Origin of the sequence: Pseudocitrobacter sp. 73 (assembly GCF_008369545.1) — a bacterium.
Lineage (GTDB): Bacteria > Pseudomonadota > Gammaproteobacteria > Enterobacterales > Enterobacteriaceae > Pseudocitrobacter > Pseudocitrobacter vendiensis.
On the sequence record NZ_VTZO01000007.1, the window covers coordinates 1 to 57289 of the forward strand.

At 51.6% G+C, this 57289-nt stretch carries 59 protein-coding genes and 2 pseudogenes (1 of these 61 cut by a window edge); 6 read left to right on the forward strand and 55 right to left on the reverse strand.

What is annotated here, in order from left to right:
- The 25 genes and pseudogenes from F0Q32_RS06840 to F0Q32_RS06970 all read right to left on the reverse strand — a co-directional run.
- Positions 1 to 937: pseudogene (locus F0Q32_RS06840) on the reverse strand (phosphoadenosine phosphosulfate reductase); the annotation flags it as partial.
- Positions 938 to 1024: 87 nt separating this feature from the next.
- The gene (locus F0Q32_RS06845; protein ID WP_000042274.1) at positions 1025 to 1411 is read right to left on the reverse strand and encodes a hypothetical protein; all 387 of its coding nucleotides are present in this window, start codon (positions 1409 to 1411) and stop codon (positions 1025 to 1027) included.
- A gap of 232 nt (positions 1412 to 1643) precedes the next feature.
- Positions 1644 to 2198 carry a hypothetical protein gene (locus tag F0Q32_RS06850; protein ID WP_001093868.1) on the reverse strand — a complete coding sequence of 185 codons (555 nt, stop codon included), beginning with the start codon at positions 2196 to 2198 and terminating at the stop codon, positions 1644 to 1646.
- 73 nt (positions 2199 to 2271) lie between these two features.
- Positions 2272 to 2703: a hypothetical protein gene (locus tag F0Q32_RS06855; protein ID WP_000687894.1), complete on the reverse strand. Its 432-nt coding sequence runs from the start codon at positions 2701 to 2703 to the stop codon at positions 2272 to 2274.
- 60 nt (positions 2704 to 2763) lie between these two features.
- Positions 2764 to 4389 carry a DNA cytosine methyltransferase gene (locus F0Q32_RS06860; protein ID WP_000201432.1) on the reverse strand — a complete coding sequence of 542 codons (1626 nt, stop codon included), beginning with the start codon at positions 4387 to 4389 and terminating at the stop codon, positions 2764 to 2766.
- A 77-nt stretch (positions 4390 to 4466) separates the two neighbouring features.
- The gene (locus tag F0Q32_RS06865; RefSeq protein WP_000410925.1) at positions 4467 to 4769 is read right to left on the reverse strand and encodes a hypothetical protein; all 303 of its coding nucleotides are present in this window, start codon (positions 4767 to 4769) and stop codon (positions 4467 to 4469) included.
- Between the two features lie 77 nt (positions 4770 to 4846).
- Positions 4847 to 5191, reverse strand: a complete 345-nt coding sequence (locus F0Q32_RS06870; protein ID WP_000209093.1) for a hypothetical protein — start codon at positions 5189 to 5191, stop codon at positions 4847 to 4849.
- Positions 5192 to 5382: 191 nt separating this feature from the next.
- Positions 5383 to 5736: a hypothetical protein gene (locus F0Q32_RS06875; protein WP_000994741.1), complete on the reverse strand. Its 354-nt coding sequence runs from the start codon at positions 5734 to 5736 to the stop codon at positions 5383 to 5385.
- Between the two features lie 68 nt (positions 5737 to 5804).
- Entirely contained in the window at positions 5805 to 5996 is a 192-nt protein-coding gene (locus F0Q32_RS06880) for a hypothetical protein (protein WP_000651508.1), read from the reverse strand.
- A gap of 337 nt (positions 5997 to 6333) precedes the next feature.
- Entirely contained in the window at positions 6334 to 6786 is a 453-nt protein-coding gene (locus F0Q32_RS06890; protein WP_001176699.1) for a hypothetical protein, read from the reverse strand.
- Positions 6776 to 7165 (reverse strand): hypothetical protein, encoded by a 390-nt coding sequence (locus F0Q32_RS06895; protein ID WP_000026577.1) that lies wholly within the window; start codon positions 7163 to 7165, stop codon positions 6776 to 6778. Before F0Q32_RS06895 ends, F0Q32_RS06890 begins: the two co-directional genes overlap by 11 nt.
- Positions 7166 to 7226: 61 nt before the next feature.
- On the reverse strand, positions 7227 to 7451 hold the full coding sequence (yfaE, locus tag F0Q32_RS06900; RefSeq protein ID WP_001102700.1) for a class I ribonucleotide reductase maintenance protein YfaE: 225 nt from the start codon (positions 7449 to 7451) through the stop codon (positions 7227 to 7229).
- 65 nt (positions 7452 to 7516) lie between these two features.
- Entirely contained in the window at positions 7517 to 8401 is an 885-nt protein-coding gene (locus F0Q32_RS06905; RefSeq protein WP_000477209.1) for a hypothetical protein, read from the reverse strand.
- Positions 8402 to 8474: 73 nt separating this feature from the next.
- Positions 8475 to 8975 carry a hypothetical protein gene (locus tag F0Q32_RS06910; RefSeq protein WP_000793769.1) on the reverse strand — a complete coding sequence of 167 codons (501 nt, stop codon included), beginning with the start codon at positions 8973 to 8975 and terminating at the stop codon, positions 8475 to 8477.
- 90 nt (positions 8976 to 9065) lie between these two features.
- Positions 9066 to 9605: a hypothetical protein gene (locus F0Q32_RS06915; RefSeq protein WP_000018872.1), complete on the reverse strand. Its 540-nt coding sequence runs from the start codon at positions 9603 to 9605 to the stop codon at positions 9066 to 9068.
- A gap of 264 nt (positions 9606 to 9869) precedes the next feature.
- Positions 9870 to 10205: a hypothetical protein gene (locus F0Q32_RS06920; RefSeq protein WP_001071288.1), complete on the reverse strand. Its 336-nt coding sequence runs from the start codon at positions 10203 to 10205 to the stop codon at positions 9870 to 9872.
- Between the two features lie 61 nt (positions 10206 to 10266).
- The gene (locus F0Q32_RS06925) at positions 10267 to 12063 is read right to left on the reverse strand and encodes a VWA domain-containing protein (protein ID WP_000039318.1); all 1797 of its coding nucleotides are present in this window, start codon (positions 12061 to 12063) and stop codon (positions 10267 to 10269) included.
- Positions 12064 to 12147: 84 nt separating this feature from the next.
- Positions 12148 to 13425, reverse strand: coding sequence for a DUF3150 domain-containing protein (locus F0Q32_RS06930; RefSeq protein WP_000170086.1), 1278 nt, complete (start codon positions 13423 to 13425; stop codon positions 12148 to 12150).
- Between the two features lie 199 nt (positions 13426 to 13624).
- On the reverse strand, positions 13625 to 14635 hold the full coding sequence (locus F0Q32_RS06940; protein WP_000706865.1) for a YqaJ viral recombinase family protein: 1011 nt from the start codon (positions 14633 to 14635) through the stop codon (positions 13625 to 13627).
- Between the two features lie 463 nt (positions 14636 to 15098).
- Positions 15099 to 15687: pseudogene (gene bet, locus F0Q32_RS26770) on the reverse strand (phage recombination protein Bet); the annotation flags it as partial.
- Between the two features lie 94 nt (positions 15688 to 15781).
- On the reverse strand, positions 15782 to 16312 hold the full coding sequence (gene ssb, locus F0Q32_RS06950; RefSeq protein ID WP_000987165.1) for a single-stranded DNA-binding protein: 531 nt from the start codon (positions 16310 to 16312) through the stop codon (positions 15782 to 15784).
- A 60-nt stretch (positions 16313 to 16372) separates the two neighbouring features.
- Positions 16373 to 17281 carry a hypothetical protein gene (locus F0Q32_RS06955; RefSeq protein WP_000739139.1) on the reverse strand — a complete coding sequence of 303 codons (909 nt, stop codon included), beginning with the start codon at positions 17279 to 17281 and terminating at the stop codon, positions 16373 to 16375.
- 10 nt (positions 17282 to 17291) lie between these two features.
- The gene (locus F0Q32_RS06960; RefSeq protein WP_000085162.1) at positions 17292 to 18260 is read right to left on the reverse strand and encodes an AAA family ATPase; all 969 of its coding nucleotides are present in this window, start codon (positions 18258 to 18260) and stop codon (positions 17292 to 17294) included.
- A gap of 219 nt (positions 18261 to 18479) precedes the next feature.
- Positions 18480 to 18665 carry a hypothetical protein gene (locus tag F0Q32_RS06965; RefSeq protein ID WP_001186917.1) on the reverse strand — a complete coding sequence of 62 codons (186 nt, stop codon included), beginning with the start codon at positions 18663 to 18665 and terminating at the stop codon, positions 18480 to 18482.
- Positions 18666 to 18968: 303 nt separating this feature from the next.
- Positions 18969 to 19289 carry a hypothetical protein gene (locus F0Q32_RS06970; RefSeq protein WP_000547566.1) on the reverse strand — a complete coding sequence of 107 codons (321 nt, stop codon included), beginning with the start codon at positions 19287 to 19289 and terminating at the stop codon, positions 18969 to 18971.
- A gap of 293 nt (positions 19290 to 19582) precedes the next feature.
- On the opposite strand from F0Q32_RS06970, the gene F0Q32_RS06975 reads away from it, so the two are divergent.
- A complete protein-coding gene (locus F0Q32_RS06975; RefSeq protein WP_000796664.1) occupies positions 19583 to 20224 on the forward strand; it encodes a hypothetical protein in 642 nt (213 codons plus the stop codon).
- Positions 20225 to 20346: 122 nt separating this feature from the next.
- A complete protein-coding gene (locus F0Q32_RS06980; RefSeq protein WP_000709517.1) occupies positions 20347 to 21207 on the forward strand; it encodes a hypothetical protein in 861 nt (286 codons plus the stop codon).
- Between the two features lie 38 nt (positions 21208 to 21245).
- Here the strand turns inward: F0Q32_RS06980 and traN are convergent, their stop codons facing one another.
- The 25 genes from traN to mobH form a co-directional block, all read right to left on the reverse strand.
- The gene (gene traN / locus F0Q32_RS06985) at positions 21246 to 24044 is read right to left on the reverse strand and encodes a conjugal transfer mating pair stabilization protein TraN (protein ID WP_001256487.1); all 2799 of its coding nucleotides are present in this window, start codon (positions 24042 to 24044) and stop codon (positions 21246 to 21248) included.
- A gap of 51 nt (positions 24045 to 24095) precedes the next feature.
- On the reverse strand, positions 24096 to 25229 hold the full coding sequence (locus F0Q32_RS06990; protein WP_149462503.1) for an ISAs1 family transposase: 1134 nt from the start codon (positions 25227 to 25229) through the stop codon (positions 24096 to 24098).
- A gap of 174 nt (positions 25230 to 25403) precedes the next feature.
- Positions 25404 to 26411, reverse strand: coding sequence for a TraU family protein (locus tag F0Q32_RS06995; protein ID WP_000983283.1), 1008 nt, complete (start codon positions 26409 to 26411; stop codon positions 25404 to 25406).
- Positions 26408 to 27079: an EAL domain-containing protein gene (locus F0Q32_RS07000; RefSeq protein WP_001337754.1), complete on the reverse strand. Its 672-nt coding sequence runs from the start codon at positions 27077 to 27079 to the stop codon at positions 26408 to 26410. The genes F0Q32_RS06995 and F0Q32_RS07000 overlap by 4 nt, the downstream gene beginning before the upstream one ends.
- On the reverse strand, positions 27076 to 28341 hold the full coding sequence (locus tag F0Q32_RS07005; protein WP_000621288.1) for a TrbC family F-type conjugative pilus assembly protein: 1266 nt from the start codon (positions 28339 to 28341) through the stop codon (positions 27076 to 27078). Before F0Q32_RS07005 ends, F0Q32_RS07000 begins: the two co-directional genes overlap by 4 nt.
- Entirely contained in the window at positions 28304 to 28834 is a 531-nt protein-coding gene (locus F0Q32_RS07010; protein ID WP_001010738.1) for a S26 family signal peptidase, read from the reverse strand. Before F0Q32_RS07010 ends, F0Q32_RS07005 begins: the two co-directional genes overlap by 38 nt.
- A complete protein-coding gene (locus F0Q32_RS07015) occupies positions 28831 to 29148 on the reverse strand; it encodes a hypothetical protein (RefSeq protein ID WP_000351984.1) in 318 nt (105 codons plus the stop codon). Before F0Q32_RS07015 ends, F0Q32_RS07010 begins: the two co-directional genes overlap by 4 nt.
- 14 nt (positions 29149 to 29162) lie before the next feature.
- Positions 29163 to 31610, reverse strand: a complete 2448-nt coding sequence (traC, locus tag F0Q32_RS07020) for a type IV secretion system protein TraC (protein ID WP_000637386.1) — start codon at positions 31608 to 31610, stop codon at positions 29163 to 29165.
- Positions 31607 to 32314: a DsbC family protein gene (locus F0Q32_RS07025; RefSeq protein WP_001259347.1), complete on the reverse strand. Its 708-nt coding sequence runs from the start codon at positions 32312 to 32314 to the stop codon at positions 31607 to 31609. The genes traC and F0Q32_RS07025 overlap by 4 nt, the downstream gene beginning before the upstream one ends.
- A gap of 148 nt (positions 32315 to 32462) precedes the next feature.
- Positions 32463 to 37994 (reverse strand): Ig-like domain-containing protein, encoded by a 5532-nt coding sequence (locus F0Q32_RS07030; RefSeq protein WP_000606833.1) that lies wholly within the window; start codon positions 37992 to 37994, stop codon positions 32463 to 32465.
- A 200-nt stretch (positions 37995 to 38194) separates the two neighbouring features.
- Positions 38195 to 38512, reverse strand: a complete 318-nt coding sequence (gene traA, locus F0Q32_RS07035; RefSeq protein ID WP_064754699.1) for a TraA family conjugative transfer protein — start codon at positions 38510 to 38512, stop codon at positions 38195 to 38197.
- Positions 38513 to 38590: 78 nt separating this feature from the next.
- Positions 38591 to 39169, reverse strand: coding sequence for a type IV conjugative transfer system lipoprotein TraV (gene traV / locus F0Q32_RS07040; protein WP_000793435.1), 579 nt, complete (start codon positions 39167 to 39169; stop codon positions 38591 to 38593).
- The gene (locus tag F0Q32_RS07045; RefSeq protein ID WP_024131605.1) at positions 39166 to 40479 is read right to left on the reverse strand and encodes a TraB/VirB10 family protein; all 1314 of its coding nucleotides are present in this window, start codon (positions 40477 to 40479) and stop codon (positions 39166 to 39168) included. The genes traV and F0Q32_RS07045 overlap by 4 nt, the downstream gene beginning before the upstream one ends.
- The gene (locus tag F0Q32_RS07050; RefSeq protein WP_000794249.1) at positions 40479 to 41396 is read right to left on the reverse strand and encodes a type-F conjugative transfer system secretin TraK; all 918 of its coding nucleotides are present in this window, start codon (positions 41394 to 41396) and stop codon (positions 40479 to 40481) included. Before F0Q32_RS07050 ends, F0Q32_RS07045 begins: the two co-directional genes overlap by 1 nt.
- Positions 41380 to 42006: a TraE/TraK family type IV conjugative transfer system protein gene (locus F0Q32_RS07055; RefSeq protein ID WP_001049716.1), complete on the reverse strand. Its 627-nt coding sequence runs from the start codon at positions 42004 to 42006 to the stop codon at positions 41380 to 41382. Before F0Q32_RS07055 ends, F0Q32_RS07050 begins: the two co-directional genes overlap by 17 nt.
- On the reverse strand, positions 42003 to 42284 hold the full coding sequence (traL, locus tag F0Q32_RS07060; protein WP_000805625.1) for a type IV conjugative transfer system protein TraL: 282 nt from the start codon (positions 42282 to 42284) through the stop codon (positions 42003 to 42005). Before traL ends, F0Q32_RS07055 begins: the two co-directional genes overlap by 4 nt.
- Before the next feature lie 144 nt (positions 42285 to 42428).
- Positions 42429 to 42794, reverse strand: a complete 366-nt coding sequence (locus F0Q32_RS07065) for a hypothetical protein (protein ID WP_001052531.1) — start codon at positions 42792 to 42794, stop codon at positions 42429 to 42431.
- 11 nt (positions 42795 to 42805) lie between these two features.
- Positions 42806 to 42949 (reverse strand): hypothetical protein, encoded by a 144-nt coding sequence (locus F0Q32_RS26135; RefSeq protein ID WP_001275801.1) that lies wholly within the window; start codon positions 42947 to 42949, stop codon positions 42806 to 42808.
- Positions 42950 to 43129: 180 nt separating this feature from the next.
- Entirely contained in the window at positions 43130 to 43792 is a 663-nt protein-coding gene (locus F0Q32_RS07070) for a hypothetical protein (protein ID WP_001231463.1), read from the reverse strand.
- Positions 43792 to 44169, reverse strand: coding sequence for a hypothetical protein (locus F0Q32_RS07075; protein WP_000869261.1), 378 nt, complete (start codon positions 44167 to 44169; stop codon positions 43792 to 43794). Before F0Q32_RS07075 ends, F0Q32_RS07070 begins: the two co-directional genes overlap by 1 nt.
- A 9-nt stretch (positions 44170 to 44178) precedes the next feature.
- Positions 44179 to 44625, reverse strand: coding sequence for a hypothetical protein (locus F0Q32_RS07080; protein WP_000122506.1), 447 nt, complete (start codon positions 44623 to 44625; stop codon positions 44179 to 44181).
- Positions 44626 to 44634: 9 nt separating this feature from the next.
- Positions 44635 to 45264 carry a DUF4400 domain-containing protein gene (locus F0Q32_RS07085; RefSeq protein ID WP_000743450.1) on the reverse strand — a complete coding sequence of 210 codons (630 nt, stop codon included), beginning with the start codon at positions 45262 to 45264 and terminating at the stop codon, positions 44635 to 44637.
- The gene (locus F0Q32_RS07090) at positions 45221 to 45766 is read right to left on the reverse strand and encodes a hypothetical protein (RefSeq protein ID WP_000228720.1); all 546 of its coding nucleotides are present in this window, start codon (positions 45764 to 45766) and stop codon (positions 45221 to 45223) included. The genes F0Q32_RS07085 and F0Q32_RS07090 overlap by 44 nt, the downstream gene beginning before the upstream one ends.
- 49 nt (positions 45767 to 45815) lie before the next feature.
- Positions 45816 to 47681, reverse strand: coding sequence for a conjugative transfer system coupling protein TraD (gene traD / locus F0Q32_RS07095; protein ID WP_000178856.1), 1866 nt, complete (start codon positions 47679 to 47681; stop codon positions 45816 to 45818).
- Positions 47678 to 50656 (reverse strand): MobH family relaxase, encoded by a 2979-nt coding sequence (gene mobH, locus F0Q32_RS07100; protein ID WP_001337757.1) that lies wholly within the window; start codon positions 50654 to 50656, stop codon positions 47678 to 47680. Before mobH ends, traD begins: the two co-directional genes overlap by 4 nt.
- A gap of 167 nt (positions 50657 to 50823) precedes the next feature.
- Between mobH and F0Q32_RS07105 the strand changes: the two genes are divergently transcribed.
- From F0Q32_RS07105 to F0Q32_RS07120, 4 genes are read left to right on the forward strand one after another with little or no spacing between them, the layout of a single operon-like run.
- Entirely contained in the window at positions 50824 to 51441 is a 618-nt protein-coding gene (locus F0Q32_RS07105; protein WP_001249396.1) for a hypothetical protein, read from the forward strand.
- Entirely contained in the window at positions 51423 to 51656 is a 234-nt protein-coding gene (locus F0Q32_RS07110) for a hypothetical protein (RefSeq protein ID WP_001191892.1), read from the forward strand. The genes F0Q32_RS07105 and F0Q32_RS07110 overlap by 19 nt, the downstream gene beginning before the upstream one ends.
- On the forward strand, positions 51656 to 53848 hold the full coding sequence (locus F0Q32_RS07115) for a DNA topoisomerase 3 (protein WP_000366822.1): 2193 nt from the start codon (positions 51656 to 51658) through the stop codon (positions 53846 to 53848). Before F0Q32_RS07110 ends, F0Q32_RS07115 begins: the two co-directional genes overlap by 1 nt.
- A 14-nt stretch (positions 53849 to 53862) precedes the next feature.
- Positions 53863 to 54351: a hypothetical protein gene (locus F0Q32_RS07120; protein WP_000468105.1), complete on the forward strand. Its 489-nt coding sequence runs from the start codon at positions 53863 to 53865 to the stop codon at positions 54349 to 54351.
- 91 nt (positions 54352 to 54442) lie between these two features.
- Here F0Q32_RS07120 and F0Q32_RS07125 read toward each other — a convergent pair whose 3' ends face one another.
- From F0Q32_RS07125 to F0Q32_RS07155, 5 genes are all read right to left on the reverse strand, one after another.
- Positions 54443 to 54721, reverse strand: a complete 279-nt coding sequence (locus F0Q32_RS07125) for a hypothetical protein (RefSeq protein ID WP_014386427.1) — start codon at positions 54719 to 54721, stop codon at positions 54443 to 54445.
- 232 nt (positions 54722 to 54953) lie between these two features.
- On the reverse strand, positions 54954 to 55571 hold the full coding sequence (locus F0Q32_RS07135; RefSeq protein ID WP_000464631.1) for a hypothetical protein: 618 nt from the start codon (positions 55569 to 55571) through the stop codon (positions 54954 to 54956).
- Positions 55572 to 55664: 93 nt separating this feature from the next.
- Positions 55665 to 55883 carry a hypothetical protein gene (locus F0Q32_RS07140; protein WP_000362482.1) on the reverse strand — a complete coding sequence of 73 codons (219 nt, stop codon included), beginning with the start codon at positions 55881 to 55883 and terminating at the stop codon, positions 55665 to 55667.
- Between the two features lie 205 nt (positions 55884 to 56088).
- Positions 56089 to 56745: a hypothetical protein gene (locus F0Q32_RS07150; RefSeq protein ID WP_000268551.1), complete on the reverse strand. Its 657-nt coding sequence runs from the start codon at positions 56743 to 56745 to the stop codon at positions 56089 to 56091.
- Positions 56745 to 57289, reverse strand: partial view of a DNA cytosine methyltransferase gene (locus F0Q32_RS07155; protein WP_000936896.1) — the 3' end only. Its footprint extends 883 nt past the window's final position; 545 of the gene's 1428 nt are visible here — the last part of the coding sequence; the start codon falls outside the window, past its right edge — the gene reads right to left on this strand; its stop codon occupies positions 56745 to 56747. Before F0Q32_RS07155 ends, F0Q32_RS07150 begins: the two co-directional genes overlap by 1 nt.

Consider the following 57289-nt stretch of genomic DNA (forward strand, 5'->3'; position numbering starts at 1 on the left):
AATACATAAAAACAAGAGTAGCCCAGCAACCGAAGCGAGCGCCACAGGCGTCACTGGCCTTCTTCTCTGTTGCCGACCACACGCACTCCCCTGTTGCCGCCTTGTAAAGCTCTGCCGTAGTGACATTGCTCTCCAAGTAACTTGGCAGAGGATATGCTGAGCCCATGCCAGCGGATAGTAAGAACTCCCAGACATCACTCGCCAACCAGTTTTTCACCACATACAGCTCACCCCCATCTTTCGTCTTAATGACGCGATCTGAGCTTCCTCGCTGTTTTGCAATGTTGGCCGCACGAATAGTGCTTTCAGCATCACGACTGCCCAGCAAAAGGCAGACTTTCTGTCGAACCTCTTTGGGAAGCTCTCGCATATAAGCTGCCTTCGCTCTTTTGGCAGAGGTGATTTTTAAATCCTGGCTACACTGGCGGGCCGTGGAGTTGGAAAACGTAGGCAACCCCCTCCCAGTAAGGATTCGGCCCGTCCAACTCTGCGAGATCCCAGGCTTTGCTAGAACGATGGTCAGAGGAAGGTTTTCCTTCGCAATGAAACGCTCCAGCTCGGCCAGTTTCTGATCCGCCAGCCACCTTACCTCTGGGCTTTCGATCAGTGTGTCAGTGTGCAAGATGAAGTGGTGCTGGCTGATGGTCGCCCCACTCCTTACAGCCCGGATCAGGGCCATCAGGAACAGGTGCAAGACCGTTTCAGAATCTTTACCACTGGAATAGCCGATCATCATGGTCCACCCATCAATTAAGGCCGTGTGAATGGACTCAACCGATGACGTGATCAACGATGACAGACTGGTTCCTCTACTGGCATCAACGAAGTTCAAATCCTCGTTATCAGTCAGTTCTGACCAAACAGAATCCCACTTATCCCCACGCAAAAGCACTGGGATGGGTTGTTCTGATAGATCAAAGTTTAATGTTTGTTGCATAGGGCCTCCTGGATTAGCAGGGTGCCCATCCCTTCCGGGAAAGCACCCCGGTAGGGTTAAAATTGAATCCTGGCTATCAGACCTGAACTAGCTGCTACTCGACATCTGGTTGTCTTCGTATTGCTGCTTGGCCTGTTTCACCAGATCAATGTCACCGTCTTGCAGCTTTTGAATATCAAGCTGTAGACGAGCCTTGTGTTTCAACAGTTCAGCGACCGCATTATCAATGTGATCAATGAGCGATTGGTTTTTTTGGATGGTGTAACTGTTGAGTTCATCGAGCAGGGGCCATGCAACACTCGAATGAGTGTTGAGCAATGGGTACTCTGCTTCGATCTCACAAACCACACCGTTTGCTCCTTCTCTGTAATGAGGGAACCCGACACGCAGACCGATACGACGATCCAGCGCTGCATTTACAGTACATTCCAAAGAAGTTCGGTTTGAAAAAACATCGTTGACGTTTTTAGACATGCTATATCTCCGTTCAGTTTATGACGGAGCCCCCCTAACAGGAGGTGCTCCCGTCAGGGTTGATAATTTGCTGTTTGTTTTTGGCAGCCAGCTACCGCACTTGAGCGCCTAAGGCACTTTCCGAAGCACCCTGGGAAACCGAGATGCTTGGGAAAGCGCGGGGTTTCCCCCTGCGCTGATTACCCTTTTTAAGGGGCCGGTACGCCGATTTCTCGGCGCACTCAGGTTGAAGCTACACAGTCAAGAACCAACGTTTCATAGGGACGGTGATGTCTATCATCCCGTTTCCACATGGATTCTGGCCCCAGAATCTGTAGGTCGTCTCATAGAAGTCAAACTCAGACAAGGACTGAATCTGCGCTTCTGAGATCGGCTCAAATGGTCCACCGCAACCGATGTGCATATTGAGCCCATAATCTCGAAGCTCTAGCTCTCCGAGATTTAGCGTCTTCCCGCCCACACAAGCAACCAAGTTCTGGTTTCTGACGTCGCCTTCTTTGAACAGCAAAGCTGACTCATCGTAGCTCCCATATTGGTTGGTAAACTTCACAATATGCCCGTGCTTAGGTGAGGTTTGTTCCGACAACTCTTTCAGTAATCGCTTTACGCTTTGAAATCTCGCGTACAGAGCTGGCGTAAACTGCCCAGAGTAGTTCAAGTTTGGGCAGATCATTTCAAGCATCTCATCAGGTACAGATTCAAGCCCCATTTGCGCGGCCAATGGCTTCGCCTTTTTCAGACCTTCCTCAAGCACTCTCTGATTTACAAGTTGTTCTAATGTGTTCATTTGACTCTCCACTTTCGAGAGAGCAATGCAAGCCGTCTCCGGACTTACATTGCCCGTTAACGGCTTTATTGGTTTATCCCAAGAGGTACGGAGCTACGCCAGTCAGGAAGCCCATGACTCCCAACACAGCGCCAACCACGCCCAATTTGATTGACAGTTGGACACTTTGATCCGGATGGTTCCAGAACCACTGCCAGACTTCCCAGCGCCTGGCTCTGCGAACCTCAAGATTTACAGTGTCTTTAAAACGAACACCCAGAGCATCTACCGCATCGTAATCCAGCGCGACCGCCAGCTTTGTGATGGATAAATTCCCAGGGTTGCCCATCGCATACCGGAGAACCTTTGCTTTGGTCTCTGGGTTTACGATCATAACCGGCTCCCTCCTGAAAAAACGGGTCTTGTCTTTTCGCTTGGAATCCATGTTGCGGTTATGGAACCTGGCAATGCAGTGTTGAAGGCCTGAATCCTCGGGAGGTAAAGGCACAACAGTTTCGATTTTCATGATTACTCTCCTTTCGGATAGGCCGGAGCAAAGGCCTTTCGGCATTGCCCCGGTGAGTTACTAATGAACCAAAGATGAAGTGACCATGATTGCGTCTCCGGACATCATTACCGGGAGATATTCGCAAGGCTCATGGCCGCAGCTCTTTTTAGTTCCGTTAGGTGAATAGACAGCCAATTGACCATCCATAATGTTGAAGGGCATCCCCTGTTTTTTCGCTGCCGGTGACAGCTTGAGAGTGCCCTTTGCGTCAACCAATGCCGTTGCCCAATGGAAGTCTTCACCACCGATCACCGGCTGTGATTCATCCACGACTTCGACCATGATTGGCATCATTCCAACCCAGCTCCACAGGCTGTTCCCTAATGCGAGGGCTAAAGCCTCGAACGCGGGAAAGACTACCGATTGCCCGAGAATCTGGTGGGCAATAGTGTCCGACAGACCTTGGATGAGTTCCTCTGGTATCCCTTTCACTCGACAATGTTCTGTCGGTGTAAAGATGCGAGACAACTCCGGCTGTTCTGGATGAACAATGAAAGGTTCGGTACTTCTGCATTTTGCATAGTCCTTACCTATGGTGCCGCAAAACTCATCGTCGCCAGTCAGAAGCTGGCGAGAGAACCCCTTGCCAGCAGCTTTGTCTCTCAACTCCTTCTCAGCCAGATAGTCAAATGACTTCCAACGTTCAGAATCGAGCGGAACTGGCTCCAGGATGTCCTGTATGCGACTTTCCTTGGTGCGAACAGGCTGAACCTTCTCAAGTTCAAACCCGTCGATCCCGTGGGAAAGCGCAACAACACAAAGACGCTTGCGGCGCTCAATAACCCCAAACTCATTGCCGTCGAGAATGCGCTCTTGTAGGGAGTAACCCAACGAAGAGAGCACCGAACGAATCACTTCCATCGAAGCGGTGTTCTGGTACTCAGGCACGTTCTCAATCAGCACAACGGCTGGGTTTAGCGCTTCTACGAATTGCAGGAAGTTGAAGAACATGGCACCTGCCGCCTCATGCGATTCGGCAAACTCCAACTTGTTCTTACTGCGACCTGACTTTGACGCGCCGGTACACGGTATGCCCCCCATCAAAACATCCACCTGTGGTGGGCGTTTGCTGAGATTCACAGCCTGGATTGGCGATTCGATAACAATAGAATCTTCGTTCCAAAGCTCCGGGTTATTTGCCAAAGACGAATCGAGATATTTCCCTTCCATCTCCACGGCCACAGATATGGCACTGGCAATTCCCGCCTTGTGAAAACCGGCGTGAATCGCTTTATCAAGCACACCACCCCCATGAAAGAGGCTGCATACCGAAAGCGATTCTCCATTCTCCAGCTTACTGATAAGCCGGTTGACGCGCTCGATCACTCGCTCTTGTTGATGGTGAGCAGAGATCACAATTGCGCCGTTACGGATGAACACGCGGAGCATCTCTACACCGTCAAAAACGGTAGCAAGCTCCTGCACGGTCAGATCGATGATTGGAGACACCCGGCCATTGCGCTCGCGCTTACTGATGGTGAACTTACCCTCCTCTTTGACGCGAAGCACAACCTGGGAATCTTTCAGCTCCAGATCATACTTCATGCCAGGATAGTAACCTTCACGCAGTAGCTTTTGGCCTTCCAGCCAGACGCGCTTCTTGCCTCGATGTTCTCCTAACTTGGTGTTTACGATAGTAGCCATGAGCTCTCTCCTTTCGGTTGAGAGGCCACTACCGTCCCAATCGGGAAGTAATGGCCCCGATGGGTTTAAAGTGGTTCTCAGTTCACAGCGATGCCGTGAGACTGAATGGCATTAGCAAAGCCAGCCATTTGTTCAGGGAAGGTGTAGCGGTTGATGTCCTGGCTGCGAGCCAGATTGACATGCACCTTCTTCACCTTCGTTTCGTCAGAGTCGTACTTTTCAAGCGCCAGCTTCTCAGCTTCTTCCGGATCTCGGCCCAGCGAGTAGGCGTAAATCACAGAGGTGAAGCCAAGTCCTGAGCCGAATGCGTAGACTTGTTTCTCGAAATGGACGTCAGCGAAATAGATGCTGAATCCGGATTTGAGGTTATGTTTTTCCATGATGCACTCCAAATAGTTTGGGGGCGCACCACGTCCCGAACCGGGCGGATGCACCCGGTTTAGGGTTAGTAGATTGCTCAAGCTGTTACGCCAGCCTGAGCCTTTATTGCTTCAAGCACGATCTCTGCTTCCTTGATAGAACCAGTGCTGTACAGCTTATGCAGCACCCGGCCAAGGTTCACAGAGATCTTTTCTTTCACTTGGAGATACTTGACATAGAAGTCATACAGTTTCTCCGCCTGCTCAAGGTGGGACATGCTCTCAACGGGAATGGTATTCCCTGGATTGCAGTACCACTTTCCGAGCACCTTTTGTACAAATCCCTCTTTGTCTCCTACGAACTGATTTGTGCCAAACACCCCACTGGTTGGTGAGCGTTGAATAACAGAAATCGGATTCGCAAAGCTGGCAAGAGTAGTCATAGTTGTGGCTCCATGTTTGTCAGGGAACCACCAGCCCGAGGGGCAGTGATCCCCCAAGGGTTATGTAGAATGCTGTTTGTTTGGGGAGGCCAGCTACCTCACTATTCACTCTCGACAGAGAGCAAAATCTTGCTTTCCGAGGGGCACAAACTTTCACATGTGAAAGTCGATGCCACTGGGAAAGCAGGGGGTTAACCCCCCGCTTTAACCCGCGCTAAGCGGTTTAGGATAGACTTCACGCCTTCCCTTACTCCAGATGGATCGTAACCTGCTTCATCGCAGCAGACCACAAATGAGAATGGATGTACCTCATCGGACATCACCCAAGCCATCGTTTCCTGCTTGATTTCACTTCCAGCTCGACCATCAGCAAGGACTCTAAGGCTATGCCATAAAAGCCCATCACGTAACTGCCTTACCTCATCATCAGTCCATTCAGGCTTTGGCTCAAATGGAATGACTTCTGCGGTCTTCGGCTCTTCATCCAGGAAGAAAAGCGGCAGCTCAAGCTGGTTTTCCTTCTGGATCATCTTCACTGCATTCATGGTGACTCCTTTTACGGGCACCATGCCCCCACAGGGGCATGAAGCCCCCAGTGGGGTTACAGTCATAGTTACTTCACGCCTGCCAGTTGAGAATTGATGTTCTCTTCCAGCCAGCCTTGAAGCGATTCAAGGTCACGTTTGTCTTCCGTATTGCTGGCTTTACGTGCATCTTCCGACACAGCGCTCAACATGGCGTTAGCCTCAGCAAGTGATTCAACATTGTTCCCAGGGAACACAATCGTTTGACTGTGATCTTTCATGGTCTTCTCCTTTGAGAATGGAGGACCGTCTCCCATCAGGAAGAGCGGCCCCGTGGGTTAAAAGTAAAAATCCTCCAGCTCTTCATGGTCAGGCTTTCGCTCAACTGGTCGAAGCAACTCAGCTTCATCAGCGAACTCAAGCTCAGGATGAAAAGCAGGATGAAATCCTCGATGCCAGACTGGACGGTCATTATCGAGGTCTAAGTAGCAGTGCCTCCCACTGGCTGGGTGATAGCAGTAAAGCCACTGTCTACCACTAACGGTAAACGGCTTCTCTGCACCTCCACATGCCGGTACAAGGTTATCTGCTGCTATATGCGCTACAGCATCCATAGGATCAGTCCTCATCTTCGTCATCACGAACACAAAGATCACGAGCAACTATTTCCGCAGCTATCAACGCATAATCGTTGCCCTGCCAGAACCACCGCTCCGCCAGCTCATAGGCTTCGCTGGAAGGTTCGCCATAACCATGAGCCACCACGTAATCGTGGAACACTTCATGATCAAATGCCTTGCCATCAGCTTCCATGAACCAACCGACAGGGCACTCCAGAATGCGATGCCTTACGACATCTCGCTCTGAATACCCCTCTCTGACGGCTTGCTCCAACATTTCCCGCGACATACCAGGAGGAGTGATGATCTCTATGCTGATCCCGTCACTTCCTGCAAGATTGTCCTCGTATGGAAGACCGGCAAGTGTAAGGTGATTGCGCTTGCACCAGCCGATGGTCCGAAGTATCCGACTTTTGTCAGACTCCCTGGCCGTGTATCGGTTAAGCTGCATAGCCACCTCCAGCACACTCCCCATCTTCGATTTCACTTCCGAGCTCGACCATTCCAATCAGGTCAAGCTGGGTCATGTCCGAATCCAGAGAGCAGTCAATTGCTGACTGAATGATGCCTTTGTGGGCCAAGCCTAAAACGGACTTAATAGTCGAAAGCAGAGACTCGGCTTCGCTCTCGATTTGCTCCAGAATGTCTTTCCATTCCCAGTGCTCAAACGGTTGCCAAACGACCAGATCCTCAGGCTCGTCTCCCCGTTCGACACACTCAGACAAATACTCATAAGCCTTGCACCAATTCTCTTGTTGGCCCAGTTCACTGAGCACTAGAGCGGTAGCATGACCGTATGCGATTTGTTCAACTTTGGTATTGATAGACATAGTGTTTCTCCTCGTAATGGATAGAGGAGCCCCACCCGCAGGAAAGGCTCCTCCGGATGGGTTAAATTTCCAAGGTCACATCGGTTTTTGCTTTAGCGCAGCAAACCAACACTTCCCCTTCTTTGACAAATGCGATGGGCGTCTCGTCATAGGCCACTTGACCTTCGAGTAGACGAACCCGGCACATGCCACAAAAGCCACTGCGACAATGCGTTTCAACAGTGAGGCCTTTGCTTTCGATTTGCGCCAACAGCACATTGTTGCTGGCTTGAAGTTGTACGTTCATGGTCACGCTCCTTTGTTGTTGATGAGCGCGACCAATCCCCTCCGGGATGTCACGCCCCGGTTGGGCTACTCAGCAAGTGCATAGACACCTACCTCGATGCGAATAAAGAACCTGGCATCTTGAAGAACTTGCCTGACCTTTGCTTGCCAGTGGTTGTTCTCTCGATGCTTTGCGTAGGGTTCAATCTCTTTGTAAATCTGCTCCAGCTTCAACGTTTTCCCCTGTAGGGTTCGGCGTATTGCAGCTTTCCACGTAGTCGAAACCATATTGGTTGCTCGACGGTGTACGGCAGCAAGAAGACAGAGCGATGAGGCAACGTCGTTACGACGAAACACCAACAGCTTTTCATGGGCGATACGCACCAGCTTCCCGGAATACTGAGTTCGGTCACTCACACAGTTGTGCTGTGTTTTGATGATCTCATCCACCAGCTTCCCAGGTGCGATACGTTCCACAAGGCTGGACAGGTTGAAATAATCCCCATCGCGCCTCAGGTTTCCCATGAGGATTCCGTAATGCCCTCCTCGCTCACAGGCGTCATGAATATTCATAACGGCCAGCTCAAGGGCTTCAACGAACTCAGGCAAATTCATGCGGCTCATATCCCATTTGTTGGGCTCGCCCCACTGCTTACCTGAATACTGGATCATGTCCCAGTAAGGAGGGTGCCACCAGATCAGGTGTGCAGGCTCTCCGAGGAACGAAAGGAAGTCATCCCGCAACAGGTTGAACCCCTGATGCAAGTCTGTCCCTTTGAAACGGACACCAAGTTCATTGGCAACGTCGATGCTAGAGCCACCCCCAACACTTGGGTCTGCCACCAGCCCGTTCGGCTTTCTCATGTAAGACTCAATGAAGTCTTTAACGATAAAGCCCGAGCAGTTGCCTCGGTACTTGTTGTTTCCGTAAGGCCCCCTGTTTTCGTAGGAGCATACTGATGATTTGAACATGGCGTCCTCCATCATAGATGGGGCGCACCATGCTCCCATCAGGGGCCGGTTCGCCCCTGGTTAGGGATTAAGATCAAGCGTTATCTGCATACCACCAGCTAAGGCGATTGCAATCACGAAAGAAGGTTGCTTCATCAGGAGCCTTCATCATGACCACATCACCTTCGCAGTAGGTGCATAGCTCAAGCGTTGCTTCATTTTTCCAAAAGGCACTGCACCCCGATTCTTGATACACAACCTCCCATTTGGGATGTCGCAAGTACCGATGGAAGAAATCGAGAGTGTCACCATAAGGGAAGTTGAAGCGCTCCATCACTGAACCATTTTCTGTCAGTTCAGGTTTAACCTTGCCGGTTTTCAAGCGCTTCTTGATGATGCGCTGAACCCAACGAAGTCGTGCAAACAGCCGATTGGTGTCTTTCTCGTACCACTGGGGATTACGCTTGCTCCAGTAGAGCTTGGCGAAGATTTCCCCGGACAAATCCTTCATCTGGTTTTCGTTGAGCTCATCAAGAAAACGTCGAGAAGGTTTGTCGTAGTCAAGAACTGCTTCCAAAGCTGATAGGTTTTTCATAGGGACTCCTTATTGCGATTGCGGAGCCCCGTCCCCTCAGGGCTATCGGAGCCCCATAGGGTTAATTAGGGTTAATGGTTGAACGGCGATTTATCGAGGGTTGGTGAATCGAATGGCTTTACCAACGAAATCGGCCATCAGTCGATTCCCAGTAGAGCTGAAATAGCTCTGCCACTCTTTCCAACCACCAACGGATTCCACCGAGCTTGGAGACTCGAAGATACCCCAGATACGCATTTCACAACCTCGTTGCAACACTCGGTTTACCTGGTCAACCAAGTATTCCTTGTTCTGCAATGAAGAGAGGTTGCAAGGCATCTGCATGATCAGCTTTTCAGCTTGCTCGAAGTCGATTTTTTCAATCAACCCCGTGCGGGTATCCACAGAGAATGGAACCACCTGTTGACCGTGGTTAGACCACAACCAATGGGTGATATAGATCGGATTAACGCCAACTTCCGCTGGCACCAATACGCTGCCGCAAGACCGCAACAGCCAGACCAGACGTAAACCATCGAATCGATCCAGAGACTCCACATCGGTAGTGATGTCATCCTGGTAGATTTCAGGCAGCTTATGTTCGGCGGCGAGAGAGATCATTACGGATTTGAGATTGTTCAGATGAGACATGTGTGCTCCTTAAAGTAACTTGGGCACACAGAGCCTGTCAGGCGCAGTGCGCCCTTAGGCTGAGGTTGAATGCTGTTTGTTTTTGGCGACCAGCTATCGCACGTTTCGCCCTCAGAGAGGACAAAATTCACTTTCTCAGCAACCCTCAATGAAGGCCTCTGAGAAAGTGGGAGGGTATTCCCTCCTCACTTTGATTGTTCCACGAGAGCTGTGTGAACAGGAACGCTCAAACTGCCCTTTTCGGGTGCAAAGCTCAAAGACGCATCAACTGCCCCGTCTTTTCAGTTCTTCGACCAGATGTTCAGGCACCTTACTCGCAGTACAGGCCAGCAATACATCGAGGCCTACCGGCTTGTGAAAGCGCTTATTTGACCAGGAATCGCCAACTGATGACTTTGCCCAGTCGATTGCTTGCCCAAGACTGTGGAACTGCCGCCTGCCTGTGTATCCCATACGACTATCCAAAGTAACACCCTGGAACAGTCTCCAGTACATCGGAGGAATGCGCTTAGCAAGCAGTAAAAAAGGCGTCTCCGGCACTGTAGCCCTTCTACCTTTGTTCCGATGATACAAATCCAAAGATGAATGGAATTGGTTCATAGACTCTCCAAATAAAAACGGCCACCCCCGAAGGGATAGCCGTTTGTCGTTTCACTTCCTGTTAAGCTGCAAAAGCAGTCAATGACCGCTCCATCAACTTAAACAGTGTGCGTTGCAGAGCTGCCGCATCATCAATGACAATGTTCTTTTGGAACAGTCCTGACACTGCGGTAGTCTCTACCCCTATGCCGATCACCTCAACATCGCTTCGTTCACAGAGGTCAATCACTGAGCGACATGCCGGGGCGCTTTGAGGCTGCCCGTCAGTCACTACGATCAACATTTTTCGCTCTTCACGGGTCTTGGTGAGTTCAAAAGCTGCATACCACATAGCTTCCGCCATAGGCGTACCGCCAGTTGCTTTGAACCCAAACCGACCGGCCCGATTCTGAACCGTATCTCCATGCTTCACGACACTGAACACTGGCTGGTTCCGGTTGCCACCAAAAAAGGTGACTGCCGGGTTTACGCCGGGTATTGCTTCCAGAGCCATCGAAATAGCCAAGGACGCTTCCCGCGCAATGTCTTGACGCTCCTTTCCATTGGCGGCCTTGTAGGCCATCGAGGAGCTCATATCAACCAGGATGTGAACCGCCGTATTAGGGCGTTTCTTGGCTTCCGGCTTGAGGAATACGCGGGTATCACCCGTCACTACACGATGTAGTTTCCGAGCATCCACACGCTTCCCTGATCGTTGGTTACGGTGAGCAACTCGCTGGCTGGCCTGGACCAATCCGTAGAGCTGCGTTCTTATCTTTGAAGTGGTGCTCTTCACATCCCCTACCAGGCTTTTGCCAACAGCAGGGTTGTCCTGGGTGTTCACAGCAGAGCGAACAGTCATATAGCTACTGTCCCCCTTATCTTGAGCCACCCGGTTGAGCTCGGCTTTAAGTGCATCATGCGCGTCACCACGCAAATCACCGGCACCGGCATTCAGAACCTGCTGGAGCATTTTGGCCGCGTCTTGTTTCGCCGCGTCAGAATTGCCACCAGCCTGGCTTTGTCCTGCCTTGCTGCCACCATCAGTATCCGACTTGCCTTGGTCGCCCTGTCCTTTCGGATCAGATTTCCCGTTAGCATCGTCTTGCTTCTGGTCTTTACCTTGCTGATCACCACCATTGGCATCAGGCCCTTGGTTTTGATCGTTACCACTTCCGCCCTGACTGTTCTGAGGTTGGTTGCCACCAGCATTCTGCTGGTTGTTACCATCCTGACCATTCAGGGGCTTTTGCTCTTCTTTCTCCTTTTCCTCCTCGATCATCTTGATGATTTGGTCGGCCAAGGATGTCACCTCTGCGGTTGACTTAGTGTTCACAGCCTTACGCAGTAAAGCGTTCAGCCGAACAACAACACCCTGAGGGAACACGCGCTCGAATACGGGGGTAGCCGAATCGAGATAGGGTTGAAGGACGGATTGCCCTACAGCCTTGGTTTGCAACCAGTACAAACAAAACCCTGTCAGAATGGAGGCAGGGGCCTCTTTGTCTGTGACGTGCTCGTAATGACCAGCTTGAGCCATATAGCGAGCAACCTCATTCAGGGTCTGCGACGTACCGGGGAAGAGTTCCATCATGGCCCGTTCTATGCGGCAGTCCTCCAAAACGTTGGACAACTCAGCATGAAGACCTCTGCGGCGCTCAACACCAAAGTCCGTAAACCGGACATGGGCTGCTTCATGGGCCAAATACCCCCAGACAGCATCCATGTGAGGATAGTCGTCGGGGATATTCGGAACCACGATGGTCTTACCATCGGTGTATGCGTCATCGTTACCGATGGCGACTTTGACACCGAGTTTTTCACCATAGGCTGCGGCCACGATTGGTAGAGCGCTGTAAATGGTGCGTTTTTTGGACATATCTTTTCTCCTGGTAGGGAAGGAGATAGTCCACCCCTGGAGGGAATGGCTATCCCCTCCGGGTCGGTTTAGTTGAAGTGACTATTAGAAGAAATAGTCGCCATCGTCGTCAGTTTTAGGCAGCTCCTGGTTGAGAGGCTCCTCTGTCGGCTCCTCTTGGACAGGCTCTTGCTCTACCGGAGTTTCCTCAGGCAAAACCGGCTCATCCTCAACATCAACGCGCTCTTCTCGAACCACATCACCGGCATTGGATTCATCTTCCGATTCACCCTCGCCTCGTTCTGCAAAACTCTTGAAGAAGTTGTCGATGTCTTCATCCAGGTCAACAGCGTTACCACCGCTGTTAGTCTGTTCTGATTGAACAGATTCAGTACCACCTACCTGTTGCTGCTTGGTTTCGCCACCCTCTGTTGCAGGGATAAGCTCACCGGCTTTATCGCTTTTCTGTTCGGCCTTTTCATCTTTAGAACGGTCCCCCATCTGGGCTCCCGAACCGCCAATGTCATTAGCCATGCCCTCTACAGTAATCGAGCCATTGGCATACTGCTCGATGCGGTCCCTCTCGCTCATGATCAGCACTGCGGCCACGACCTGATAAAAGAAAGGCGCAACGATGTTTCGGCCATCGGCATGTTGCTCGTATCCCCGGAGGGTTTGGTCGAGCAGCTTGACCAGAGGGTTAAAAGCGCTGTTCAGGAAGCTAAGCCCATCCACCTTGTCGCGGATGTTACGGAGTGTCTGCCGAGTAGTGACCGCACATTGGTCTCGACCGGCCAAACGTTCCATATAGAACTTATTCGCTTCCTGAACCACTTCGGAGATGAGATCGTCACCCAAGCGCTCAACCTTGCGGTTAAGGCGTTTGGCGTTGGCCTCATCTTCGTTCACAGGCTGGATCATGAACACCTGGTACTCAAAGCCAATCCGCTCCTCGACCGTTTCCTTTGGAAGGGCTCCGGCACGGATAGCTCGTTCATACTCAGGGTTCTCCTGACACCATTCATCCACGGCTTTGTTGTAACCTTTGATGAAATCCTGTTTCAGTTGGTTAAACTGAAAGTTTATGTCATTCAGCTTGTTACAGATTTCATCGGTCTTGCTGACGGGTACGGCAAATCCGTTCATGAACGGCATACCGAATTTCAGCAGGAGGCGACGAGTTTCTGTTTTCAGGCGATGAAAGCCTTTCAGCTTAGCCGGATCACAGATCTTCTTACTTCCCAGTTGAGCTACTTTCTCAGGTGGAATTTCACCACCCTCGCCCAGCTTGAGATCAGATGCAGACAAACGGGTTTGTCCACTCCAGATGTCAAAGTCTACGTGGATAACACAGAGGCTTTGTAGATGGTTCACTTTAGTCATGATGCACTCCAAAAAGTTGGGGGCGCACCACGTCCCGAACCGGGCGGATGCGCCCGGTTGGGCTAGTAAATTAACGTTAATTTGCTGTTTGTTTTTGGCGACCAGCTATCGCACTTTTCGCTCTCCGAAGAGAACAAAATCTTGCTTTCCGTTGGAGACTCCCAGAATCCCCAAGGGAAAGCGGGGGAAAATCCCCCACTCACCAGTAGAACGTCTCTACTTCTTCCGGCAAATCATCAAGAGGAGCAAGCACGTCCTCATCAACAATGTACCGTGGCTTCACAGAGCCAGTAACCGTTACACGGCACCGCTCTGATGACTTCTCTCTGTACTGGTCAACATCCTCAGGCTTCACGCCTGACGCCTTATCAGCCAACAGCTTTTTGTAGTCTACCCGGCCAGCCGCTTTGTATCTCGTTACCATCACACCGCAGTAGTCGGCATGGAAGTATTCCCCCATGAGGGACTTCATGGTGTCGAGATGAGGCTTTTGCCTTTCTTGAAGCTCAGACAGTCGCTGTTTCAGCTCCTGAATCTCAGCATCATAGAGGCGGTATTCCTCAGCAGCAGCAATCCAACGGTTGACCTCTTCACCTTGCGGTATGTACAGGTCTCTCTCTGGATCTTTGTCGGGCTCCTTCTTGTCTACTACCTGTTGCCAGAACTTTTTAGCCTCGGCCAAGATTTCTTGAATCATGGCTTCGTCTCGGAGTATTGGAAACTCCTGAATCTGACCTTCAAAGTAGAAGACTAACCAGCCTTGCTTGGCCCCCGTTACCAGGAGCTGGTGTTGCACCTGCGGGTAATAAAGCTGGTATGCCTTGCTGTTTGCTTTCTCAGCACAAACATCTTCCCAGACAGTCGCACTCGGGCTTTTCAGCTCGACGGGCTCCCCGTTATCTCTCAGGCCATCCAGGGAGGCCCTCATGAGCGGGTATTGAACCGATTCGACACAGGCGGGGAGCAGCATGTCATCATACTTCTCCTCGAAAGCGCGTCTTGCAGCATCTTCGTTTTCTATCCCCCGGCGAACCAGCGGATTAAGACTCAGATCGACTTCACGCGCATACCCAGTCTTCTCGGCCCACAGTCTCCATCGTGTTTTGTACGGAGACCGATTGAGCAGGATAGCGGCGTCAGTGGCTGTTACACCTTGACGCCGCCAATCAAGCCAATCTTCCTCTCGTTGCGATAGGTTGACTATTTTCATGGACCTCTCTCCAATGGTTAGGAGGGAGATCTCCCCCAGCGGGGGAGTCCCCCCCGTTGGGGTTAGTAGTAACTGCCTTCCGCGCCCTCCTCTTCTGTAACAGGGATCATGTCCTCGTCACTCAAAGGCGGCATTTCTTCGGCACCAGGTTCAGCATTTGCAGAACCACCAGCGGCGGACTCTTGCTCGTGCGCTTCCTGGTAGTCAGGTTTCGGAGGCTCCATTTGATCCATCTCCTTGTCACGAAGGAATTGAGTCGCATATTGCAGTTCCGAACCTTCATACCGTCCCTTCACATACTCATGCGCCGCAGACCATGCGTTTTCAGCAATGGCGCGATTTGCGAGTTTGGTTAGGATCGGGTCAAGCTCTTTGTGCTCAATAGCCAAAGGCTCTTGGCTTTGAACTTGAGATGGTGAAGGGAGATTGGCAATAGCCGGGTTAATGGCCGATGCCTGCTCCATTTCACGGATGCGTTCAGCTTCATCCTGGTCATAAATACCAGAGAAACCAAATGCGACACGAGAACACTGGATCAGCGACTTGTGCCGGAGTTGACGCTTGGTGTGCGTTTGCCAGGGGCCATCAACAGTGTAAGCACCATTGCGACCTTGACCCTGAAACGGTTCACGGTACACCTCATCAATGAACTCCTTGATGCGGATAGGGCGAGATCTGTCCTTACGGTAAATCACGCATTCAATCCACTCAGGGCAGTCAACTTTCGCCCCCTGCATTCTGACCATCTTGTCCGAATACACGAACTCGACGCCATCATACTGGGGATGCTCGTTGATGATGCGGCTCCAACCATCAACACCTACTACCGGAATGATCCCATTTTGCTTGTCAGGAAACGCATAGATTTCCCGAGTGAAAGGGTTCAAACCGTACTGTTCAGCCACGATCAGGAGCGTCATCATCTGCTCATCGGTCGGGGCACTTCCATCTCGCTGCTTGAATGCGGTCGCCTTCAAAGTTTCATAGAACTTTCGGGTGTCCACGCCAAACCGGCTTGCGATACGGGTTACAAGAGATTTGTTATCAGACATGGTGTTTCTCCAATTCACGAATGAACGGTTTGAGGACACCATGACCCCCTCGGGGCATGAGTGCCCCCGTGGGGTTTAGTAAGAGTTGGCGGTGTTACCCGCCAGCCAAGTGGTGCAGCCGCATGAACGGGATGTCATCATCCCAGCCATCAGGAGCGGGACCATAGCCTCCGCCCATACCACCTTGCGGTGCTGATTGCTGCACAGGAGCAGATTGCGTACCGGCTCCTGTACGTTGCCCTTTTTGGGGCGCTGCACGTTGAGAGTTGTCCTGAGGTGCATTTCCACGACCACCAAGCATCTGCATTTCAACGCAGTGTACTTCGGTGGTGTAGCGCTCGATTTGTTGGCTGTCAGTCCACTTCCGGGTGCGGTTGCTCCCTTCGAGATAGACTTGGGAGCCCTTTTTCAGGTACTCACCAGCGACTTCTGCCAAACGACCTTTAAGCACAATACGGTGCCACTCAGTATGCTCTCTTTGCTCGCCAGACTGCTTATCGCGCCACGTATCCGTTGTTGCAACGTTGAAGTTGGCAACGGCAGTTCCGCTTGGCATGTAGCGAATTTCCGGGTCAGAACCGAGATTACCGACCAGAATTACTTTGTTGACGCCTTTAGACATCATGACCTCCAAGTTATTTGGAGAGGGCCAACGCCCCTTTCGGGGAGCAAGCCCCCGTAAGGGTTAAAAAAAGTGATCCTCTTGTTCGGCGTCGATCTCTGCCAGGCGAATCAGCTCAGATACAAGGCCAAGCCTTTCTGCATCTGCTCTTACTTCGTCGTAGCTGAAACCAAACCGTTCAATGAGGGGTTTTAGTGAATCAAAACGCTCGTAGTCGAAGGTATCACCCTGTTCATCACAGAATGCCACCAGCGGCTTCTCTACGTTTGAAAAGTCATCCGCGAAACGCTGTTGCAGGTAAACCAACATCAGCAGGGGTTTGTGACCATGTTCCGGGCGGAGTTCACCAGCGCCTTCCAGCGTAGCTGGATGGATAGTGTTTTCGCCTAGTCCAGTGCTAACCCCAAGCTCATAACCGCTGTCAGTACGCATCAGCACACTGGGTAGCAAGTCATTTGAGCCTTCGCTCCGAGCAACCTCAAAGCCGATTAAACCGGCTCCTTTGGCAAAAACCCCAGCAACAAAACCTTTGAAGAGGTTTATGTCACCTGGAGGTAACTCAGAGGGCGGAGATAACAGCCAGTTGAGAGATCCCAAGCTGGCTGTTTGTCCGGCTGAAACATTCCCCCCTTCCAGCACCGTCTGTGTCTCTGCGTTTACCAGCACCTCATCCAGAAAGGTGTACCCCTGGCTGAGAAACTGTGACACATACTGGCTTTCTTTGTCCTTGTAGGACATTGGGATCGTGTCTGGGCCGTTAGCTTCAAAAGGTCCTTCGAGCTTTGTCTCAGACCAATTTTCAGCTTTCCCATCAGTGACGGTTCGGCGTAGCTCGACCATCGTGAATTGGCCTGGCTCCGAGGAGCTGGGCTCCCGGAGCAACTTGTAGCCAATGAAGACTTCTATTGTGGTTTCGTCATTGCCCCACTCTTTAGCAGTGTAACGACGGCACAAACAGTCATTTTTCTTCATGCGTCACCCCTTAGCGCCATTGGTCCCCGAACACATCCTTCGCAACACGCAGGATGGCTTCACGCTCCTCTTTGGCCGCACGGATAAGCAGAGCTTGATCCAGGGCGTATTCAAGAGCATTTGGGGCACCACGGAACGCTAGAGACAGTTTCGCCCAACGCACCAACGTCCGAGTGGACATGGTGACGCTGATCTGACCATCTTCACCGTTTTCGCCAAGAAACAGTTTGCGGACCTGATTAGCAATCCGAACCATTCCCTTCCGCACATTTTCCGGAAGTTTCGGAGTAACACGGCCAAGAATGCTGAGTTCAGCTTCCTCATCCGCATACCCTACTTTGGTGAAACGATAGCGATCCATAGCTGCGAGGTTCTGCATCATCACCCCCTGGTACAAACCAGAAGCATCACCGGACCCCGTAGAGTTACCAGTAACGACCACACGAAACATCGGGTGCGGCTTGATGATTTCCCCGCCATTCTGAGCGATCACAAGGGGACGCCCTTCAAGGACATCGTTGAGACCAGCCAGCTCGGCAGGGTCGGCCAAATCCACCTCGTTGATGAGGAGCAGATGACCTTCACGCATAGCGACTGCCAGAGGTCCATACATGAACTTCATGACAGGTGGTTGACCAGGCTTTTCCGCGACCAGAGCGTGATGTCCAATCAGATCTGTCAGCTCCATCCGCCCGTGGGCAGTGATTTGCTGAACAGGCCAGTTGAGACGACCAGCGATCTCGGTGATACCTGAGGTTTTGCCAGACCCGGTAGGGCCGGTTACGAACAATGCGTCACCGCCAGGCTCTTTGAGATAGGCCAAGACCTCTCGCAGAAACTCTTTGCGGAAAACGTAGTTGGTATCAGTGGCAGGGATGAAAGGGTTTGAACCGTCAGCGTAGCCGATGGCCGTTACCTTCTCCGGAATGCTGGGCATACCGAAAACCTTGCTTACTGAGAATTGAGAGTATTGAGACATAGGTGCGCTCCTATTGTGACAGGCGCACCACGTCCCGAACCGGGCGGATGCGCCCGGTTGGGCTAGTAAATTAACGTTAATTTGCTGTTTGTTTTTGGCGACCAGCTATCGCACTTTTCGCTCTCCGAAGAGAACAAAATCTGCTTACTGATGGTATTCACCATGAGTAAGAAGACTTTTAAGGAGCGAGGAGAGTAGCCTCTCCTGGAGGCCACTCCCTCAATGGACGAACATCACCACATCGTCGTTTTGACCAATGACCCCGGTTTCTTTGGCCCACTTCACTGCTTCACTGTGCGCCTGGTAGGAGCTGGAATACAGTTTCGGATCAAATTTCACCTCGCGTCCATCAGCCAGATAGATGATGCCTGCGTGATCGTCGTAAACATGAAGATTCTGTTGCATTCGACATTCCCCCTGTAGCTTGTCGTCAAAGCCAACTGACACCAGAAGACTTTGAGGACAAGCCACAGAGGCTTGACCAGAAAGAGAGGGGTTGCCCCCTCCCTTTGCGTTGACTATCAGCAGTAACCGAACGATTCAGCGATTCTCACGAAAGGACGAGAGATTGCCCAACCAGTAGGGATACACAAAGCGATGATAGCGATTTCCATGATGTTGCTCCTAAGCAAAAAGGGGCAACATCCCCGTCGGGGTATGGTTGCCCCGATGGGTTTGAAAGTGTCGAAGATTACTCAGCGACAGTTATTACCAAACAAGTTCCTTGCCCTTACGAAGGTAAGTCGGGATTTCGAGATAATCCCAGTCAGGTTCTTGTTTAGCGACTTCTTGAACTTGAGTTACCTCAGGTTCAACGACTGCTTTGGCTTGTTCAGCCTTGGCAGCACGTTCTTTGATGACGGCCTGTACAGACCGCATTGCAGGAACTGCGAATTTGTTCCAAAGGAACAAACCGATACGCTGGAACACTTTAGCGAGAACGATGAAGGAAAAAGCAAATGCCTTCGCGCCTACGTACAGTGCGCCCAGAGATGCAAGCAGAACTACAATGAAAGTGATGATGTGCATGGTGTTGCTCCTATGTAAAAAAACAGGGGCAACACCCGAAAACCGGGAGAAGCCCCCGGCTTGGGGTTAAGTAATGCCATACGGCATAAGACTAGATGCTGTTTGTTTTCGGAGACCAGCTATCTCACCTATAGCCGCAGAGCGACTAAGATGATTCAAATATAGCTCACCTTTGCTAAACAGAAAACGCTGTAACTGTCCATTTTGGGCACTTCGAGAGGTCAGGTTACAGATTGACCGCATTTATCCTTTCCAGTGCGTTTATCTGTACCTCAAATTTAGGAGTATCTCTAATGGCAGAAGCACAAGTAGCACTGGACACAAACAACGACCGCAGCAACCACTACTCTCGCCCTGTTTTCAAGCAAGTTCTGAAAGTAAACAGCCTCCAAGCTCAGCGCGTCATGGAACGCAGCTTTGAGCGAGTTTCCAACTCCCTGTTCTCCATCGACGTGATCCTTCGCATCATCGGTGAGCAGGACGAAATCGACCAGGTTGAAACCGTCATCCTGGAACACATTTCCAAGGTCTCCGAAGACCTGGACAAAGCTACCGCCCAGCTCAACAAGCTGATGGAAGACAACGGCATCGACATGATGCCCGGCTACACCAACCCGAATGAATACACCATCGAGATCAACTCTCCTCAGGTTGCTCAGTTTGCACACCTGATCCGCAAACTGGATACCCTGATGGGGATCGTTGACACTCTCTGGCTGAACACCGTACTGACCAGCAAGCAGCGCACCGACGCCACTTACCAATGGCAGCAACGCCTCATCAAGCTGGCCGGTCGAATCATCGGCATCGAGAAACGGGCTCGCATTTCCGCCCACAGCAAAGGCAAAGAAGGTGAAGTGGCCGAAGCCGCTCCGGAATCTGCAACCGGCGACAAGGAAATCGCAGACGAAGCCGAGAAAACAAAAGCAGCATAACCCAGCCCAAACCTTTGCCCCTCGCCCGAGGGGCTTTTTTTTGTCTTTTATGGTTGCATTTTTTGATGCTGTGATATTATCGAAGTAAATCAGATTCAACTCAGGTAAGAACGGAGAACAACATGAAAAAGGCTTTAATCACCACCGTGGCTCTGGCTGTAGCAGCTCTATCTGGCTGTGCATCCACCAGCAGTTACGAACCCACAGCGTACAAAACCAATCACAGTCGCGCTTACAACATCGCGGAGGCCGGTGGCCTGGTAACAGGCATCCAAGACGCTTCTGTTCCGCGTGACAAGCTGGAGCGTCTGACCGACACCAAAACGTTTGGGGCAGCCTACGTGCTGTCTGGCTACATGTCCCCTCAGCTCGGAATGACCGACTGGCAAGGTGGCTTGGTCAACCTTGCGAACTGGGCTATCGGCCCCAAACAGCATGGCGCTCGCAATAGCTTGATCGCTTGGATGCCTGCTAACGAAGCAGTTTCACCGGCAGACGCTCAGGCCAAATTTCTTTCACATGTGAAAGTTTCCATTGAGTCAGCGCTGACTGATTTGGGTGCCAATTTCACGCTTCTGTATGACAAAGATGGTCGCCTAACCTATCAGTTCTACAAGAATGAATGGGGTTGCCCGACGTGGGTGAACGGACAAAGTAAGGTAGCTGACATGTGTTCCGTTAAGGTGAAAATCGTGGAGCCTCGCCTAGGGTCAGCTCCTAATTTTGTCTCTGGCGTTCAAGGTACAGCGTATGCCTTCACATCAGGCCATGAGACCGCATACAACTTTGTGAATGTCGGTAATGGGGCAGCAAGCCATGCTCCTCAGCAAGCGATCTACGCAGCTATTAGCAAACAGCTACCAGCTTGGGCCTACCTCTACCTTGCTCCAAAATCGGTTGAGCTGGATAATGGCGAAAAAGTTGCTTTCCCTTACCTTCTTGATCAGGGAAAAGCAGAGTTATTTGTTTACCCAGAAGCGTAATCAATCTACATGAGAAAGGGGCCGAAAGGCCCCTTTTTTTATCCACCACCACCAGTTGGCGCGCCTGTTTGAGGGTCTATGCTGTTTGTCGCCTCTTTTCGCTTCGCGTCAATATCAATCCCTTCCAACCGCTCCAACGCCCTTTCCTGAGCATTCTTCCGCGTCCCGTCAATATTGAAGTCATTCCCTGCTCCAGTCAGCGAGTCGAGATTTATTGAGGCCGGATCAGGGAATTTACCGTTCTGCTGTAATATCCCAAGCCACTCATCCAAATTAATTTTGCTCCAATCAATTTCGGCAATTTTATCTAGTGGAATCCCTTCACACTGAGGATTTTTGGGGTCTCCAAAGTTCTGCCCCAATTGAGGGCGAACCTGTTCTTGTATAATACGAGAGAGCGGAGAATTGAAGCAGCAATACGCTTCTCTTTTTTCAATACAAGCGCCCAACACCTTAGATTTACAATAAGAGCCTACATAGGTGCAATTCTTGAGCGCTCTTTTGGCGTTCATAGTGAACTCTTCTTCCTCGCACTTATAAATCATCTGGATCATCACCATCGCAACGACATAGACGGTATATATCGTCATGGCAGTGCTAAGCCATGTTGTCGCAGTCTCCATCATTGCTTCGGCAGCTTGTTCAGATGCTGCGGCAGCCGCCTGCTCTGTTGCTGCATCTTGGCCTGCTGATTTCATGACATCCATCATCACTTCTTTGACTTGCTCTTTGAGCTGGTCAATGAGTTGATCAACAAACTGCTCTACAGGCTGGAAGAACGAATCAACAGCACCTGAAACGTTCTCTATATAACTTGTGAACGGTTTTGTGACTTCTGTCCACCCTTGAAGGGCAGGTTCCCTAAGTACCTGATAAGCACCTTTAAGCGCATTACCATCAGTCAGCCCCATCACTGCGCCATCGAGCTTTGGAACGGCCATTATTAGGTTCAGATAATCGGCAAGAGATATATTGGTTGGCTTTTCACAGCAATCAGAAACTCCCCCAACAGCTATCTTGCATTCGCCAGCTTCCCCTGCAAAAGCAGAGCAAATAACGTTTTCATCCCCGGTAGGATTGTCATCCCCATCTTGGCCTGTGCAGCTCATATCCTGCGTCATGAATTGGGCTGCATTGAGCAACGCAGTAGCGCGAGCAAAATCAGTGCTTTGTGTTTTGGTCAAATCAAGGCAGTCATCTCCCATGCAGCGTATAGGCCCACCGCACTGGTACTCAGTTTCCTTTTCCAAGGTCGGAACAGAAACATCTGTACCACAGTCATAAGTATCCTCGTGGACGTAGCACGTACCAGAACTTCCCTGAGCACCATCAACACATTTGGAACTGATGAAGCCGCACTGAGGGTTTTCTTCATATTTCTGACAGCTATCGAGATTCCCGCCCGTGTTTACCGGACAGTGCGTTTCACCTTGAGGGTCTGTCCAGCAGTCCATTTGCCCCTTATAAAAGTCATAGTCAGCTTTAACTCGAACCTTTTTGCATAGTTTTGGAATACCAGGCAAAGGTGACGGCTTGAGTTGAGATTCGCAAACTTTGATCCCATTGATGACTGTGCAGCCCGTAGCATCAGTCGGGTCATCTATACATGTGATCTCGCCTTCCGCAAAACCATCTACAACCCCTTTGGCTGAATCCATGCAGCTCTGTGGAGCCCACTCATCCTTGGTAATGGCTTTTGATGGGTCATAGCGTAGCTTTATGCGGCCAAAACCCTCACCTGCGCCAGTTACTGAAACGCGGATCTTAAACGTAACAACATCACCATCTTTCACATTCTTGAAATAGGGAGTGACATCAATATTAGGGTTTCGCTCCCAACTTGTTGACAATTCACATCGGCCAGCCGTTTCTGGAGGGAAATTGCCGTCAGGGCCGGACCATACTTTAGTTTCCTGACCTGATTTACCAACCCAAACTTGCATGTAGTCATCCCACTTGGCGTACTCAAGAGTTGCAGACACTATGGCGTCTGGATTACTGACTTGGACCCGCGTGTATTCCTCATAAATCGAACAGTTGCCACTCCAGTAGTCGTTACCAACTCGGCCAATCCACAACTCAGTACAGCCTTCTCCACAAGATTTGAGGTTATATGGACCATCATAGTGCTTCACCACAGAGGCATCGTAGTCATGGACAACCTCACAGTCCGCGCTTTGATCTACAACACGCTGACACCGTTCATACTCTGGAATGTGGGCGTTGATAGTATTCTGATTGATGGTTGTTTCGGCAGAACAATCCCCAAAGCCACCTGCGATGAGGTCCATATCCTCATAGGTCTTTTTGCTTAGATTTAGTACAGGGTCATTACTGAAATCAGGGCGTGATCGATTAGAGGCATCGAGAAGAACCTTGTATGCCGCACCAGAGATTGATGGATTAGCACTATTGGCATCACTCCACAGCGACCCTTTTGCATTATTCCCCACGCTGTCCATGTCATCGCCAGAGTCGTAAATGCCTTGCAGACCGCCCACATCAGGTTTATTGGCATCAGGGAAGTAATAACTATCAGGTTTATTGTTGGTCCCGCTCGTTCCGGGGAATAGATCATTGACATTAATCTGACTCCCCCCGTTCATTTGGAATTGACCGTCTTTCAACGTCGGCATAGAGATTGTGCCATCTTGCACAGTCCCCGAGCTCGACTTGAATGAGTTTGAGAGGTTTTGTCCGAAAGCCTGGGCCTCTTTACCCACCGCTGTGATGTCCTGGTCTTGGCTACCGTTAGCGTAGGAATGTATCGGCAGCGCAGACATGGTTACTGTCAACAGCGAGGCCACAGCTTTCATAAAGTAATTATGACTTCGCATTGTGTTCTCCATTTCAACCTTCCCATGCTATCTGAGAAGACCAGGGCGGGATTATACTTTTTGCGAGCAATTCGCATCTGTCGTCACGCCAAAAAACATCTCCATTCGAAAATCATCACTCCAGCAAGCGCATTTGATTTTTCGCCGCTTGCTGATTGACTTCGGATGATGCTGCGCCATGTTCAGCGCAATGCGACGAAACAGGGCAAACACCTCTGCTGCCTCCCTGTCACCAATCCGGCTCAGGTCTTCCCGATAGGTCACATCCAGTACCCAGTGCTGTTTGTTCTCGATGTGCCAATGCTGGCGTACTGCCTTGGCGGCTTGCTCCGGCTCTATCGCCAACGAGCTGACGTAGTATTGGGTGTCTAACGTGACCTTGCCTTTTTGACCGCGACTGCGCTCCACGGCGATAAGGCTTGTTATGCCGGGCCAAGCCAGTTTCTGTTCAGCGGGGAGTTCTGCGGTTAACTGAAAGACTGTTCGCTCCTCCTGGCGGCCATGACCCTGCTCTTGCGTGCAGTGTTGCGCCAACCCTTCACCATCGTGCTCCCACCAGGGCTGGAACTGACTACGGATTGCCGCCAGTAAGCCGGGCTGGTTTTCCTTTACCTGAACGACAAAGTCAGCCCCACGGGCGGTCAGTCGCTGCAAGGTTTCTTTCTGACAGTGCAGGGCATCCATGGTCACGATGGCATCTTTAATATCAAGGCAATCAATCAGCTGTCTTACTGTCTCGATTTCCCCGCCTTTGTGTTGAGTGGCCTTCTGGCAGAGCACCAGACCCTCACCGGTATCAAACGCCGTCACCAGATGCAGGCAATTATCGGACCCGTGTTGGTTGACTGCCCCTCGTATGGTCTTGCCATCGATGGCAATGATAGACTGACCAGCGGCTTGGCGACGGGCATTGACCCAGGTAAACAAGGCGTGTACCAGCGGTTCGATAGCGATGCCTCTGATGATGCGGGCAATCGAGTGACGGGTTGGGATGGCGCCGGCAAAAGGTCGGTACTTGCGCAACCAATCGAGCTTGTTAGTACCGAAATCCTCGATCTCCTGCCAGCCTTCGCAACCGGAAACGACAGCGGCCATTACCAGAAACATGATATCGACCAGATCATGTTGACGATTGACAGAACTGCGCGGGTCTTCGATGAGCGATAAGTGGGCGAAGAAGTCCATAACGGGTGGCTCCAATAAGATGAGAACACCCGATCAGATCGCTGAAAAATCAGAAAGTTCCATTAAATCTCAGGGTATGATCCCGCCCTGCTGAGAAGACAAGGGCCACCTGTACGTGTAGTGGCCCTTTTGGGGCATAATCTAAAATGCCCGTGCAAATTCGTTAGGGTCTGCTCAATTGTTACAGCAATCATTCCATCGCCAGATGGTGTAAATAGGGTCTTGCCCAATTGCCGGTATAGTTCGCGCCAGACCCCACGTAAGAGTGGATTCGCCAATTACGTGAGATGAGTTTGTCTCTGGAACCGGATGCAATAGCGTGAATTTGTACTGCGTTTTGGGTAGTGTTGGGCTAATAACACCTCTACACATAGCCTCAGAACCCATTGTCTTCCACGCTAACCCCCGGCGATGCAAAGCAGCCAGAACCCTTGTGCTAAGAAGACTGCTATCGCGGATAACACCTTTTCCACCATTCTGGTTGCCACTAAATGGATACAGGGTGCCCCATGAACCAGCACACCAGAAAAGCTGTTTTAAAGGTTTTCCAGCGGTTGATGAGACAGCATCAGCAGTACACGCAGCCGCCGCAATTGGGTTTGCTACTGCCGCCGCCTCTGGATTGGTAAAAAAAGCGAGCTCATCATTGTTCCAGGTCGGGTCGAGCTCCGACATGTACATGATGTCGAGATCCATATACCCATCAGCATTACAGGTCTGCTTAATAAATAAATCGAGCATCACCAACAGAGGAAACGCATAGTAGTGATAGTGCATAAAAGAACCATCACCACCATCCATGTCTCCCATGCCATGATGCCCTTGGTTAGTCCTATCAAACGGGAACCTGACACCATTCAAGACAGATGAGCAGCCAGGCACTCTCTGAAATTCAACAAGCCGTGCTGGCTCCCACATAGAAGTGGTGACTCCAGGCCGAGGGACCCCTAGATTATCCTCGCACATACACAGAGGGTTGCTTACGGCTTCACTCGGGAATGATCCGCCTCCACCACTTATAGGAACCCCTGCTACTTTGATGGGAAAAATACAGCTCCAGCAGATGTCAGTAATCAGTTTTCCGCCGATTACTTCCGCATTCTGGCACCCAGGGTCAGCCGATACCGAACGAACCCAAAAGACCGCGCTAACGGCAATGACCCGTAGAATTTTTTGCATCATGGTAAGGCCTTTACGTAATTCAAGTGTTTCTCCATGACAGCAGGCTTCCCGTGATAGAAACCTTGTTGCCATGACAGTCCAAGTAATTTGGCGCTCTCCCCCAATGGGAAGCTCTCCACCTGCTCAGCAATGAGCTGTATGCCTTTTCGGCGGCAGTGGAGGATGGCCGAGTAGTCTTCAAGCGACCGCAGTCTTCTCGCGTCAAACTTGCAATAGTGCCAGTCATAACGACTCAGGCGCTCCAGCGAAGAGTTTTTGTCTCCATAGTCATCCAGCGCCAGCTCAACCCCTATTTCGGTAAGAGCCTCCCATCTCAATGCGAGAGAGGCATCCTGAATGCCCTCGGTAATCTCGATGACAAGCCGTGATGAGTGATTCTTAGCAATGTCGCGGACAACCCTCCACCACGCTTTGAAAATGACGTCTGATTGCAAAGTATGTTCAGAGACATTCAGAAAAAGAGCTGGGTACAGATCCAAGCAATAATGAAGGTTGTCCTGAATGAACCGTGCCATCTCCATATCCACCAGCCCCCAATAAGGAGGTGATGACAGAGAGGATGGTGTAAGAACCCGGCCTTCGTCGTACCAACGAGCCAGTACCTCAGCAGCGACAAACGAACCTGTGCCGACGTCTTTAATTGGTTGGAAAGCCGGGGCAAAAATCATTCACCGCCCTCCTCAGCAAGTTCGCGGACAACAAACTTCTTGCCTCTGGCAGTAATGACGCTCGGTGTGTGCTCCAGCTCGAACCGGGTAATCAGATCTGGCGTCAGCAGATATACCGGCGCGTCAAAGTTGTCGGTGACACTCTTGTAGGAATCCCAGCCTTTGTCTTTGTCGAACTCTGTGGCGATATAGGTAATCCGTTGTACGCCAGGTTCCTGCTTAATTTCAGGCAGCTTCTTGGCGAGCAGCTCCATTTGCTTTTTGTCCAGCGGGTCGAAAACTACGACCGCTTGGGTAAATGGCCGCGTTCCAGGCTTGCAAACTTCCTTCGGATCGCACAATGGGTTGATCACGTCACCCGCGTGAGCGAACACAGTGCCATCCGGAGTGCTGATGTCACTGGTGATCATGACGCTAGGGTCAATTTCTCGTGTTCGAGATTTTGGCGCTCTGGGCAGCTCATTGAAATTCTGCTTGGTCCAGAAGCGCTCTATAGCCTGTTTCTTCTTCTCTTCCCAGTCGATATTGGCAAGGCGTTTCTTGGCAACATCAATAAGGTCTGGCTCACTGATTTTCTCCACCGGCCCCTTAACGCCGAGATCGCCTTTTTCTCCGTTATCCACTTCCCGAGCCAACCATACCGGGTCGGACAACCCGGAGACCTGGGCGACGACGTTTGGTTGTTCGCCAGGCAGCGGCTCATCCTCCAGCATCACAATCGTGGGAACGGCTGTGATGTTGTACGTTTTGAACAACGTAGGGTTGATGATGATGTTCGGCACTGGGTCTTTTTTGGCCGCGAGCGCCTGAATAGCTTTAACTCCCTGCCCCAAGTTCATTCCTTCCGGGATGCCACGGAACACAATTACAGAATCAGGCTGGCCTGACACCGCCGTTAGGACGTCATCTAACCCCTGTTCGCCAAGAGACAACGAGGCGAAAACCAGTATCCGATGGTCAGAGTAGATACCCTTTTCAGCCTGTTTCCGGTGCATCTCCTTGAGCGTTGGGTTAGTAGTTTGGAGCTGCTTGAAAAATGCCTTGGCTTCGGCCTGAGCCTCGTCCATGTGTTGGTTTTGCAACAGAGATGGCATTTCCATCTTCTGGGCCTTTTGGGCAATTTGCTTTCCTTTCTCAATAAGCGCCTTATCCTGCTCTGTGAGCGGAGACTCTTGAGCGTATGCCCCGCCAGCCACAGAGAATATCAACGCCACCAGAACGCTCTTAGAACAGGGGATATGCGCGGCCAATGATCTGATCATTTTTCACAGTCCCCCAGTAACGTGAGTCGAAGCTGAATGGGCTTTTGCCCATAAACCAGTAGTTATTCTCTTTCAGCGTGGTCTTGCCGTAAAAGTGGCTCTCTGGCAGATGTAGTTTCCCTGCGAGCTGGAGCCCCTCTCCGACGACATCACCATTGACGGTGATCTTCCACTTATCGTTGATCTCGACTTTATCCCCCGGCATACCGGTGAGGATTTTGACCATGCGAGTCCCGTCCTTGTAGAAAGGCTGCATGTTCTTGGCTTGGAAGGCGTAAACAGCTCCCCTCTCCAGAGTTTGGTCGTTCAGATCAATGAGGAAGAAGGTGTAACCCGGCAGGCACTTCTCCTGTTGTGGATCAATGCCAATACGGTAGCGGCTGGCAAAGGCCGCACCAGCAGCCCAAAGAACCAGTAGTGTCACACCGGCCTTAACCCCGAAGCGCTTCCAGGATTCCTTTTTGACGAAATACTTCTTGAGTGGAAAATTCATTTCAGCACCTCATCAGGGAGGTACACGTCACTTGGAGCACCGACGACAGCACTTGCGTCAAGGACCAAATAACCTGCGTCTTTCAACTTCAAAATTGCGTCATTGGTCTTGACCATCAGTCTTTCAACTTCCTCCTGAGAGGCACCAGCGGGATACGCCGACGCCACTTTAGCGAAGTCAACCACGACCACTGGCGGGGTTTGATTCAAACGCTGATGGATGCTTGCCGTTTGTTCGCTCATCACGTAGTAGCTACCGCCGAAGCCACCAGCGGCACCGAGAATGGCGGCGATTGCGATTGATTTAATGTCCATTACTGTCTCCCTGGTTATGCAGCCTGCTGACGGCTTCGCATCACGGCCTTGATTGCCTCAGGAATGCTCATGCCTTGTTTCACAAACTGGTCGATGGCGTTAACGTCCACCGGATCGGTCGAATAAAGCAGCTTCTGGAAGTCGCCCACTATCAAGCGTCCGACGCCCATGCCGCTCTTCGATTTGATAAAGATTTCTGAGTACACGCCCTGGATGGTGTGTACCGTCTTGAGGGTGTGGAACCCGCCCTCTGAAAGGGTCAGACGACCGCTACGTTTAACAGATTCCACGGTTTCTTCGGTTTGGCCGAGCAAGTACATGCTGGCCGAGTTCTCCGCGATGGCGCGGCCCACTGCGTTCTCATAGAGGTCGTTGATGGACTGCGTTGCAATGACAACGGAGCCACCGTACTTACGGAATTTGCGGTAGGCATGTTCCATGAAGACCGAGACCTCGCCCTCTTTGAGCAGGTCCCAGGCCTCATCCACGATGACGACTTTCTTGCGGTTACGTTCACCCAGGAATACTTCTTGCTGGATCTGGTAAATAAGCTGGAGCAGTACAACCTGACGCAAGTGCTTACGCCCTTGCAGTTCATCGAGCTCCAGTACAGTGAACTGGTTCTGGAAGCTGACGTTGTTCTTGCGAGAGAAGTATTTCCCGTAGCTACCTTTCGACGTAAAGGCGTAGAGCTGCTGACCAATATCCTTGAGGCGCTGGTCGTTTTCTTCTTCCAGACAGCGCTCAGCGATGTCGTCAACCTTCATCTCTTTACCTTTCTCTTCCCACAGGCGAGAAAGGACCTGTTTCAGCGCAGAGATTTGCCATTCATCCAGCAAGCCTTTGGCCGACGCCATTGCACAAACGAGGCTGACAATCGCGTCTTCTTCGTCCTCGTAGTTCTGTATGAGCTCGAACGGGTTGAGGCAGACGTGCGTTCCTTCTTCAAAGTGAACGAAGTCGCCATTGAGCATTTCCGACAGCTTCTGGTAGGACTTACCGGCATCAATAACCCAGACCTGAGCACCCTCGGACAAGTAGGAAAAAATCAGTTCGTTGGTAAGGAACGATTTACCCGAGCCGGATTCGGCTGCGATCACCAGGTTTTTGTTGGTATTACTGTCGTGAAGAGACAGACTCATGAGCTGGCCGTTGCGGGAAATCAGCGCTGCATGATAGGTCCCGGTCCCCTTCCATTCCCCAAACACCGGCAGGACCACAGCCGCCTGCTCGGTTGTCATGGTCTTGTAGCGGAATAGGTCTCGCACTGCATCCCGGTCTGTACAGAATGGCAGGCAGTTGAGGAACATCGGCAGAGCAACGAACTTATCCTCCATCAGCTCGAACCGAGATTCACGCCAGATGTTTCGTGCGGCCATCGCCGCCGCTTCAACACGTTCTTTGGTTGGAGCAAATAAAACCACCGAGTAGGTGATCTTGACTGGCTTAGCCCCCTCTTTCATGGACTCATAGAGAGTGTCGAAGCTCTCCTTTTTGTCCGCCAGCACCGGCACGAATTTGAGCATCGGCCCGTAGGCTTGGTTTACAGTGAACTGGCGTTTGCGCTCCAGAGTGTTTTTCGTGCTTTCTGCCTCAGGGAAAAACACATTGGTCACAACCATGTAGTTTTCTTTGATGCTGGAGTTGCCGCCGCTGAGATCCCCGGCATAGGTCAACGCATCACCAAAGTAGAAAACGTCAGGCAGCTTTTTCGCTGACATGACTTTCGCGTGGTAGTCCCCCAGCCTGATGCCGTTCTTGCTGACTTCCACATCAGTGCCGTAATCGAAGATTTGCTCGCAGATGGGCTTATCCATCTCCCAATCCACAGAGTCATGTCGCCATGAAGCATCCGGCCCCCAATTCAGGATGGTGCTCATGATCCGGATGTAGTTCACCGCCGTCATTGTGCGGGGACGCAGACCAACGGTTTGAAGCGATGATTCGACCTTCGTGCGAAGCTGTGCGAGCTGCTGGAGTTCGCTTTCAGTCGGGTTATTGTTCTTGATGGGGACTTTGCACGTAACGAACAGCTTGAGGTCTTGGATCAAGCCATTGTCGTAGATACCTTTGTTGGTCTTGGCAAATATGCGTTCTGTCGTGTGGTGCTGGAGGAAGTTAATCCGTTCCTTGATGACAGATGTCAGCAGCTCGTGACGGAAGCCATCACGCAACCCCATCATCCGGTACATCTCCTGATTGATGTCCGGGGAGCGGAACAGAACAAACTGGAGCGTAGTCTTCGACGGGAACTCCTGATTCAGGAAACCGTTCATTCGCTCCTGAACTTTTTCATCGGCACCACACAGGGGCTCACACATGAAACCAAAGCCTGCACTGTGGTCATCCATAAGGAAGACATGATCGTCTTCGTCATAGGCCAGGACAGGAATAATCCCGGCAGCTCGCAAGTGCTCCGGGATCAACGTTTCTTCGAGTTTCTTTTTGATGGTTACGATCATTCAACACTCTCCAACCATGATTTCAGGTTCTTCGGACGTCCTTTGCTGACACGACCATCCGGAGCAACCACGAACGGAACGCCCTCAATCCCAATGAAATGAGCTGTCAGCAGCGTTTGATCGTATTGGCCGGGGTCGCAGGTTTCTTTTGAAGGAAGGGAACCCAAGGTGTTGTTCATCAGCGCATCGAGCGCGTGGGTTTTGTCTTTCGCGCAGTACAAGTTCTTTGCCAAGCGGTTGGACTCAGCACCCAGAGCAGGAATCACGATAAATTTAAAGGTGTAATCATCCACCAGCGATTTGGCATCACCCATGAGCTGATGGCAAACCGCGCATCTAGGATCGACAAAGACCACCACCTCTTTGTCACCACGCCCCATCGAAACGGTGTTCAGCGTGTCCACATCCATGCCCATGCTCTTGAAGTGGATACGCTCCGCTACATCCCTCATTTGGGACATCGTGTTGAGGGGCTTCTTGCTCCACAGGTCGTAGATTTGTCCTGAAATAACAAATCGCCCGTTTTCAGAGAGGAACATGATCTGCCCATCACTTTGGACGGCTCGAACCCCTTTGATGGGTAGCTCTACGATGTCCTCTATCTTCGCCGCTCTGGGATCGGTGATTTCCAATTTCGATGACGCATGAGCCGTGCCGGTAATAATCCCGAACACCATCAGCGCCCCGAGTAATTTTGTCCGCATGTCTATCCCCTAAGATTGGATTACTGGATGCTGGGCAGTGTATCCGGGGGAGGGAAATAGACTCGCCTCTGTAATAGCCCAATTTGGACAATTCCAGCGCGATACAAAAAAAAGCCCGGTCTGAACCGGGCTTTGAGAGGAATGAACCTTAGTTCATGGTAACAGCTTCGGATTTGCCACCAGAGTCATCGACCCCAACCAGAGAGATGGTCGGCATCGTTTCATAGGTGCCCTTGCTGATAGTCACTCGATCAGAGCTGATGCTCTGCAACTCACCGGCAATGGTCCATTCGTAGGACTTCATGCGGCCATCGGTATCTTCGCAGTTCGCATAAACGATCCACGACCCAACGGTCTCTCGTGAGCTCAGGCTACATGCAGGCAACTTGTTCTCTGCCACATTGATGTTCACCTCGCCCTCAGCTTCATGCCCCATTTCTGAGGTTATTTTCAGCTTGATGCTGTGCTCACCAGCGCCCAGAGTTGCTCTGCCGTAGTAACCGCTGCTTTCCAACGGCGTACCATCTACCGAGTAGACGCGAGTCGAAATACGGTCGCGTGGGTGGCCGCCAGAAATGTACGGTCGCAACAGCACATCCAGAGGCTCACGCTCGTATTTGTTCGAGCCAGAGTATTGCAGGTCGATAGCATAGGGCTCTGCCTGGCCGATCTTGAGCGGTTGCTCGATCACGGTTTCATGGCCGCGAGCATCACGGACAGTCACCTTGATGTTGTAATCGCCCGGCTCATTGATCACAAAGGACCGGACAATATCCTGCCGCTGATCCTGAATCACTGCGCCTTCCGGCAACTCCCACTCGTAGGTCGGTTCTTCCAGCTTGCCGTTGAAGGCAATTGGCCGCACTGACGCGGTGATCGTCGCAGGAGCCACGTCAGCGTTCTTCCTGACCTGCATTCCGAAGCTCGGCCATACATACTGCCACACGCGGGAGCGTAGGCTATGCGAGGCTTCTGCACCCTGATCTCGGTATCCTTCGATCCAGGTGGTGTACTTCGTTTCTACAGTAGCCTGGTTGAGGTCAGTGTCCGAAGGCACGTACTCAGCAGTATCACCCTGCACAATTGAGCCATCAGGCAGCGTGAAGAACCCGTTCAGCTTCACGTCCATCCCACGGTAAGGCAGGCTGGTTTCGGCTTTGAACACATACTTCTTACCGGTCTCAATGACTCGCGGCCCTGTCACGTAAGGACGGGGGGCCTTCACTGCTCGGAAGTCAACTGCCGTTTTCGCAACTTCATAGGCATAGCCGTCATCAGCCGGTGCAGTGGCAGAGCGCACACGAGCCCACAGGCGGTATCGGGTTTCTTCATCGCTCGAAAGCGTGATGCTATCCCCTGTCTGCGCGTAGGTTTTGCCACCGTCAGTAGACCACTCAACAATGGCATTGCCACCGGAGATTGGCTCATCGTTCAACGTCAGGTTCGCTGTGTACTTGCCTTCACTTCCGACAAACAACGTGGTCGGGCCGATAACAGCAATATCAGGTTTGTCGTAAGCGACAACACTGACCGCTTCGGTGTACTTTTCCGCACCTGAGTTGACGTTCACCACCTTGGCCCGAACCTGGTACTCCCCCTTGTCGAAGGTCTTCACAAGCTGATACTTGTATCGATCTTCTGGGATGAACTGCTCCCAGGTTTTACCGTCGTCCTTACTGGTTTCCCACACAACCTGGCCGGTAGCCCGGAGATCCTGACGGTCGTCCAAAGATAGCTTGAACACAGCAGTGAACGGAGCTTCACCAGACAACTTGCGAGCCTCCACGCCAGCACCGATGGCACCACCACGAAGCACTGTCAAGAAGGCAGGTCTGATAGACAACTCTGTGCGGTTGTAACCCTCAACAGGGCTTTCCAGAACAGCCTCAGCAGCGATACGGACGGAGGAAGTATCCACACCAGACAGGTCTACTGAGAACTGAGCTTCACCGTTCGATGCTTCCGCATAATCAGTGAGCGCAACCGTCTCGTTGTAGGCCTTTTGCTGGATCAGGCGTACTTTCCACACCCCCATCGTGTTAGCGTCATAGTCACCATCAGGTTTGTACTGATCACGGATGAGAACCCTAACCGGCAATGCCTGGGTGTCAATCGCGGTATCACCTTTAACTTCAACGATAGGACGGATACTGTCAGAAGGTGCAGAGATAGCCCGGTAGACAACCTCAGTCTTCACATCAGGCACCTTGTTGTAGGCCGCGTTCACCTTGTAGGTGGTCTCCTCCCACAACGCTCGCTCATCGGTATTGATGCGGCGATACACCTTATTGGTGGCACCCCATCCCGGAGTGAAGGTCTCAGACTCAAGAACATCAGAGTTGCGCGATATGGCAATATCCAGATCAGCTCGTTCAGAGTTGATAATGGCATCACCCAGGTAGTTACCTGTCATCGGCACCAAGTAGATGTTGTCTTTGAAGTTGTAGTCGGAGGCTAGTTCAACGGTCGGAGCTGGTGGGTCAACCGCTTCGACATTGAAAGTCTCGTCGTTCAACGTCACCCGAGTGCCGTTACGGGTGAAAATACTTACCCGCCACCCCAGAGGGTGATCACCGTTCTCGGCCAGGGAACCTGACAACGAAGGAGATTCCGATAACGGGTCTTGGACCAGTCCATCGGGGATCTGCTGCCACTCGAACAGACAGGTGCGGCTTGCACTGCCAACAGCTTTGTTCGCGGCCTCGTTTTTCGCACGGTCAGCACTGAGAGTGATTGAACAATCAGGACCTTTGCTCTGCTTGAAGTTCACATCAAAGTCTTCAATGACGCGATTCACCTGAGCAATGTCATCAATCGGGGTGTAACCAACAGAGCCATAGGCAGTAGTTACCGTCAGGTTCTGAGAGCCAGACCCAACTTTTACCTTGGAACCGTCACCACTGAACAGGTACAGGCTGTATTCGACAGGTTGTTCACCAATGCTCACAGCCTGCCCCACCAGCCCGGCAACTTTCATCCCGTTGTTGTCCTGCGTAGTTTGTTCAGCCTCATCCGGAGTTCTGTCCCATTGGAGCAAACACACCGGGTCACGAATTGGGTCTGCGGCCATAGCCACATCCTCTTTCGTGGTGAACCGGCAAGGCACACCCGACTCTGGCAGGGCATAGATTTTCACCGGGTCAATAACCTGGCGAATTGTCCATGATTCAGCCGAGAGCTTGGCCGTCCCTTTCCAGGTATTGATGTCCACAACCAAGATGGGTGAGTTCGGCGCGGAGGTCATGACAAGAAGACTGGAAGAGCCGACCACATCAGGAACAGCCGGTTTAACCGGAATGCTCAAACGACCACCTGACGCACCGAAATCATGTTGGCTCATGATCCCCATTGTCTGGCCCGGCTCGATACGCACCCCATTCACCACCAGCGGCACTTTCGCATCAGAACGGAGGGTCGCAAACACGTCGTATGAACCTGTCACGACAGCACCATCACTGAGCGTCAGCGGCTTGGTCTCGATGATCCGCTTGCCATCTGCATGAACAAATTCATGAGTGACAGCGGGGACCATAACCTTGCCATCCATCCCATCCGCCAGCATCACCTGACGCGGTTTGTACTCGAAGCCAACCGCCTTTTGAACCGCGTTGCCTTGTGCGTCCTCACCGGAAACAGTCAGCGTGTAAGATTCCCCTTCCTTCAAAGACGGGAACATTACCGGGTACTCAAGGCGGAATCGACCTTTCGACTCCTCACGCCAAGACAACTGCACCTTGTCATCGGCTGGGCCTCCGACGAGGGCAATAGAGGTCAGCTTAGGACTCGGGTCGGCAGTATCAGTCAAGGTGATTACAACATCATCCAAAGACTGGATTGGTGCTCCATCACTGATCGATACGGTTAGTGTCGGCGCTGAATTATCTATGCTCATAGCATATTGGGAGCCAGTGAATACCTGCTTAACCTCATTACCGAAAGCATCTTTAGCTACGAGAGATATGCCGGTATATGTGCCCTCTGACAGATTCTCAGCAGAAAATGTGAAAAACCAATCATTTGTGCTACTACGAAGAACTTCAGTACGAGACAACGGACGTTCTTCGCCAGTCGAGGTTATCGCAGACGCACTTGAGTTGTTAGAAATAACCCACTGGTTAACACCCCAACCGTCAAATGAATCAGGCTCACGGAAATGAGCTTTAAAAATCCGCCCATTTCGTTCTAACCCAGCAATTTCAGGAGGGTTAAGGTCATAGCAGAACGTTGCCCCAATCCGATCAGACGGAAGTTCAGGCTTCCCTTCCGGTCGAGACCAATATCCAGGCCATGAACATGAGCGCCCACTGAACGATATATCCGTATCCACTTCTGCATAAGAAGCATTTGCCGGAATTTTAGTAGTAGGCAACCAAGATCCCCATAACTCCTGAGCGTAAGGTCTCGGCTCAACATGAAATCTCAGTTTTTTATAATGGTTAACTGAGCTCATATTAATGGTTTCACCGCGGACCCACTGACCATCATCCCTAAGATATTCAACATACTTACCGATGGGAGCCAAGCTAACCGATGGATCAGCTTTCACACTGACGGATGTATTACCAAGAGAGTTCATAACCCAGTCGTAAATAATAAACGACTTAGTTTTTGTCCCATGTTGCTGGAATACATCAGCTTGCGTCTGCCGATAATCATATGTACCGTCTTCGGCAATGATATTGCCTTCAATACAGTTTTTATAATCACACCAGTTACCGCTTTGAGCACCGTAAGGTGAAGAAGGATAGGAGTTTGTTTTGGGTATCCGGTAGAGCACCCTGTAGGTATCGGAATAAATGGTCATTCCGTTCTGATAAGGCGCAAAACCTGATAGGGCCTGACCATTAACCTTAAAAGTTGAGGCCTGCGGGTTCTTAGGGTCATACACTGCTACTGGCTCAGGATTCTCTCCAGACTTTGCACCTACTGAATCCCAAGCAATAGGATAGGCTATTGACCCTTTGTTCCCTGCTTTATCCAGGGCCTCGAAATGAAGCGTATATAGATCCTCCCCATTAGGGAACACAGTGCTCCAGTTCAACAACTGGCCTTGGCCGTTGGCGTAATTAACCGAGACAACAGGACTCCTCTTGCCTTTGCTATCTACAGCATACGCCTGTATAGAGGAAACCGAAGAACCGGCATCAGATGCAGACACATCTATACCTGAAAATCGGTTAGGACCTCGCAGTAGCGTTCCATCAGAAAGCGCCCGGTTCCATTCCCCTTTTACTGTCACGTTTGCCAAACTTGGCGCTGTCGTATCGACTTGAAGCGGGTATTCATCAGTCTGAACGGAACTTCCGTCTGACGCCAGTATTTCGGCCCTTAGTTTGTAGACTCCCTCGGAAGGAGCCGGTAGTTGAAGTTCCGCACCATAGTAGGATTTTCCACCCACTGTGATGCGATCAGTAGCCCCAAGAAGGTGGCTGGTCGCTGTCGAAACCACTGTTCCATCCGACCGAATCACCGAAATCTTTACCTTTCGGTCGATACCGGCACTCAAGGCAAACGAGATATTGCCCGTTGGGTTGGCATAGTTGGCATTCGGAGTCAGAGACCGTTGCGTACCATCTGGAGCCTTAAAGGTGTATTCCAGCAGCTCTGCATGAGCAGCACCAGCGGTAAGAACCGCCAGAGCCCCAAGCATCGCCGGAATTTTAGGCTTGAAATTGATCATCGCATTCTCCATTCGTTTTGAGTTACAAGAACCCAATGCTGGAGGTTACGGGAGGGAGTGCATAAACATGGGCTGTGGAAGTGCCCTTTTTGAGCAAATAAGGAAATAGTTGGAATTTGTTATGACTGGACTTTTTGCCAAAAAATAAGGGCAGCTTTTAGGCTGCCCCTATCACCCGTTGATTAACGGCAAGGTGTCTTTTACACCCCCAGGCCATTGCTGAGTTGCACAACAGCCGGGATGACCTTCTCTGCATGTTCCAGAGTAGCAGACATGATGGATTCCACTACGGTCGGGGAGTTGTACAGGCCCATACCGCCACCGATACCCATAGCGAAAGCCATGAGGCTCTGGCGAGCGATACCACCAACAACACCGACCAGGATCATCGCACCCGCAACGATTCGACCCAAAGTACCTTGGGTCCAATCCTTGAGAGTTACCCATACGTCGTCAAACGCTGTACCACCAGTACCAGCGTGGGCCTGATCCGGCACGAGCAGGAAGGCTACCACCATCAACCCCAGGAAGAGGAAGAGTGCGTTGTTTTTACTTGAGGCATTCGCCAACTGATTTGCGTTCATCAAGAACATCTCCTATTTGGTTGTTTCAGACTTCGGTTCGTGTTGTACCGTTTGCAGCGGTCTCAAAACTGGCTCACTTTGCGGTGTGCCATCCCCAATCACCCACCTGCGCGGTTCGATTTCGGTATAGACATACCCTGTCACGATGAGATCACCATTGGTGTCCTCCCAGGGAGCTACCCAAATCCGCATAACCTGTGCTGGTGTACGAATTGGAATCGGGCGATCCGGAAGACGCGGTGCGACATAGTTGTCAATCACCGGGTCTCCGGAGCTAGATGAGTTCGCTGAAACGTTTGAGGAACCTTCGCCATCCGCTTCCGCTTTGGCCTCGACTTCCTCTGGTTTCATTGGGCGCGGGACATTTCCGTCATTGGTTGCGGCGTAAACGTCTCGCGCTGACATACACTGAACACCATTCGGCATTCCCGGACAGCTATACTCATCCTTGCCGATGTTGAACGTCGAACAGCCCGACAAAATAAGTAGCGCTGCACCCACCCCCAACATCTTTGCGGATCTTACTGCCTGTTCCTTTTGAGCCTCGCCTCTGGAACTGCCCTTTCTGGTCAAAATGTTCAAATTTTTCATTTCTTGGTTCCCCCGGTGGAACGAATTTGTAGCTTGGTTCCTTTGGTCACGATGATGTCTACCTGACGGCCAGCATCGACCTCGATAACGGGGAAGATGCCTTCGGCCATGTCGATATAGAACTGAGCGATGCGATCTAGCGCCTTACTGGCCCCCTTCACTGCTGCTCCCTGCAACATCTGGTCGGAGAACACAGACTGGTACTGGGTATTTGAGCCAGGGTTAGTGCTGACGACCGGCACAGGATTGACGTCAAAGGCTTCGGAAACGCCACCAAGGAAGCCTGCCATCAAGCTCTTGGCGATGATTTGCCCCTGCTTCGATACGACGCGACCACGGACACCGGCCTTACCGTCTTCACCCACTGCATAGGAATCCAGCTTCGCTTCTATGACCCCCCCATCATCCCGAACGCACGAGAAGGTCTCGCCACGCAGGTACGCTCGCTCTGAACTGAGATCTCCATAGCCTGAAACAATCAGGAAGCACTCACGAACATCCGCACGGAAGCGGTTAGGCAAAATAGCCTCTTTCTGAATCCTGAGGGTCGAAGGGAACGGATCTCGACGAGCACCTTGAGATGTTGGTGCGTCCATACCGTTGATGAGCACCCCTGTCAGGATGGAGCCAGAAGGTAGGTAGATAGACTCATCATCCTTGTTGTCCTTCTCTTCAACTTCTGGCGCTTTCTGCGAGTAGCTCACTATTTGGATGCCTGGTTTAGTTGCATCACGACCGTCTCCCTTGCCAGTTGCAGGAGCCCCACCCTTCGAGTCAGGAAGCGGTGCGTCCCGAAAAAAGGATGCTGGATCTTTGTAGTCGAGCTTTTTCTCCATGAACTGACCATCACCACCAGATGCACCATTAACATCGGCTCTGGCATCCTCTGATGAAGAGGATGTTTTTCCACCAGCAGCGCCGGTTTCGACTTTCTTAGCCAATTCCATGTTCTTCTGGGTCAGGCGGTCCAAATCTTGACGAAGGCGGGTCATCTCACGGCCAACATCACTGGATTTCCCGGCAGTGGTTTTGGTTTCCTCCAGCTCTTTCTTGACTCGTTCCAGCTCCTTTTTCAGGTCGGAGTTTTCACGAGACACCATCTTCACATCGGCAGACAACGAATCTATCCCGATCTCACGGGTGTTTTTGTCTGTGAGAACGTGCTTGATGGTTTCTTGGCGACCGCGCTTCTCTTCTTTCTTGGGTTCACCAGAGAACATTGTCACGACCGCAAAAAGAACGAAGACGCCGCCAGCGATAGACACCCAACGCTTCTTGTTGGGGTCTAACTGTGTCCAAAATCGCTTAATCATTGGGCACCTCCCAGCAGCGATGGACGCTTAGACGTTGGTGCGAGACCACGCTTCTGCTTCTTCGCCACATAGATCTCCGTCTTCTGGCCGGGCTCAAGCACGTTAAGCGGCCACGTAGTCACCGCAGCCACATCCCAGCTCCCACACAACGCCTCTTTGAACTCAATAGGCTGATCAGAGACGTTCAGGGCGACACCGATGAACACGTTAAGGTGGTGGCCCATCATGTATTGCCCCTTGCTAAAATCCACCTTTACCCCAGGATGAGCGCAGCTCGGCACCGCAGCACCAGCAGGGATGCGGTTCAACGTGTAACCTTGAGGGACTTCACCAAGAGCAATCTTTCGGAATACTGACCGGATGGTTTCGACATAAGGCTGGCTCTGTTCCCAGGTCTCAGCCTTGGTATTGGCAAAAGCACCAGTGATACCTACACCACCATCGAGCTTGAGAAAGACTTCTCTGGGCGGAATACGACGGGGAACCATCGTCAGGCTGAGAGCTTGGGCTTCCGAGCCTTTTTCAGTAATGAACATAGTCACCGGATACTGCTTATCCGTGGCGACATAGACCACATTCTCTTTGATGCAGACCTCACCACACTGGCCGTTATCCGTCGCCCCGGTCAGAGATGTTGAAACGATCTCAGGATTGCTGAAAGGCGTGACGATTCGGTTCGGATGACCAACGGCTATCGGGATGATCTGGTTAACCCCCGGCTTCATCGTCAGTAAGGGGTTTTCATTCATGCTGCCCACAACCTCATGGGAGCTTTGTCCTGACGTCACAGGGGCAGGAACATCCTTTTTCATAACACTGGCCGGGACAACAGGAATGTCATCCGAGGCATAGGCCATTGAAGTTCCAAGCGCCAAGGACAGCGCCAGGAGCGAAAGTTTAGCGTTGTTCTTCATGCTTTCTCCGGTTTTCTTCTTTGCGCTGGAGTTGCTCCAAAACAGTTTTGGTGCGTGGCTTTCCTACATAGGTGTCGATGTAGTCCAGCACGGGCGCGTAGTTTGAAATCTTGATGGCGAACTCGTAGGAGCGTTCGCTACGCTCTTCGTTAGAAGAAGCCCCTTTGACGTAGGAATATCCGTAGACAAACACCTTGTCGCTCTTGGGCTCGTACTCAACAAAACGCGGCTCAAACCGCATGGTTACGCGGTCGTTCTTGATCTGTTGAGCTTGAATTTCGATGGCATCAATCACGTCCTGATAGATGCTCGGGGAGAGAAGCGGGGTGATCCGTTCTTTCACAAAGTCAACGGTTCCTGGCGTCACATTGCCAAGGAGCTGAGCAAAAGCGAAACCCCAAGCCTCTTTATAGGACTGAGAGGCGTTATTTTTCGTCACCCAGGCTTCTTCCGTGAGCGTGAAAGGCTGGATAGTGACGATGGTTTCCTTGCTGAATACTTGGACCACCAGCAGGAAAACGATAGCAATAAGACCACCCTGGAAGATTCGTCCCCACTTATTTTCTGTTTGGGTCCCTTCCCAGGTCTTGAGATACTTTTTCAGGTTCAAGGCAAATACCTCCGGACAAACGGATTCTTGAGAGATTTGGCCTTGGTCATGATGAACCCGGCCCAGTAGATCATGTGGAGCAGGTATCCATCCGGATGGTTATCCCTGAATCGGCGATAAAGGTTGGTTACAAGTAACCCCCCCAGAAAGCAGATCAGGGCCTTACCGATGATGACCCCTATCGTTAGCCCCAAAAGCATCGGGGCCAACTCATCTGCGCTCCACAACAGCAGATGCGGGGGCTCATCGACCCGGCGCGGTATCTTTACAGGCTTCATAGCAACCCTCTTCTTTTCCTAGTGGCCTGTATTCTCATTCAGGGTCACTGATTTTCTGCCACGGCTTCGCGCCCTTTTCGGGCACTTCCAGCGACAAATAAAAAAAGGCGGCCTAAGCCGCCTTTTTTGCGTTTACTGGATCGGTTATTGATTTTGAGGAACCGCTTCCGAATGTTTTTCCGAAGCCGCAACGCTAACTTCATTGGCTGGTCGGGCCACCCCCAGAGTTTTCACTTCCTTGTTAGCATTGGCTTTAAACTTGAACATCAGACTGTACGCCGCCAGCAGGAAGAAGCTGAGAATGCCCCAGTAGGTCTGAACCGTGCCCAGAGCCTTGGCCGGGTCACTTGCAGCTCTGTTGGCCGTATCAGCAGCCAACTTAACCCACTGACTCCAGTCAAAACCTGCCGCAAAAGCAGACAGCCAAAACGCGACGGCCACTGGAACGATGAAGATGCACATCAGCACCGCGTTCATCAAAAACCAGAAAAATTGTTTATTAAGGTTCACACTTCCTCCCATTAACCTAGAAAATTGAATGCGTGTTCCAGGTTCATCCCTGCAACAACACCTATAACGAACATCACCTGCCAGACAAGGAACTGCCAGGAGATGAATGAACCAGATGAGCTTTCGCTTTCTCTGACGTGAGCTTGTGCGGACATAGACCCTCCAAATAACTTGTCGTCATCACGGAGTAATCGTCTCTTAATTGATCAATCTAGGAACAGTGCTGTTACGGCCCATTTTGGGCACTTTATGGAGGTTTATTCGAGGAGATGATAAGAGCGGGAGGCGAAAAACTTTCACATGTGAAAGTTCAAAGCGGCCAATGGCCGCTTGTTTCACACTGTTCTATTGTAACGGAGTTCTCGATAAGCATCCCATGCTTGCTCTGATGAGACACCTCGACAACCAACATCTGTGGCGCACTCAAGGTCCATCTTGTACTGCTTAACCTTCTGGTCTGCTGTATCGCCCCAGCTCATGGCTGATGGGTACTTGGAAACACTAAACACATTTTCAAGTTCAGCCTGATAGTCGTCGTTTTGTAACAGAGGTTCGGTTTCACCATCATCCCAGCGAATGTAAGCCTTACCCTGGAGAGCCTTCAAATGCAAAGGCACCAGTAAGGTGGAAATCACTTCGTCAGCCCTGATGTCTTTGTAAGCACACCAGTGAGGTTTAACGGTGATCACACCATTTACCAAAACGATGTCACACGCCAGTGTCGCTTCAACATTATCGTTAACATCCTGCCGAGCGTAGATCTCCACGAAACCAACCTGCTCTGGAACAACCTTGTCGATGAAGCTCCAAAAGCTGGGGTACGACGTTCCATCGCTGAGCGTCAACTGACCGTCATGCTCTTTCAGCATACGGTTCAGTTGTGCAGTGAAGAACTCTGCCGACACTTTTCTTGCCAATGGTTCCATATCACTCAGTCGTAGAGTGGCTCCTGCACCCCCCTCATACACCTCTCCAAAAAAGAAATCTCTCTTACGCATTAGACTTTGCCTCCTTTAATCGCTTGCTGGGTCAGCTTGATCCAGTTCAACGGGTTTTCACAGTCAACATGGTTGCCAGCGGCACCAACTACCGTTTTGTATGCCTCCGAGCCTGCCGCTGTGTGTACTGCCAGCATAAACGAAAACATAGGGTCATTTTGCATGGTGCCAATCATCATTGCACTGGAAGTGTCTTTGAGCTGGCAGTTTTCAACCCGCAGATTGAGTACATCTTTTGCCACCATCTTACAGTCGGGACACACCTTCTCAAGGTTCTTGAGCTTTGCGTCGTCATTGAGCACATCAGGAGCCGCGATGGCAGTACCGGCCATACACAGCCCCAGTGCCAGCAGTTTGAGTTTATTGGTTACTTTCATGGTTCCTCTCTATATCGTTCCAATTTCGTTTCGGTAAAAGAACAGTGGCCCAGTGACTGTTCTGAGTTCCGGCGTTACTTGCTTTACTCTTGAGCAAATATGCTGCTTGAAAAAGTTGTGGTATCCGTACAAAGCTGGGCGTGTAAAAACGGAATAGATAATGAGGGTGATGGCCGCACCAGCGGCCCACCCGATCACGTCCGGAGAGATAAGTCCTGGCACGTCTGAGATACGTTCTGGTTCAACCAAGCGGCACACCACCAGCACCCAGAACCACATTACCGGCATCACAAAGATCATCTTTCCGACGCAAGCAATGAGCACCTTCACCAAATTCAAGCTCTGCGCCCAGTAAAGCCACAACGCAGACAAGGATTGGCGACGTATCACCTGGTAGACGTTCAATGGGATGTCGCACAGATGCACCCCATCTTGATTTATAACGGAGTAGCTCATCCTCCCTCCCTATACCCGTTTCTGGAGGTTGCCGAACGTCAGGCCAACCAGGACACAGCACGTCATCATTGTCATCGGGATGACAACCGGATCGAGCGCTATGGGGATGAAGAACGCGATGAACAATCCGGCCATCAGGTACATCGTTCCGCGAACGCTATAACGATGGAGAACCGGACTCGCATAATCGAAGTTGGTCCGCTTAATTCGCCATGTCATCATCCCGTCATATACCGCAGGTACGAACAGGATCAGCATATAGGGAGCCCACGCGGCTAACAGCGCCAACCGTGTGTAGAACTGGTAAATGACGTTGACAAAGGCTTCCATGCGGCCTTTGACCCACACAAACCAGCCCTTGCCCATATCCTGCATCCCCTTGGACTTCTGGCGCTCCTCTTCTGATGGGATCAGCGTTTGGTACATCCCCTCATAGAAGCCTGAATCAATAACGCTCGACCTGAACCAGGTAGATGCTTTGTTCTGTATCCAGTCTCTTGCTTCGACACCAAGACTCTGTTCCACCAGCACGGATTCCCTTTTGATGGCTCTGTCTGTCCAGTCGCCAGGGATCAGCAGCAATATTGCCAGCAACTCAATAACCAGCAGCCATGCGACCAGCAACCACGGCTTCTTCATAGTCGGTTCTCCTTAAAACAGTTTTCACGCTCTCACAGGTGATGAGCTCATACAGCAAGCCACGCAAAGAGGTCTCATCCTCATGGGGCTGCGGGTTAATGGATAGTTCTCCTGGATGGGAAGAAAGCCACAGTGAGAACGACTCTCCTGAATCGACAGACCATGAATCACCGCCACTATCGACAATTTGCACTTCCAACGCCCGGCAGGTTTCGGTGATCAGGGTTTCCAGAAATGCCCCAATTCTGGCCGGGTCTTCATATTTCTCTCTCTGCTCATGAAACACGAGCTGGCTGTAGCGATGCAGAGCTTCTTCAATGATCGGGTAAATCACAGGCTCCTGATTAGCCTTAATCCCGTCTGTGATGTAGCAGCTCAGCTTCTCGATGATGGCCTCCGATGCAGGCCAGTCGAATTGGAGGATGCTCAGGATGTGAGCGTTCTTGCGGCCACGACTTTTCAATTCATTCATAACCCTGTCGAAAGGGTTCACATCGACCATGATGGCTACCTCGTAATCTCTATACTTCTTGTCACACATAGCTCTGCTCTTACTGGGTCAATATGGGCAGACGGCCTTTTACGATTGTTCCGCCTGAAATTTTGGCTATGTATTCCAGGTTCGGAAGCATTCCCAATAACTGGGCTGGGAACAGATCAGCTTCCTCCTCCATCAAACGCTCGCCTTGGTTGCCTCCGTGCATAATGGGCTCCTTGCCATCCGAGTTCTGGCCTTGAGTCCGCATGACGTACTTGAGCCGGGTCTTCGGCAGGTTATCCGCGATATACTCCTGGGTTTCACCATCGACGATACGCAGAGCAAACGTGTTGTTGATGTTCCCCAACACCTGGAGCGCTTTGTCTTTGCTACCCAGTCGAGCTGCGAAGTCAGCAAAAGTCTGAGTTGCAACGAAAAGACGAAGTTTCGCACCGCGACCTTTGTTCAGGAGCTGGATGAACGGGTCGTTGATCACCTCGGCAGCCTCATCAACAAAGATATTTACGGGTCTGTTGTTGACGCCGTAGTTGTATCTGTCACCGGCAACCGCTGTCAGGTCTGACAGGAAGATGGACCCCATAGCACTACCAACCATGTTGTCGGTCAGGGAGTCGAGCCCCAGATAAGCAACTTGAGCGTTGTTGATGATTTTTGCGGAATCGGTGATCTGGCGTTCGTCGCTCAGATCAGATGAGTCTGGAGACAGCAGAGGGCCTAGCTCCCCGGACGTCAGCATATTCATGATCGGCAGGAGGTTCGCCACCATCTTGGAGAAGTGGGTTTGGTCGTGCTGGAACATCGACAGCAAGCCTTCCAGGTCAGAGTTCGGGTGCTCAGGTTGGATGATGTCGTAGTAGAACTTCATCAACGCGAAAGCGATCTTCTCACGCGAACCGTTTTTGGCTTTTTCCAAGTAAGCCGCTGCTTCTGCCTCCCAGTCGGGCATAACTCGCTCTGAGTAAGCCTGAACGGCCTTGATGACCAAGCCAGCAGCGCCACCTTCAAGGAATCGGCGGAGCTTTGTCAGGTTGGGACGATCATGAGTGATGACCAAGCCCTGAGCGATGTTGTTCAGTGCCTGCCATCCAAATGATTTGAACGGGTCGGCCCCTGCTTCGGACGGGATCAACGCTGCCAAACGACTTGCGATTTCAGTCACGCGGGTGAAGTTACGCAGAGGGTCGATACGCACCGACTCTTCCGGGAATGCTGGATGAAATGAGACGAATCTTTCCGGCTGCCCCATAGCTTCACAGGCACGTCGGGCATTGTCCCGCATCTCCTTATCCCCTTTCGGGTCTATGATGATCACGGCTTCCCCACGCAGAATGGCCTGTGAAATCAGGATGTCGAACATACGGGTCTTGCCCGAGCCGGTGGTCCCAACGATCAGCGAATGCCCCTCAGTGTGCTTGAGTGGCTGCATCAGCTTCTCTTCTTTGGGCTCTACCCCGTGAATCCAGGGCTGGCCGATTGGCAGCTCCTTTTTCTTACCCTGTATCTTCCGGACAACCTTTTTGACCGTGGACTCTCTCCCTACGATGGAAGTCCAGTCGCGTTTCAGGATCTCAAACACGCGCTGGGCATGGCGGTTTTCCCACAGGAACCCACTACCAAGCCACATATCGTCCGGCGTGTCCTTGATGTACTTTTGGAGCTCCGCAATGGAAATAAACTCCAGATCACGCCCCTTCAAATGCTTTTGGAGCAGGTGAAGTTTGATAGCCTTGGGCAAACGAGCCATCGCCATCACGCCACAGATCCCCGTCATCCAATAGAATGGCTCCGGCGGCATCGTGCTGACTTGCTCTACGGCCAAAGCCGCGCCGGAGGCGGCAAGCCAGCCTGCTACAGCATTTTTTTCATAGTTGGGCCGCCACGGCATCTCGTAGGCGAGCGGGTCATAACTCATTGTCATGTTTCATTTACCTCTAAATACAATTTTCCCTGACGTTTCTTGAGCAAAGGGCGTCTCTGTGCCCGGCTCAGCATCCCGCAGAGGATGTGTTTGCTGATGCCGATGTTTTCACCGGCAATCATGTCGAAGGCTTTGTCACTGGTTACTAAGCAGCCATCCTCTTCCAGGACAGGTGTCACGAGCCATCGGCCCGAGCGTTTTTGGATCATGTCCTTGAGCATCTGGAGTGCTTTCTGAGGCGTAACACCAGACGGCAAGAAATCTTCCGCGTTGATGTCTTTCGGGTTTGTTTTCGCCTTAGGCGGCTCAAACTCCCTAACCTCTGGATCTTCCCTTTCTCGCACCTCGACGTGTCCCAATTCCTTCTCACGCTCAACTTTGGGCTCAGGAGCCACCGGTTGAGCCTCCCGCTTAGGAAGGCGAGCCACGTTCTGTTTTTCTTGGACCGGCTTGCGCTGTTGCTCTTCAACCGGAGAAGTAACATCGACCTTCTTCTCCTTCGGCTGTGGCTGGGAGTCCTTACCTTTCGCCTTTTGTTCAGGCGAGGCTTTACCGGCATTAACCTCAGGCTTCTGCTGCTGCGCCTTTTTTCGGCTTTGTTGTTTCGGTGCAGACTTATTTTTGCTTGCATCCAAGCCAGGGGGAGAGACGAGCTCAAAGGCATCCTGGTATCCACCCATTGACGCCTCGGCATCCTTAATGGCCGCCACGACTGCATCTGAAAGCTGCTCCGCCAGTACAATTGCCTTCACTCCGCTGAAATCACGAACTTTGCGACCTGGCATAATCGGGTCCGGAACAATCGCGTTGGCGTGGGACAGCTTCGAGAGAACCTCTGACGGCGCACCCAGCGACCGAGCGCCATCCGGGTACAAAATGACGGCTTGCCCCTTCATCAGGCATAGGACTTCGCCCAGCGTCGTTTTACCTTCCAAAACAGGCATGATCGCTTGTTCAAGCAACGCCGATGCTTCCCCGTATCCAGACAACATCTCAACGAGCAAGGTCTTTGCGTCCTTCTCATGCTGATTAACGTTGTCCGTATGCGGCATTTCTGGCGTGTGCGTTGGTTGTTCTGGTGCGTCAGTCAGCATAGGGAGCGGCTCAATCGCCCATGATGGCGGTTCATCAGAACCACCGAACATTGGAAAGTCATCGCCCTGCAGGGAGTTTTGTTCTTGTGGAACGAAGTCCTGTTTTGGCTGCTCCTCTTGCTTTCCGGGCATTGCCACATCTGGGATTTCTGAGTTTGTTGCGTCAGTGCTGGTTGTCTCTGCCGATGCGTTGAATGCGTCAAACGGGAAGTCGATGTCCCCCAGTCCACCCCCAACATCCTTGAGTGCTTGTAACGGATTGTCGTTTGCCAAAGGTGGTGCGTTTTTGGCAATGTCCTGAGGGGACAGATCCTCTTTTGCCTCTGGTTTATGGGGTTGTTTCTCCGTATCACTCTTCGGTTTTGCTTTGCCCGGTTTGCTCTGCGGCTTACCCTTCTTGCCAGCGTCAGGCTTAGATGATTCCGTTGGTCCCGCATCTTTTTGCTCTGGCTTCTCCTCGACAGCATCGGAGGTGCTTTTCAGCATCTCCATCGCATCACCAAAGCCAAGGCCAGCTAGAGCTTTCTCTGCTTCCTGCTCTGCGGCCAACATGTCATCGTTCAGAGCTGCTTCACCTTCCTCTTGGTCGTCACCGTCATCGGCTTCCTCAGGATCAACGAACTCAATCTCAGCGTCCTCAACATCACCAACAACTTCCGCAGCAACAGCCGCAGGAGGCTCAGTCGTAAACACCAGGTCGTTTGATTCGAGTCGGAGCATCAAGATCTTCACCGAACCCGCCGCCTCCTGGAGCATCTCAGGCAAAACTTCCCAGTAGCGGTAGTACGCACGTTCACCCTTCTCCTGCACCGTGTTTGGTACAGCAAAACCACGTTCGATGAGAATGTCGGCCAGTGTGTCAGGGTCTCGTGGGATACCGGGGATCTTGTCGTGGCTGATCAAGTCATAAAGGTCCCCAAGCTGTTTCCAGGCAATGAATACACCTTGGTTGAGGTGCCAGACTTTCGCGCCTGGCTCATTGACCTTCCATTTTCCGGTTTTAACCAGGCGGCGGATGGCATCGAACACGTAACGCTCGACGGGCACACCATAGGAGAACTCGTCCACATCGAGACGACTCTGGCGAAGGTCCCGTGAGACGCTCTCTTGGTCAGCGCGAAGCATCAGCTTGGTCACAGGCTGATTGACGCTGGTTCCTGAGATAGCTTCCAGCATCGCTTCCATGATGGACGGGCCAGACTTGGACAGAAACTCCCGAGTCTCAGCCGGAATAATTCGATCCACCGCCAGCAGCGAGAATTGCTCATGTCTTTTGTGTCGCTTGTCGCGCCACCGGATAAAGTAACGGTCGATTTCGTGACGGTGTGCCCAGTCATGAAGTGACTCCGAATACGGGTTCCATGTGATTGACCCGTCTTTGTCCGTAATGGACACATCCGAGAGCGGTTTACCCACATCATGCAGCAGCCCAGAGAAACAGCTCGCCAGTCTCCAACGCGGCTCATTGTCACGGCGTTCCCGAGGCGTCCCCTCGATGGAAAAGATAACTGACTCAGATGCCTGAGCTGCCCAGAAGGCCACTTCAAGCCCATGTCGGAACAGACCACCAGCGCCACGGTGGTGGTGTGATTCGGAAGCTGGCAACAGGTGAACAAACGCGGCATACCGCTGGATCACCGGCAAAACAAGCCGGTTGAAGTCGTCCACAGTGAAACCGAGAGAGTTCCGCACTTTCTCAATCAGTTCAGCTTGGGTTGCCAGTATCTTGTCTAGTGGGGCCACTGGCAGGCCCTTGGCAAAAGGTGGGTATCGAGGGATTTCTTCATCTTCCACGTCTTTAAGCGGCAACACTCTGGCGCTCGGCGCGGTCTCGATCACTCCACTTCGCCCACCAAATAACTTGTTAAGGGCTTTCAGCATGTAGGTTGACCATATTCCTATCGTATTTCTCGTCGCTACATGCTCTCAAAACACCTTTAGATCGCACACACGCCTATCTGTCCAATTTGGGCAGTTTGAGAAACCAGCTTTCCATCCCCCCCCTTTTAGAATGGGCTCATCGACAATTTTTGATGAGGAACGACACGATGAGACAACTGATAGCAATTCTGGGAGTGGCAATTCTGGCCGGGTGTGCCTCTAACGCCCCCGAGCAAAAGCCTCAGCCCCAGACTGCCCCTGCCGAAAATGACAAACCTGCCCGAGTTAGCCGGGAACTGTCGATGGCATGGGACAACATGGGGCGCGGTGGTGCTGCATTACGTCAACCTGGTTATATCCATGTGCTGGGCGACGGTAATGTCAGCGCAACGATGAACAAGGTCAAAGATGACTCCGCTGGTTCAGATAAAACTCCAGCAGGGATCAAGCAGCACGGGGATGTGAACGAAGCCATCAATACCTTCAAGTCCATGAATAAAGGCAAAGGCTACTCGCTGTACGAGTTGTCACGCTGGGAACGCTATTGCGATGGCGGCAAAGGTATGGACGAGCACGATTGGCGCTTTGTGGAAGCCGAGGGGACTACAAACATCCCCAAGGATGTTGTAACCGGCTGCATACCACCTACCCACACCTATCAAGATTATCTGAATGCCTGGACGCACTTTTGCACCAGCCAGGCTGTAACTGACGCAGATCGCCGCATTGTGCGCGAGTCCGTGCGTCCCTATTCAGTGGTGAACCCATGCAAAGCTCTGAAATAAGAAACCAGACAGAGCCAAGCCGTAAGGCTGAGCTCTTCGACGCTTTATCAATCATGCTCCAGGAGGCCGGTTCGAGGGGTAATTCCCGCGAAGCGGCCTATGTCATTTCTGGAGTCCTCGAAAACCTCTCCAGAGACTACCCCGAAGTCAAAGGTCTGGCCCAAAGCTGGGCTGAGCTGGCGAATCTGGAATCAAAGATGAGAGGAGCTGCTTAATGGACCTTTATATCTGCGAGAAGCCTTCTCAGGCCAAAGATTTGGCTGGCGTAATGAAGGCCTCCCAACGAGGTGATGGATTTCTCCATGATGGAGGAAACCGCGTTATTACGTGGGCGTTCGGCCACCTGCTGGAATTGTATATGCCAGACGATTATGACGAACGCTACAAGTCATGGTCACTGGAGACCCTCCCTATTGCACCAGAGTCATGGCGGTACAACGTTCGCAAGAGTGCGTTCAAACAGTACAAAATTGTTGAGGGACTGGTCAAAAAGGCGAGCACCATCTACATCTCAACGGACTACGACCGAGAAGGTGAGGCTATCGCCCGTTCGCTTCTGGATCGATTCCGCTACTCTGGCCCTATTCGCCGGGTTTGTTTGACGGCTCTCGATGAGTCAAGCATCAAGAAAGCGCTGAACAACGTAAAGGATGGCAAGGATACGGTCTCACTCTACTACGCCGCATTGGCACGGCAACGCGCTGACTGGTTGGTAGGCATGAACGTGAGCCGCCTCTACACAGTGCTGGCCCGAGATGTCGGCTTCAACCACACTCTTCACGTTGGCAGGGTTATCACCCCAACCGTCGCTCTTGTTTGTCAACGGGACCGAGAGATCGCCGGTTTCACCCCCTCACCATACTGGACTCTGGGTGTGAACGTGTCCGTACAGAATGGACAGTTTGCCGCCCAATGGATACCACCAGAAGAGTGCAGTGACGAGCAAGGCCGGTGCGTCAATAAGGCCTATGCCGAGCAGGTAGCCTCCCAGGTCAATGGTGCCAATGCTGTTATCAGCAAAGCAGAAACCAAACCAGGTAAAGAGTCAGCCCCCCTCCCCTTCGATCTAACGTCGCTGCAACAATACGCAAGCAAACGATGGGGATACACCGCTCAGCAGGTACTGGATGCAGCTCAAGCTCTGTACGAGACGCACAAAGCGACCACCTACCCTCGTACTGATAGTCGTTATCTACCCGAGAGCCAAAAGGAAGACATTCCGGACATTCTCCAGGCGCTCATTTTGTCCGATCAGAACGTCTCTGGGCTGGTGGCTGGCGCAGATCCTCATCGCAAGGCCAGGGTATTCAATGACGCCAAAGTGACCGCGCACCACGCGATCATTCCAACACCGGCCAGAACAGACATCAGTGCCATGTCTGAGATCGAGTTCAATCTTTACGACGCCATCCGTCGTTTCTACATCGCGCAGTTCTACAGCGAGTTCGAGTTCACCAAAACCTCCATCGAGGTGCAGTGTGGGCGTCACCTCTTTGCGGCCTCTGGTAAGACACCTGCCAAACAAGGCTGGAAGGTTTTGTTTGCTTCTGATAGTGAAAGCAGTCCCAAGGACGAGGGGGAAGACACCGACGCGCCGGTTGAACAAGAGAAGCTCCCCAGGGTTAGCCAGGGCGAACCCGCTTTGCTTAATGGTGCCGAGCTGGCAAACAAAATGACGCGGCCAGCACCGCACTTCACCGAAGCCACATTGCTTGCCGCGATGGAGAACATTGCCCGGTTCGTGACTGAGGAGAAGTTCAAGCAAATTCTCAAAGACACAGCCGGTTTAGGCACTCCAGCAACACGCGCAAGCATCATCCAGGGCGCTGTTGATAAAGGCTACTTCAAACGTCAGAAAAAGGTACTGCTTGCAACTGATAAGGCTCATGCGCTTATCGCAGTGCTTCCACCAGCCATCAAATCACCCGGCATGACTGCGGCTTGGGAGCAGGAGCTTGAGAAAGTCGCCTCCGGCTCCGGGAATATGTCTGTCTTCATGAAGCAGATTTCCACCTGGATCTGCCAAATGGTTGAGCAGCTCAAAGTGCCCGCACCGGTTCTGACCAAAGAAGGTGGCGCGATGGCTAAAGCCTTCGAGGGCGCTAAGCCGCCTTCACACGAATGCTTCAACTGCGGTGGAGAGATGCACCGGATCAAAGGGAAGAACGGATTTTTCTGGGGCTGCCAGAACGAGGCTTGCAAGAAGACGTTCCCAGACAACCGAGGGAAACCCGAGAAGCGTATCGCGGCTGAGGATTGTCCAGACTGCCCAGATTGCGGTAGCCCGATGCGTCTCAGGAAAGGAAAAGCGCCCGGCAAGAAGCGAGCTTCTAAGTTCTGGGGCTGCACCGCCTATCCCGATTGCAAAGGCACTATGCCCTTCAAAAAGTCGGACTTTATGGATTGATAGAGGAATTAAGTATGTTTGGAACAATCATTTTAACTGCGATGCTCACCACCAGCTCAGCCACTGCCGAAGATGCAGGGAAGAACATCGCCTCAGGCTTGGCGGCGGCATCCGCCAGCCAAATGGGGCAGGCCGTAATGCCAACTTTAGCTACCAGCTCGGCCATTGCAAAAAGCGCAGGTAAAGGCATGGTGTCAGGTTTGGCTGCGGCGACTGCCAGCTACATTCCCCAAGACGAGCTGAGCTTTACTCGAAGCTATAAGAACTCTGAGGCTGTGGATATGGCAAAGGGCCTGGGGACATTGAAAGAAGCGCCTGAGTTTCTCTACGTTGTTACAGACGTAAATGCCAACATGGCGGTCAAATGCAAGCGCGTCTGGGAGCCTCAATCTCTGGCTTTAAGTCCAGTGATTGTTGAGCTGGTGGAACTACGTAAGACGAACAACAAAGACAGCTACGAACAAGCACTATCCCACCTCGATTGTTCAATGTTCACAGACTAAAACAATTAAGGGGCCGATGGCCCCTAATTTTTAATAACCCAATTTCTTTTGATACCTGATTTTCCTACCAAGCACAGTTGTCATACACCATTCAATTCACATGGATAGCGAATACTTCAACCGGACAATCTCCAAAGTGCGGGTGCGTTATAACACTCCTTGAGAAGCCACGCCAAGGGCGAATCTCTATCCTGGACATATCTCCAGCCTTTGGGTAGCCACACTTAACATGGACTTCATCATACTCGCGCCCCTCTAGTCTTTTTATCCAGTAGTCTGTAACGAGGCGATATTCATCTGGTTTTTCTCCAGATTTGATCTGATCGAAGTAAATCTTTTTTACGGGCAGATGAAGTATTCTCTTTTTCATAATCACCACCTGATAGCCCATCAGACTATCTAACTATTCGACAAAACATCCCTTTTTCAATTTCTGTCTCTCTCGCCTCATGGGCCAATACAATATCCGCGATAACACGAATATTCCCTTCATAGTTGCGAATGGCCGCATCCCTCATCGTGTCTAAAGTGTCCTGACACTTCGCTCGCCTGAATTTAACGAGCCAACTTTGCCGATCTATCTTGTCCACACCAAATCCCATTTAGCGAACCATGTATCCAGCTTTTTTGGCCGCAGCATCAAGCTCGGAGGAGAAGTTAACGTCGGACTTTTCTGCCGCGTTATAGAGGGCTCCACACTTGGGCCATGAGCGTCCTACCAGTTTCATCGCCAACGCATCCGCCAGCATTTCTCGGATCTGTGTTTCAGCCTCACCAAAATCGGCCAGAGTTTCGTCTATGCCCGACTCTTCCATCAGCTCGATGAGCTGTGGTTGTTTGAGCCAGACGCCTGTTTGCATTTCCAACTGATCTCTTGCATCGGCCACCAATTGGCGTTCAAGGGTTACGCCATTCACGGTCTTAACAAATTGCTTTGGCTGACGCTTTACCTTTTTTGGCCTGGACACATCAGAGATAACCGTCACCGGCTTCCCACGCAGTTCACGCGGCAACGGTCCACTTAGCCCCAGAACTAAGCGACGAGCGTACTCATGCTCGTATGGTTTCAACCCTCGACCTTCACGGTACATTTCAGTATCCACCAGCAGATCACCGCGCAGCCTCGCATTTTTCCGCACTTGTTCGGACAAGACCGATTTACCCTTCCCGCTGGCTCCCATTACGAGCGAGTGAGATTCTACTTTGTTATCAAAAAACATAATTCCGCCCCCAAGGAGGTGTTGCTATAAAACATGGTTTGAACATCCGTATTTTCACGGCAATAACCGCCGGATAATGCAAGACTCCCAAACCTAAATAGGTCTCCAGGTGATGACATCGAAGTCATAGCTGACTTCCGAGTTGTCGTCCGCCGTTCGCCACGAACAATCATCTTCCTGAACATGGATCAAGTCGTACTCAACAATTTTGCCCGACCAACATCCTTTAAGCTGGCAATGAACAGGCACACCGACGACCGGCATCTTGTCGTTGACGCTGATCCACGGTTCTTGCTTTTGATCCAGATCCACCGGTTAGTCCTCTATGAACGATTTAATGGATCGCCCATCAAAAAACAGTTTCCCAGTTCCTGATACCGAATGTACTTCTGGAGCTGCCTTCCCTTTCAGGAGTTTCTGATAGCGCACCGCGTCTTTGAGCTCAGAGATCCTGACGCCAATGAGTGTGGCCGTCTCCTCAACTGTTAAAATACGGTCCCAAAAGCTGGTGGCGCTGTTATTGCGCCCACCGATACTCTGGGCAACGCACTCTGTTCTGGCCGCTTTTCCCTTTGCCATTGGCAATGTCCTCTTCATTCTTCTCAGCCCCCAGCTTACTCAGTATTTCAGCTTTTGTAGCGCGATGGCCGCGCATTAAAAGAGCATTCAGCAGGTATCCAGTGAACACCTCTGTACTCGGCATACGGTCAAGCAACTCAACATACTGCTCATCCGTCAAATCATGGATCTCACAATATTTTTCCACCGCCTTTTCGTAGGCTTCTGCGTAGCCATGAGTGGAAATCCTGAAAGCAATATCCCCATTGCCGTAGCCTGGCTTTGTGACGAGAAAACAAGGCGCGAAGTAGGTTCTCTTCACCCCCATCCGGCTCCGGTTCTCAATGCTGATATAAGCCCTCAGCCCCTCAGCAATGATGTTTGGCCCGGAGTTGCGTCGCCGCTTACAAGTCTTATTCTGACGCTTCACCTCTTCTGCCTCAGCTTCCCACTTTCGGTCCAAGCTGTAGGCCAGCCGGTGAGCTGTTGCGTAGGAATACTCTCTCAAGGAGAAGTATTCCTGCCGGTAATCATCCGCCACCCCAACTGTTCGTGCGACACGGAACCCGACGAAACCGGCGTCATGGGTTCCCTCGCCGTAGTAAATGACTGCCATTATCTACCTTCCTTACTTCTGATACCGTGCTGCACCACGGTATGGCGACCGCAATTCACATTCAGGTGATCCCGAACTGCGGCCATGACCGCTGAATGCAATCTGTAATCCACACTCTGCCCAAGCGTTTCTGTCGCTTGTTCTTTTGCCATCCACGAAACATCAAAGCTATCAGGTATCGACATCAACTCCTGAACCAGATCGACCGATGGCTTGTAAATGCGGCCACCGTCTTGGATGTACACTGCATCCTTTACCCCACGATCCTGAGACTTGAGGATGGTCGGGCAACTGGTGCTTTCTCTCGTCAAGAACGCAGGCATCCTGCGAGAAGTTGACTCTCTGGCCTGAATTGACTTCAACACTGTGACGTCAGCACAATCCCCGAGGTGCTTCTCGATCACCGGCCACAATCGTCCACCAGCTCTCTGCTCAGGTTTCGGTGGAACGAACCCAGGGAAGACCGACGCCACCATGTAATAGCGTTCTCGCCCCTGGTAAGCGCCGAAATCCAGACCGTTCAAGACCATCTCAGTGAGGAAGT

Coding starts and splice junctions, on each gene's coding strand:
- F0Q32_RS06845 (WP_000042274.1), bottom strand. CDS start 1,411: ATGTCTAAAAACGTCAACGATGTTTTTTCAAACCGAACTTCTTTGGAA.
- F0Q32_RS06850 (WP_001093868.1), bottom strand. CDS start 2,198: ATGAACACATTAGAACAACTTGTAAATCAGAGAGTGCTTGAGGAAGGT.
- F0Q32_RS06855 (WP_000687894.1), bottom strand. CDS start 2,703: ATGAAAATCGAAACTGTTGTGCCTTTACCTCCCGAGGATTCAGGCCTT.
- F0Q32_RS06860 (WP_000201432.1), bottom strand. CDS start 4,389: ATGGCTACTATCGTAAACACCAAGTTAGGAGAACATCGAGGCAAGAAG.
- F0Q32_RS06865 (WP_000410925.1), bottom strand. CDS start 4,769: ATGGAAAAACATAACCTCAAATCCGGATTCAGCATCTATTTCGCTGAC.
- F0Q32_RS06870 (WP_000209093.1), bottom strand. CDS start 5,191: ATGACTACTCTTGCCAGCTTTGCGAATCCGATTTCTGTTATTCAACGC.
- F0Q32_RS06875 (WP_000994741.1), bottom strand. CDS start 5,736: ATGAATGCAGTGAAGATGATCCAGAAGGAAAACCAGCTTGAGCTGCCG.
- F0Q32_RS06880 (WP_000651508.1), bottom strand. CDS start 5,996: ATGAAAGATCACAGTCAAACGATTGTGTTCCCTGGGAACAATGTTGAA.
- F0Q32_RS06890 (WP_001176699.1), bottom strand. CDS start 6,786: ATGCAGCTTAACCGATACACGGCCAGGGAGTCTGACAAAAGTCGGATA.
- F0Q32_RS06895 (WP_000026577.1), bottom strand. CDS start 7,165: ATGTCTATCAATACCAAAGTTGAACAAATCGCATACGGTCATGCTACC.
- yfaE (WP_001102700.1), bottom strand. CDS start 7,451: ATGAACGTACAACTTCAAGCCAGCAACAATGTGCTGTTGGCGCAAATC.
- F0Q32_RS06905 (WP_000477209.1), bottom strand. CDS start 8,401: ATGTTCAAATCATCAGTATGCTCCTACGAAAACAGGGGGCCTTACGGA.
- F0Q32_RS06910 (WP_000793769.1), bottom strand. CDS start 8,975: ATGAAAAACCTATCAGCTTTGGAAGCAGTTCTTGACTACGACAAACCT.
- F0Q32_RS06915 (WP_000018872.1), bottom strand. CDS start 9,605: ATGTCTCATCTGAACAATCTCAAATCCGTAATGATCTCTCTCGCCGCC.
- F0Q32_RS06920 (WP_001071288.1), bottom strand. CDS start 10,205: ATGAACCAATTCCATTCATCTTTGGATTTGTATCATCGGAACAAAGGT.
- F0Q32_RS06925 (WP_000039318.1), bottom strand. CDS start 12,063: ATGTCCAAAAAACGCACCATTTACAGCGCTCTACCAATCGTGGCCGCA.
- F0Q32_RS06930 (WP_000170086.1), bottom strand. CDS start 13,425: ATGACTAAAGTGAACCATCTACAAAGCCTCTGTGTTATCCACGTAGAC.
- F0Q32_RS06940 (WP_000706865.1), bottom strand. CDS start 14,635: ATGAAAATAGTCAACCTATCGCAACGAGAGGAAGATTGGCTTGATTGG.
- ssb (WP_000987165.1), bottom strand. CDS start 16,312: ATGATGTCTAAAGGCGTCAACAAAGTAATTCTGGTCGGTAATCTCGGT.
- F0Q32_RS06955 (WP_000739139.1), bottom strand. CDS start 17,281: ATGAAGAAAAATGACTGTTTGTGCCGTCGTTACACTGCTAAAGAGTGG.
- F0Q32_RS06960 (WP_000085162.1), bottom strand. CDS start 18,260: ATGTCTCAATACTCTCAATTCTCAGTAAGCAAGGTTTTCGGTATGCCC.
- F0Q32_RS06965 (WP_001186917.1), bottom strand. CDS start 18,665: ATGCAACAGAATCTTCATGTTTACGACGATCACGCAGGCATCATCTAT.
- F0Q32_RS06970 (WP_000547566.1), bottom strand. CDS start 19,289: ATGCACATCATCACTTTCATTGTAGTTCTGCTTGCATCTCTGGGCGCA.
- F0Q32_RS06975 (WP_000796664.1), top strand. CDS start 19,583: ATGGCAGAAGCACAAGTAGCACTGGACACAAACAACGACCGCAGCAAC.
- F0Q32_RS06980 (WP_000709517.1), top strand. CDS start 20,347: ATGAAAAAGGCTTTAATCACCACCGTGGCTCTGGCTGTAGCAGCTCTA.
- traN (WP_001256487.1), bottom strand. CDS start 24,044: ATGCGAAGTCATAATTACTTTATGAAAGCTGTGGCCTCGCTGTTGACA.
- F0Q32_RS06990 (WP_149462503.1), bottom strand. CDS start 25,229: ATGGACTTCTTCGCCCACTTATCGCTCATCGAAGACCCGCGCAGTTCT.
- F0Q32_RS06995 (WP_000983283.1), bottom strand. CDS start 26,411: ATGATGCAAAAAATTCTACGGGTCATTGCCGTTAGCGCGGTCTTTTGG.
- F0Q32_RS07000 (WP_001337754.1), bottom strand. CDS start 27,079: ATGATTTTTGCCCCGGCTTTCCAACCAATTAAAGACGTCGGCACAGGT.
- F0Q32_RS07005 (WP_000621288.1), bottom strand. CDS start 28,341: ATGATCAGATCATTGGCCGCGCATATCCCCTGTTCTAAGAGCGTTCTG.
- F0Q32_RS07010 (WP_001010738.1), bottom strand. CDS start 28,834: ATGAATTTTCCACTCAAGAAGTATTTCGTCAAAAAGGAATCCTGGAAG.
- F0Q32_RS07015 (WP_000351984.1), bottom strand. CDS start 29,148: ATGGACATTAAATCAATCGCAATCGCCGCCATTCTCGGTGCCGCTGGT.
- traC (WP_000637386.1), bottom strand. CDS start 31,610: ATGATCGTAACCATCAAAAAGAAACTCGAAGAAACGTTGATCCCGGAG.
- F0Q32_RS07025 (WP_001259347.1), bottom strand. CDS start 32,314: ATGCGGACAAAATTACTCGGGGCGCTGATGGTGTTCGGGATTATTACC.
- F0Q32_RS07030 (WP_000606833.1), bottom strand. CDS start 37,994: ATGATCAATTTCAAGCCTAAAATTCCGGCGATGCTTGGGGCTCTGGCG.
- traA (WP_064754699.1), bottom strand. CDS start 38,512: ATGGTGGTAGCCTTCCTGCTCGTGCCGGATCAGGCCCACGCTGGTACT.
- traV (WP_000793435.1), bottom strand. CDS start 39,169: ATGAAAAATTTGAACATTTTGACCAGAAAGGGCAGTTCCAGAGGCGAG.
- F0Q32_RS07050 (WP_000794249.1), bottom strand. CDS start 41,396: ATGAAGAACAACGCTAAACTTTCGCTCCTGGCGCTGTCCTTGGCGCTT.
- traL (WP_000805625.1), bottom strand. CDS start 42,284: ATGAAGCCTGTAAAGATACCGCGCCGGGTCGATGAGCCCCCGCATCTG.
- F0Q32_RS26135 (WP_001275801.1), bottom strand. CDS start 42,949: ATGTCCGCACAAGCTCACGTCAGAGAAAGCGAAAGCTCATCTGGTTCA.
- F0Q32_RS07070 (WP_001231463.1), bottom strand. CDS start 43,792: ATGCGTAAGAGAGATTTCTTTTTTGGAGAGGTGTATGAGGGGGGTGCA.
- F0Q32_RS07075 (WP_000869261.1), bottom strand. CDS start 44,169: ATGAAAGTAACCAATAAACTCAAACTGCTGGCACTGGGGCTGTGTATG.
- F0Q32_RS07080 (WP_000122506.1), bottom strand. CDS start 44,625: ATGAGCTACTCCGTTATAAATCAAGATGGGGTGCATCTGTGCGACATC.
- F0Q32_RS07085 (WP_000743450.1), bottom strand. CDS start 45,264: ATGAAGAAGCCGTGGTTGCTGGTCGCATGGCTGCTGGTTATTGAGTTG.
- F0Q32_RS07090 (WP_000228720.1), bottom strand. CDS start 45,766: ATGGTCGATGTGAACCCTTTCGACAGGGTTATGAATGAATTGAAAAGT.
- traD (WP_000178856.1), bottom strand. CDS start 47,681: ATGACAATGAGTTATGACCCGCTCGCCTACGAGATGCCGTGGCGGCCC.
- mobH (WP_001337757.1), bottom strand. CDS start 50,656: ATGCTGAAAGCCCTTAACAAGTTATTTGGTGGGCGAAGTGGAGTGATC.
- F0Q32_RS07105 (WP_001249396.1), top strand. CDS start 50,824: ATGAGACAACTGATAGCAATTCTGGGAGTGGCAATTCTGGCCGGGTGT.
- F0Q32_RS07110 (WP_001191892.1), top strand. CDS start 51,423: ATGCAAAGCTCTGAAATAAGAAACCAGACAGAGCCAAGCCGTAAGGCT.
- F0Q32_RS07115 (WP_000366822.1), top strand. CDS start 51,656: ATGGACCTTTATATCTGCGAGAAGCCTTCTCAGGCCAAAGATTTGGCT.
- F0Q32_RS07120 (WP_000468105.1), top strand. CDS start 53,863: ATGTTTGGAACAATCATTTTAACTGCGATGCTCACCACCAGCTCAGCC.
- F0Q32_RS07125 (WP_014386427.1), bottom strand. CDS start 54,721: ATGAAAAAGAGAATACTTCATCTGCCCGTAAAAAAGATTTACTTCGAT.
- F0Q32_RS07135 (WP_000464631.1), bottom strand. CDS start 55,571: ATGTTTTTTGATAACAAAGTAGAATCTCACTCGCTCGTAATGGGAGCC.
- F0Q32_RS07150 (WP_000268551.1), bottom strand. CDS start 56,745: ATGGCAGTCATTTACTACGGCGAGGGAACCCATGACGCCGGTTTCGTC.